The sequence below is a fragment of the Actinosynnema sp. NPDC049800 genome (assembly GCF_040656635.1).
In the GTDB taxonomy this organism is placed as follows: Bacteria; Actinomycetota; Actinomycetes; order Mycobacteriales; family Pseudonocardiaceae; genus Actinosynnema.
Genome location: NZ_JBFAMT010000029.1, coordinates 1 through 57671, shown reverse-complemented (window position 1 = coordinate 57671; position 57671 = coordinate 1). Strand labels below are relative to the sequence as shown.

The window sequence follows — 57671 nt, the reverse complement described above, 5'->3', positions numbered from 1 at the left end:
GAGATGCGCAAGCCCGCTCACGACGTCGGTCAGGCGCTGGTCGACATCGCCGACGGCTTCGAGTTCAAGGCATCGGACATGTGGAACAACATCTGGAGCGCCATCGGGTTCGTGGTCGGCATCATCGGTGTCATCGCGGGCATCATCGTCGGTCTGACCGGGATCGGCGCCGTCGTAGGACTGATCCTGGGGATCCTCGGCGTCCTGGTGGGCTTGGCCGCGTGGTGGCACTCGCAGAAGTTCAAGGCCGACGAGCAGATCGCCAAGTGCGCCGAGGCGTCCGCGGACGCCGCCAAGGCGATGGAGTCACTGGGCAAGCTCCAGCCCTAGGAGGGGACGTGGACCCGCAGGAGATGGTCGCGCAGGCGCAGGAACGTTTCGCCAAGATCAGGCGCGACCCGGAGAAAGCGCTGTTCAGTCAGTACAAGGGTGTGTCACCCAGCGGTGCGGTCACGGTGTGGGTGGACATGATGGGCAAGCTCGTCCGCGTGCACATCGCCCCCAACACCCTTTATGAGGGTGGAGAGCCCTGGTTGACCGAGGAGCTCATGGCGGCGCACGAGGCGGCCAAGCGGGCTGCCGAGGTGCTCGACTTCAACCTGGCCGACCTCGCGCGTGAACTCGACGACGCGCTGGCGTTGAAGCAGCACGTCACCGCTGCTCCCGAGACACCACCGGTTGACCGGCGCCGCACCGCACCTCGCCCTGATGACGACGAGTGGTTCGAGAACCGGAGTCACCTGCGCTGACATGTCACGACCACTCATGAACGACCGCGGCCTCGCCGTGTCGTGCGCACTCGTCTTCGCGATCCTCCTGGGAGTCGCGGCGCTCGGTTTCGCCCAGATCGCGTCGACTTACCAGTGGTGCGACGGCGATGCGGCAGGGCAACTGGGGTCGAACGAGGCGGCGGCCGAACTGCATCTTGACGCAACACCAGCCGTCGTTTGTCGGAGCGGCGCGGTGACCGTGGAGCTGCCGATCGCGCCGGCTGTCGCCAGCGTGGTGTTCGCTGTGATCGGCATGGCGGTCAGCCTCGTCACGGTCGTCATCACCGCGCGGCGTGCCCGTGCTGTCCAACGGCGTTGACAGCTGGAACAGCTGCTTCGGCGGTCCACTGAGGAGTCCAGCTGGTGGAGGCGCGCTGATTGACGCCCGTGACAGGGCCCCTTGCCACGGGCGTCGCAGCTGACCAGTCCCTACTGATGTAGGGAGGCGATCTCGGGAGCTGGCACGATCGCAATCCAGCAGACCAGGTAGATGTCTCTTCCAGATTCGCGGGCGGCAGAGGAACCGGTGGTTCGGGAATGCTGAGCCCGTAGTCGTCTGCCACTGCGGCGATGCGTTCGACGGTTTCCCGCGGTGTGCCGTGATCGGCATGGCTGAGCGCACCGCGGACGGCTCGCTGAACCCGATTCGTGTACGGGGCCTTGAGCCTTGACGCCAGGTCGTCCTGTCGCTCACCGAGGAACCCGCCGTGCTGCTCGACGTACTCGACGGCTGTCCGCATCACCTTCGGTAGTGGCGGTGCAAGCCGTCCGGGGTCCGTCTGGAGCGACCAGTCGCGGTGGATGTCGGCTCGTGCGACGGTCCACGCGTCGAACGCTGCTCGGTACATGTGTTCGGTGACTGTGGCCGCAGGAGTGACCGGATCACCGGGGTCCGCTTGGTCCAAGCAGGCCAGGGTGTCTCGGACGATCTCGGGGGTCGTGCCGTCCTCAGCCGTTTGGACGGTGCGCATCGTCAGGTCCTCGTCGAGAGGCACGTACCGGTAGAACGGCTTGTCGTGATCGCCAACCCGGGCGCAGAACACGAAAGCGGGGTCTGCGTTCCGGCGAGCCACTGCACTGCCGGCTCCCCACGGCAACGCGGTCACCCGGGTCTTCGTGGAGGTGCTCTTGAAGGCGTTGGCGAGCCTGCGCCGGTACTCCTCACCGGACAACGCAGCGGAGCCGCCCTCCTCGAACAGCGTGGCCTCCTGTCGTTTGATCTTCTCGATCATGTCGCGGGTCTCGGTGATCGATCGTTCGACAGGGTCCATGCCAGGGAGAACCATGCCGACGCCCACGGCGGCTGCGGCTTGCTTCAGCTTCCGCTGGAGCCGTTCCTCGAGGCCCAGGAGTCGGTCGAGGTCTTCGTCCGGGAAAAAGCAGCGCATGAACACGCGCTTGTGCAGGGAGCCGATGCGATCGATGCGCCCGTGGCGCTGCACCAGTTTCATCGGGTTCCAGGGCAGGTCGTAGTTGATGATGTGCCGGGCTTGTTGCAGGTTCACACCCTCGGCGAGCACGTCGGTGGTGATGATCAGGTCGTACAGGTCTTCTTCGCTTCCGGCGCCTGCGGTACGAGGAGCGAATCCGGTGATCACCTCGGCGCGGTCGCTCCTGTCCGCGCCGGAGACGCTGGCGTAACGATCCCGGTAGGCCCGCAGCCGAGGATCGGTGATGATCGCATCCTTGATCGCGGTCTGGATGTAGTCCGCGGTGTCGGCGAAGTACGTGAAGACCAGCACCTTCCGCTTGTTCCGGGTGTCTTCCTCACCGATGCCCTCGGCCTCCGCCTCCGCGGCGATGGCCGCGAGTTCGTCGACGAGGCGTTCGATCTTCGGGTCACTGGTGTGGTCGACGTGACGGACTCGTTCCCGCAACGAGTCCAGGATGCTCCGGTCCGCCTCGACGGCTCTGCGGAGAGCATCGACGTCGTAGTTGGAGGCGTCCATCGTGCCGTCGTCGTCTTCGAGTCCGGCGAGGAAGTCGTCGGTGTCGTCCATGCCGATGGCGACGAAGTCACGAAGATTTTCTCCCGTGAGCACGAAACCGGCCCTCAGAGCGTGGAGGAACCGCTCGTGTGAGTCGATCATCTTCTCGACTGTGCGGCGGAAGGCGTGCGTGGAGGATTCGAACCTCTTCAGCAGCGCTGATCGGAGCAGGCCGGCGTTCTGCGCTTCGTACTGCTCGATGTCACCGTCGAGCCGGAACCGGGACGGCACGTAGCGGGCCATCGTGAGGACCTGGCCGACGTCCGCGAGGATGACTCCGGCGGCAACGCTGGCCGCCATGACGTCGTCCGCCACGTGAGCGCCCAGTGATGTCGCCACGGCGTCGAACATGCCCGGCAGGACGCCGGCGAGGTCGTAGTCGATGCGACGCACCTCGCAAGTGGGGAAGGAGATCTCCTGCTCGACCCCGTTCACGCGGATCTTGTCGCCGCGGTAGTGGTTCTTCACGAATCGCCGTGTGCGTCGTACCGCGGTGGCATCGAGCACGTCGAACAGGTGCTGGGCGGTCAGGCTGTCGGGATCGGTCGCGATCGCCCGGTTGAAGTACTGCCGGAGTGACGGGATGCCGACGTCGGCGAACGCGTAGTCGTTCCGGGCGAAGTACATGATCAGGGTGTAGAGGTCTTCGAGGCTGTTGTTCACCGGGGTCGCCGTGAGGAGCACCAGGTCCTTGGGCACCTTGGAGTCGACGATGCGGTGCAGAGCGTCCGCCCGCCTGGTGACGTTGTTGCGGAACGCGTGTGCCTCGTCGATGACGACCATCGCGTACTCGTCGAGGTTCTGGAGCGCTGACGTGCGGTTGCCGGCGGTGTCGATGTTCGACACGAGCTCCTCGTACGACAGCACGTCGGCGCGAAGGTTGTGGTGGCGCAGGAAACCGGTCCAGGTGGAGTCGCGCAGCGTGGCGGGACAGATGATGAGCACCTTCTGCCGGCGAACCACGGTCGCCTCGTAGATCAGCTCCCCGGCCAGGTAGGTCTTCCCGAGGCCGACCTCGTCGGCGATCAGCACACCGTTGCGGCGGTCCAGTATTCGTTTGGCCCGCCATACGCCGTCAGCCTGGAACGCGGTGAGCCCCAACTTCGATCCGACCGTCGCGTCCTCCAGGTCGGCCCCGTAGTTCTCGTGCAGCATCCGCAGGAAGACGTCCCAGGGTTGGTGAGGCTCCCACCGCGCCTTGTACAGACCAGCGAGGTCGTAGGGGGTTGCCTTGACCCACTGATCTTCGAACCAGTCGATCACCTGCCTCACCGTGGTCGGTTGGTAGTGCCCGAGGTTCAACTCGTTGTTCCGTGCGAGACCGGCGTAGGTGAAGTTGCTCGATCCGGCGATCACACCGGTGGCGTCCGTCTCCACGATGAACGCCTTGCCGTGAAGGAAGCCCTGCTCGTACCGGCGCACCTCCACACCAGGGTGTTCTTCCAGCCACCTCACAAGGCGTCGTGCGGCCATGTCCGCCTCAAGGGTGAACCCGAGCAGGTCACGGTCTTCAGCCAGCGATCGTGCGTGTCCTTCCAGTGCGCGCAGCACCTCCGGAGACGGCCCCCGGCGGCGCTGCCGTCGACCCAACGGTCGTACCCGTGACCGCTGGTCGACATCCGTCGGTTCGGCGCCCAGCAGGAGACGAACCGACCCGGCCTTCTCCAGTTCGTCGGCGAGCAGGCCGAATCCCGCGGGGTTGAAGTACGCGGTCGCAATAGCCAGTGCGGGAGGTTCTACCCACTTGGTGCGTAGGTAGGAGAGCAGCGAGTTGATCGCGGAAGCGACCCGGTGTCCTCTGCTCTCGTCGTTCGTGGCGAACTCGGGGCGGACGTTGTCCGGTGGTGTCGTCATGAGTCATGCCGCCTTCGCGCGCCACGTCTTGTAGTGCGCCAGCACCAGTTCCAGGTGACGTGGGGGAAGCCCTTTGTCGGAGAAGTCTTTCTTGATGGTGACGAAGTCATCGGCGCTCAAGCCGTAGCCATTGAGCGCGAGCACCTCGATTACGGCCAGCAGATCTTCTTCCGGAGCGTTAACCAGGTCGTTCGGTATGTGGCCGAGGCGGTCACCGAGGTCAATGCCGCCTGCCAGTCGGCTGTAGCCGTGCCGAGACAGCATCACCGAAACCCTGTCGGCCACGGCGGTGATCTGGTCGTCCGACCAGTCGGGAAGTGGAAGTTGGTTGATAACTGGAGCGGTCACGTGGCGATCGACGAATCTTCGCGCCCACCAGTCAAGCGTATTGGTATTTAACAATCCCAATAATGCCAGCCGGTTGTCCTGGGGAGTGTCAGGTTGATGTGCGATGGCATGGACGTACCCCTTGTTGTGCAGGGTCCCCTGCTCAGGTAGAGCCGTGGCAATAATAGTGCGAGTGTCATCGCTACGACTTGGGTGACGCACGACGACCACGGGGTGAGCGCTGTCCAGGGTGAAACCGCTGTCTCGCCCGGTGACGCCACGTCCCTTGGCGGCGAGTTCGACCAGGTCCGGAACGGATTGTTTGAACTTGGCGGACGCGTCGAAAGTGTAGGCATCCACGTGCGCGGTCATCAGGATCTTCCAAGCGCCGGGTGGCTGTGCGTGGACGGCGAGACCACTGTCCGGCCCGGTGCCCCTGAAGTCCCACCTCGCGTCATGCCGACCAGTGATCCAACCTCTGTCGTCGGACAGTCGCGGCCGAGTGCGGATCTTGTCGAAAATCTCTCTGTCAGTAGAATTGACGAACCACGGGACCACATTGGTCTCGGAGTAGGACTCGATGTCTGCCTTGCTCAATTTGATAGCATTTTCGTCAGTGGCGCGGCGGATATCATCGGGGGAGGCGGCAACCCACACCCGGATAGTTCCACTTGTGGACGGTGCCGTTGTCATGAATACAACAGCGTAGGAGGCATGGACATCTTCAAATATCCACTCCGAGTGGTTTCGTGCTTGAACGACGCGAAGGTCGTACCCGTCGACCAGGGATTTCCGCAGGTTCTTCCAGCCGGCCAGCACCATGCTCTGTCGTGGCAGCACCAGGCCAAGGCGTCCGGTCGGTCGTAAGACCTTCAAGGCCCGTTCCAGCATCAACTGAGCCAGTTCAAGGTGAGTCCCACCTCTGAGCGTGAACCCGCGCTTGAAGTATTCCTGTAGTTCGGCCCGATGTTCCTGCTCGGCCTCCTCGTGAGCTGCTTCCAGGGGGTGTGATGCGCGAAGCTCGCGGATCTTCGCCTCACGAGCCTTGTCCGGAAGTGCCATCAGACCAGGGCTGACACCGACCCAGTAAGGCGCCGGCTCCCAGCGGACCTTCTCCCACGGCGGATTGCCGAGTACGACATCGAAGCCCGGTGCCTCCCGCATGAAGACCTCGGGGAACAGGAAGGGCAGGTGCACCGCTCCCAATCGTTGGACGGCCTGGGTGGTCACGTCGGCAGCCCCCAGCGTCAGTGCTTTCTCGACGTCGGTAGGAACGGGGATCTTCCCGAGCCGGACACCCACGGCGGCGTCGAGCAACGCCTTGGCGTCGGCAGCCTCCTCCATCGCTTGGGCGTGGGCCCGAGATGCCTCCAGTGCTTCTGCCTTCGTCGCCTCGGCTGTACGCGCGACGCGGACCAGGCGGTCCCTTGCCGTGCCGAGCGCTTCCACGATCTGCTCACCGAAGAGGCTGTACTGGCCTGCTGCCGCCCTGGGTTCGAAGACGGCCAACGCCTCGTCCACGGTGCCCATCCCGGTAAGGCTGTTGCCCACTCGGAGACCGTGGTCCAGCGAGGACATCGGGAGACCCGGGACGAAGGTGTGGATCCAGATGGCGAGCCTGGCCAGCTCGACCGCCATGGGGTTGAGGTCGAGACCGTAGACGCAGCGGCGGGCGATCTGGCGGCGCAGGAGCATGGAGGTGTCGATTTCCACCTGTCCGGCCGCGTCGCCGAGCGCCTTCTCCGCGGCCTGCGACAGGCGGAGCAGTTCGTCGTTCACGGCCGGCACGGGGTGACTGCTGAGGAACTTGGCGAAGCGGTTCTCGACTCGGTCGATGGCGGCCACGAGGAAGTGGCCCGAACCCATGGCGAGGTCGACGATGCGGAAGTCGAAGAACTTGTCAGCGGCTCCCGCCTCGTCGCCGGTGGCCAGATGCCCTTCGACGGCGGTCAGGTGATCGGTCAGAGCAGGTTCAAGCGCGGTGTCCAGGAGGTGCTCGACCGCGAACGCCTTGGTGAAGTAGGAGCCCGTCGCCTTGCGAGCGCCGGAGGCGTTGTGGAAGTAGACCGTCCTCGCTGGAACGACGACGTCGTCACCTGGCTTGGCGGGGAGGTAGGCCTTGGTCTTGGGATCGATCGTAAGATCGCTGGGCGCCACGGAGAGCGAGGATTCGAGCAAGCCTTCATAGATGGTGCCGAATTCCCGGACGGACAGCGAGCGGAAGTCCACAGGGCCGGGGTCACCGTCGCTGCTGACGTCGATGACGAGGGCTTTGAGGACAGGGCCGATCTCCGCGTCGGTGAGCCGCATGCGGCTAATCGCGTGCCCAGAGGGGTGCAGTTCTTGATCATCGGCGAAGAGGCCACCGTTGTAGGCGGGCACAGCCCAGTCCGGGTTGCCGTCATCGACCGCGTGCCACACCGCGAGGAGGTCGCTCCAGCGGTCGTGGGAGTCGGCGTCGAACACGACGTCGGGGTTCTCGGTGAACTCGCGCGCGAGGCTCTTGAGTGCCTTCTTCGTGTACCCGGGGTTGCGCTGATACGGCAGCAACCCGCGATCCTCGGCGTAGGCGACGAAGAGGAGCCGGAACAGGATGATGAGCGTCCGGTGGTACGCCTCGTGCAGCTCTGCCTCGCCGAGTTCCGAACCGGTGTCGGCTTTCATGGCCCCGGCGACGGCTACAGCGAGCGCCGGAACCACGTCCACGTAGACACGTTCACGGAGGCGGGTGCCGAGCGCGCTGGCGTGGTCAACCGACGCTGCGAGTATCTCGACAACAGTGCCGTTGTCGGCGAGCGCGGACGGTGCGAACAGCAGAGGCAAGTAGCCGGCGTCCTCCTCGGTCAGGAGTGCCAGGTCCAGTTCGACGAAGGTCTCCGAGCGCCCTTTCCGCCCAACGCCCACGTCCGGTTTGGCGGGGTAGAGGCGCAGTTGCGTCCCCCTGACGACGACGAGCCACGGCAGACCTTGGTCTTGGGCGATGGCCAGGCCCTGCATGACCGGGGAGACGGTCCCGAACCGTTGTCCAGGCCGGTCGAACAGCTCCTCGTCGTGGAGAAGGACGGCCACCGCTTGCCTGGTGCCACCGGTCGACAGCACTTGCGCTACGGAGCCGTGTGCGGTGATCTGGTACCCGAGGCCGGAGATGAGATCCAGTCCTGTCTTGCCGAGAAGCGCCTGGCCGGCGGTGCGAGCCTCCGGCCAGTCGGAGCGAGCCGGGACACCGTGGCGAAGTTCGTGCGATGCGAAGAGCCCTTGGTTCGTCAGGCCGACGATCAGCTGGTCTTTCAGGCTGCCTAACAGCCGTTGCAGGGTCCGCTTCGCGGCTGAGGGGTTGGGCTCGGCCAGCGCGGCGGCACAGATCCGGTCGACCTGTCGCAGATCGAGCCCTGTGATGGCGGCGGAGTGATCGGTGGGCCCGCATACGGTGGCTTCCCAGCCGTCGGTTCCCTCGTGGCCGACGACGAGGAGGACCGGAGCAGCTCGGCGGTTCCAGCGCATTGACCAAAGCCGCCGGACATCCTCCAGACGAGGTGCCTTCTCCGAGGTCGCGAGTACGACTTCAAGCGCATCAGAGCCTCCACCGATGTTGATCCGGACAGGACGGAGGGACGCAGGGGTGCCGCCGGGGCGAATCCAGTTGATCTCCGTCGCGTCGCTGTCGACCAAAAAGTCGTCAACCGTGAATCCGGTCATTCTTGTCCCTGTCATCGAGTATTCCGGGCATGCCGATGGGCCGCCCCTGACCGGACAAGCGGCAGGTCGGCCTGATTTGTGGCAGGCGATCGGTGTCACCTGCACGGCAAGTAGAGGGTGAATTCTAGGGCAATACCGCAGTTGTCAGTCGAGAGTGGAAGGCGTCAGCCGTTCGCTTGGTACCGCCGTTGGACGTGACGCGCTCGACCTGTATGTGGCCTAGGGGTGAAGTGGGGGCAAGGCTCGTCAAACCTTGCGTGTTCGATTGAGAAGGTATTGATCGACCAGGCAGGGGGAGCAAAGTGCACGGCTCACGTCGGTATGGCTGCACGCTTCAGGCATCGATACCTCACCACGTCTTTCCGGTCGAACTCGCGTGACGTCGCAGATCGACGTTGATGACTAATCGCATCGCCGGTCGTGATTCGTTACAGCCATCAGGGATGGGCCGCAAAAGCGCGGATAATGCACTCTAGGTATCACTGTGCGAGTCAAGGTTCACCCTGTTGGCAGATGCGGATCTCCTCGGTGACCTTTCTTATTTTCGCCGGGATGAGTCCTACTCGCTAGTGGAGCGCCGCCGTTCACCCCGGCGCATCCGCGCCGCCACGCCGGCCAGGTGCTCGGTATGTGGGAGTGGTCTCGGCATCATGGGTGACCTCAACCCACCCAGGGAGCCTCGCTGTGATCGTGTCCTCGGTGATGACCGACCATCCCTCTTGGCTGTCGGCAGGTGACACCACCTACCGCGCCGTCCGGTCTGGACGCTCCACCTGGGTGCTGACCTGCACGCCCAGCAGAACCGGCGAGTGCCTGGCAGAGGCTCATCTTGTGTCCGGAGAGGAGGACGCCCCGGTGCTCGACGTCGTCGACCCCGCCAGGCTGACTGGGGCCGGTGACGTGGTGGGTGTGCTGCGCGCCGCGGGCACGGTGGGGCGTTGGCGCAATCCGGACCTGTGGGACGCCCTGGCGACGTCGATCGTCCGGCAGGTGATCCGGGCGGGTCAGGCGCGCAAGCTCTACCGAGCCTTCTGCCGGGCCCACGGCGAGGCGGTCACTACGCCGCACGGACCGGCGTGGTTGTTTCCGACACCGGAAGCCGTCCTCGCACTCCCGGACGACGAGTTCACCACCCTGGGGACGGCCTTCAAACGCCGTCCCCTGAAAGCCGCCGCCGAGGCAGTGCTCGAGTTCGGCGCGAAGTGGGCCGAACTCGACCCGGCCGTGCTGCGGGATGAAGTGCAAAGCGTGCCCCGCATCGGTCCGTGGACCGCGGGCGCGACCGTCGCCGACCTCACCAACGACTACTCGCTGTACCCGTACGCCGACCTGGCGGTGCGCACCTGGGCGGACCGCCTCCCGACCGGGCGGGCCTGGCCCGAGTCCGAACCGGAGTTCGCCCGCCTATGGGTGCGGTTGGCGGGCAAGGATCTGTCCGCTTGGACGCTGCTCACCCTCGCATGGGGAGTGCGTCATGCCAGCACTTCAGGAGCTGTCGCTATCTGAGATATCCCTAGCATTGATCACCGACGCAGACCGACTTTGCTTAGTGACACAAAGCTGATGGCGCGGTCTGCCTGAAGGGGACTGGACTTCGCCGGACTGGTGTTGCGGTCGTTCCCGTTCGAGCGTCGAGGCTCGGACTGCACGCTGCGCGTCGACCTGCCGGTCGCCTCGGATGCGCCCCGGCTACGGCCGCGTACAGGCGCTTGGGATTCCTGGCGGCCGACGACGTCCGGCTGTAAGGCGCGCGGTGCTCCTTGGCCACCGTGTCGGTCGAATCCGCGCAACGGCCTGGGGCGAGGCTGGCCGTGTCGTGACCGGCGAGTCGCTGCGCTTGACGCTGACGTACGCCGAGCAGTTCCGCTTCGGCAAGGTCAGCGTCCACAACTCGCCTCCAGACGTGGTGGACGACGGGCCGCACCAGTTCGCGAACAGGCTGGACCAGCGGCTGTACACGGCGGACCCCAGACCGGAGGTCGACACCACCTCAGGGGCGCCGCGGTCGACGACGTGGAGGTGCGCAGTCGGAGCCACCGGTTGTGCACCAGGGTGTATTAGGTACCGGTGAGGAATCGGGTGTCGGTCACGGTGTCGCGGGAGGGCACCGAGGTCCGGATCGATCCCGTAGGTTAGTCGGGCACTGGCCGGTTCAGTCATTGGATTGTTCGTCCGTCGCTTCACAATCGTGAGCTTGGCGAAGAACTAAGCCGGCCATTGCCCGCTGTCACCAAGACGGTCGTCGCGATGTCATTCATTGTCCTGAGACCGACCGACTCTTAGTGGCGACGACGATTGCCATCCGGGTGTCCGGCGAGAAGTGCCCGAACGCTCCGCCCGCTTTCGATCGGGTACTCTTGGTCAACGGGCTTAGGTGTCGGGATATGAGAATCGTCTTGCATGGATCGCACAACAGGGGAATTGTTGCCCGACCGCGTTTTTCGCTCGACCTGCAGTCGAGAGCGCAGTATGCGAACCGCTTCGCGATTGTTGTCGACATCGGCTGCGGCCCGTACGGCGGTGGCTGCTGCACTGTACAGTTCTAATAAGCGCTCAATGTCGGTGGGCATTGACGTGTACACTCGCGTAGATGACGCCAATGGTTCGAAGGAAACGACTGGATGATTATCTTCGCCCGTGCGAACCCAGACGGGCACAGGGGTGCCACGTCCACGTGGAGTCATGTTGTCCCGCGAATCTTCCATTTTGACTCCAATACTGCTTCCGGCGCTTACGCAGTTATTGTAGCGAGCGTTAAGTTATGCGCTTCTTGTAGTGCATGGCGATGTCCCTTCGTAGGTACTTCGCGGGAACCATGCTGAACGTTACAGGGCCTATTAGTCTGATGGTGTGCGCTGCGGTTTTGATTAGGGTGTGGTGAAACTTCTGCGACGGAGGACTTATCGGCAAGAGTAAGAGGGTTGGCGGACGGAAGATTTTCCTTTCAGGATGCTTGCATGCTCTTCTTTCTGTATCGCGAGAGTGAGCATAAGAAGGGCTTGTTAACTGCCCGCGGCAGGCGCGGGCTGGAATTTGTGTAGGTGCTCTGCATCCTGGTACGCGCGAAGACGATGGCGGTGTCTCCGCCGCCCGACCACAACAGCACTGTGTACTTTCACGCGAGCATCCCGTCTCTCCTTCTCGGGTACCGGCGTGTCGTGTAAGTGAAGATCGGTTACGCCATCCTGCGCCAAGTGCTGTCACCGACGTCGACGGCGGCCTTGTCCCAGCGGTCCTGGAGGAATTGGAGCAGACGCGCGGTGACTTCGGGTGCGACGTGGGAGTAGGTGCGTTGGACCGGGTCTTTGAGGATGTGGCCGAGTCGGAGTGATTGGGCGATCTCGGGGATGGTGTCGGCGATCATCCAGGTCTTGTGGCTGTGTCGCAGCCCGTGGAAGGTCAGGCCGGGCTTGATCGGCTGGAGGCGTAGTACGGCGCGAGGTTGGTTGAGGTTGCCGTCGGCTGCGGGGCGTAGGGCGCGTTTGCTGAAGTTGCTGCGGCGTTGGAGTGCCCCTTCGGGGGTGGTGAAGACGTGCGGGTGGATGTGGTGGTCGAGGTGTGCCCGCAGGAGTCGGACGAGTGACGGGTTGAGGCTGATGGTGCGGGCGGAGGCGTCGGTCTTGGGTGGGCCGAGCCAGAGCCTGCCGCCGGCCGACTCGTGCAGGGCGCCGTTCTGGGGGTCGATGATGAGGAAGCCGGTGTCGTCGTCGAACAGGTGAAGGTTGTGGCGTTGCAGGCCGGTGAGTTCGCCCCAGCGGGCGCCGGTCCAGCCCGCGGTGACCACGAGCACGGCTCCGACCGGTCCGTAGAAGGCGGCGATCTGGTCGGCGATGCGCAGCACTTCGGCGGGTTGGGCCCAGACCTTCTCGGGGATGCGTGCGACGTGGTTGCGGCGTCCGCGTCGGCGGGGCCGGATGGGGTTGGCGATGATGAGCTTGTCCTCGGCGGCGTCGGTGAGGATCTGGGAGAGCAGCTTGACGAACCCGGCGACGGTGACCGGTGACAGGCGTCCGGCGCGCAGCTGCTTGGCCCATGCCTGGACCTTGAGGTTGGTGATGTCGGCCAGGGCGGTGTTGCCCCAGTGGGGCACGATGTGGTTGCGCACGATGCTGCGGTAGTTGTCCTCGGTGCGGGTGTCGACGTCGAGGGCGTCCCACCAGTCGGTGAGCCACTCCTCCACGGTCGTGCGTCCACCGGTGGGGTCGAGCCAGGTGCCGCGGCGTTGGTCGGATTCGAGGTCGTTGGCGTGGTCCTGGGCGGCTTTCTCGCTCCCGAAGCCGGGGACGGAGCCGATGGTGCCGTCGTCGCGGCGGAACCGGACGCGCCAGTGGTTGCTTCCCGACTGCTCCACCCAAGCCATGTGTGCTGCCCTTTCGTCGTCGTCGGTGTGATGGTCACGGCGTGACAGGAGGATGAACGCTCCAGTAGCCGAGCGATGCAAGCGTTGCGGCACAAGAACTTTGGTCAGTCGCGAGAGGACCTGTGGCGCCTGGCTGGCGGTCGCATGGAGCGTGCCGGGCGGGCACCGGCGTGGGCGATCGAGGCCAGGTCGTCGAGGGAGAAGCGCAGGTGCTTGCCAAGGAAGGTGCACGGGATCTCCCGGCGTCCGGCTTTGCGGCGAAGCCACGACTCGCGGACGGCCAGCAGCACCGCCGCTTCAGCGGGAGTGTGCAGCAGGCGGGAGTTATCGAGATCAGGGCGGGACACGGAGCCCTCCGGAGGCGGACGAGTGCGGTGGACACTCCAGAACTCCGAAATAAGGGCCGCCAGGGGACACGTGCCGACCGAATCGCTTGAAGGCTTCCACTGGACGGGTGACATGCCCAGGCCGGGCGACGGAGGTACCAACCTCTTACCCCAGCCAGTACCGCACCCTATAACCGCTGCTCAGGAGGTTCGAAGAAGCAGGAGTTGTTCGGTAACGGCGCTACGCGCCAACGCGGGCCAGTTTCGATGCACCGGTCAGACCGGGCACCACCCGAGCCTCCGTCTACGCATGTGTCGCCTGTAGCACGTCCGGTTGGCAGCGATACCCAGCAACGGCCGGAACACACCGCAGCGGCACCGTCAGCGGCCAACACAACACCTGGTGGACCAGTACACAGGCCATCGAGTCCTCCAAGGGCACACCGATGAGGCCCGCTGCACTCCCTCTGAACTCCGAGATCACCCCCGGGGGGAGACCTTCTCTGACTTCCCGCGCCGCAGCCCGCCCCGACGTTGCTCATGTGCTTGCCGCCAAGCGAGTCTGGGATACCAACGGAACCCCTTACAGGCCCCCTGACCTGCTCTTACATTCGCCGTAGGGGGTGGCGTTCTAACAGGAGCCCCAAGCTGATCCCCAATGTGATCCCCCGTATGAACCCCCGACGGATGTACGCAGGATCGCATCTGATGCGATCCGAAGTCGGTGTGGGATCGGTCGTGGCGATCGTCGCTGCAGAAGGTGCTCTACCTGGGCGGTAAGAGGTGTCGTGCGAGCTGCCGTCAGGACTGACGGCTCCTGGTCGACACGCACGCCGGCAGTCGACGCGACTGCCATCTAGCTGCTTGTTTGTGCCGATTATCGCATCTGATGCGAAGATGTCGCATCTGGTGCGAGCGGCGGAAGGCGGCTGGTGGGCGAGGGAGAGCGACCGACGGCGGGCGCAACGGCGCTGCAGCTGGTCGACGGGCTGGTGTTCCTGCGGCCCGAGGAACAGGTTTTCGAGGCGATGCTGACCGGGTGGGAGCGTCAGCAGTCCGCGCGGAACCTGGCCGCGTCGACGATCGCGAACCGGGGCAAGCGGGTGCGTGGTTTCGTCGAGCACGTCAACGCCTTCCCTTGGCAGTGGAGCGCGGCGATGGTCGACGAATGGTGCGCCGACCTGCGCGGGCTCAAAGGCGTGAGCCGGTCGAGCTTGCGGACCTATCAGCAGGCTCTGCGGTTGTTCTGCCACTACCTGACCGATCCCGCCTACGGGTGGGCCGGTGAATGCGAGCGGCGGTTCGGCACGCATCCGGTGCAGGTGTGCCATGAGTGGAACACCGCGGTGCACGTGCAGGACAACGAGTCCGAGCTGGCCAAACGGGCGTTCACCCTGGACGAGATCCAGGCGTTCTTCGACTACGCCGACGACGCGGTGCCGCGGGTGCGGGACTCCGGCCGCAAGGGCTGGCTGGCGGCGTTCCGCGACGCCACCCTGTTCAAGGTCGCCTACGCCTTCGGCCTGCGGCGCACCGAGACGCGGATGCTGGACACCGCCGACCTCGCGACCAATCCGCATGCCCGGGAGTTCGGCGAGTACGGGGTGTTGCACGTGCGGTTCGGCAAGGCCAAGCCCGGCAGTCCGCCCAAGCGGCGCAGCGTGCTGACCGTGTGGGACTGGTCGGCCGAGGTGCTGGACGAGTGGATCACCGAGATCCGGCCGCGCATGGCACACGCGAACAGTCCTGCGTTGTGGCCCTCGGAGCAGTCGGTGCGCATCAGCGGCGCTGCGCTCAACGCCCGCTTCGCCACCTACCGCGACGCGCTCGGTCTGGAGCCCGGCCTGGATTTCCACTCGCTGCGCCGCTCGTATGTCACGCACCTGATCGAGGCCGGCTGGGACCCGTTCTTCGTTCAACAGCAGGTCGGTCACGAACATTCGTCCACCACCTCCATCTACACCTGCGTCTCGTCGGACTTCCGCACCCGCACCCTGCGCCGCAGCCTCGACGACACCCTTGCCTCGGCACTGAAACCGACCACCGACGGCGGGAGCACCCGATGAACGCGATGAAGAGGCGAGTCGGCTACGACTGGCGGCTGCGGGACCTGATGGCCGATCACGGCATGTTCTCCACCACCGAACTCGTCCCGCTGCTGCGCGATCGTGGTGTCGAGTTGTCGGTCTCGCAGGTCCACCGGCTGGTCACCGGCACCCCGGAGCGGCTGTCACTGACGGTCCTGGCTGCGTTGTGCGACATCTTCGAGTGCAGCCCCGCCGAGCTGATCCGCACCGAGGCCGCCAACGTCACCCGTCGCACCGCCACGGGATCGGCGGGCACGGCCACACCGCCGGCCGCTGGAGCCGGGGCGGTGCGGCCCACTCGCGCTCGCATCCGTCCGCAGTGACCCCTCGAACGCGAACGCAGTGGGGCGACACACGGCTTGCCGACAGCAAGTGCGTGCGCTGCGACCGCTATTCCCAGCCCGCTGTCCGTTGGGAGGGACCGGTGTGCCGACCCTGCATCACACGCGCGACCCGGAATCGGGGCTGCTGCCCAAAGTGCGGCGACCACCGGTTGCTGCCCGGACGCGACGGCACCGGCCTTGCCATCTGCCGCGACTGCGCGGGCATCACCCGCTCGTTCCTCTGCCGCCGCTGCGGTCACGAAGGACTGCTGGTCGGCGACAAACTCTGCGAACGCTGCACCCTCACCGACCGCCTCACCACGGTGCTCGACGACGGCACCGGCCGTCCTCGCGCGGAACTGCTGCCGCTGCTGCAGAAGCTGCGCCTGACCAACACACCGCACAACGGCCTGACCTGGCTGGCCAAACCCGGCACCACCGAGCTGCTCACCGCACTGGCCACCGGCACCATCGCGATCAGCCACGACGCCCTGGCCGCCCACCCCGCCTGGCGCAAAGCCACCTACCTGCGTGAGCTGCTGATCACCTGCGGCATCCTCGCGCCGATCGACAAACAGCTCATGCTCTTCCAACGCTGGCTCACCACCCAGCTCGCCGACATCGCCGACGCCGAACACCGAGCTCTGGTGCAGCGCTTCGCCACCTGGAACGAGCTGCGGCGCCTGCGCCACAAGGCCGAGCAGGCACCGTTGACCCCGGCCACCGTCCGCGTCTCCCGCGAACGCGTCCGCCAAGCCGCCGCGCTGCTGACCTGGCTCGACAGCAGCGGCCACACCCTCACCACCTGCCCGCAAGCCGACCTGGACAGCTGGCTCGCGGCCAACCCCCAGACCCGAAAGCCCGCTACGGCGTTCCTGCGCTGGGCGGGTCAGGCAGCGGTCACGCCCCGGCGACACCTCACCAGAGCATTATTGCCCGCAGCCACCATCCAGCCACGCCGACAGCAGCACGCACTGATCAACACACTCGTCACGGCCGACGACTGGCCACTGCGCGAACGACTCATCGCGCTGCTGGCACTGCTCTACGCCCAGCCCCTCAGCCGGATCACCCGCCTGCGGCGCACCGACATCACGATCATCGGCCCCGACATCTTCATCAGGCTCGGCGACCCACCCGCCCCGCTGCCACCACCACTGGACGACATGACCCGCCAACTCCTCGAACACCGCAACACCTACCGAGGCCCGAACGCCAACACCGACTGGCTCTTCCCAGGCAAACGCCCCGACCAGCCCATCCACCCAAGAACGCTCAACAACCGCTTCTCCACACTCGGAATACCGATCCAACTCGGCCGAACCACCGCCTTGCGGGAACTCCTGCACACCACACCGAGCCCCGTGGTCGCCTCCATGCTCGGAATCCACCCCGACACCACCGCGCGCATAGCAACCGAAGAAGGCATCGCATGGAGCCGCTACGCCAGCTCCCACCACGCCCGAAACAGCTCTCGCAACGCGGAAATCCATGACAGTTGAAAACATGAGCTCACCAGTAAAGTGACCGTACGCAGACCTGATCAAGGCTCGGAGGGTGGCGGGGTGTCCCAGATGTGGACTCTCGTGCCGGCCTTGAGTGGCTTGTCGGCCGGGCCCTTGATGTGGCCGGGCACGATCCGCTCCTCGTGCTCGCAGCCACCGTTGGCGTGAAGCCTGGAGTTGAGGCAGGTGTTGCGCCGGTACGCGCGGACCGGCCACCGGCTACTCCACCGTGGCGCCTCGCGTTCGCCCGAAGCAACGTCCCGGTGACGGGCGTGGACACGAACCAACCGGACAGTACCTGCATCCTCGACGCCGGCGCGTTGATCCCGTTTGCGCCCGTGCCGAGAACGAGGAAGTTCCTCAAGTTCGCTGAGCTGAGCGCTACCGCTCTGCGTCATGAGCTGCCAGGCGGTGTAGACGACGTGCGCCCACCTCTTACCAGCCACTGACCGCGGAGGTACCAACGGCTGTCCGAACGGCAACACCGACTCCGCGAGCGGGATGAGCTGCGGTGTCCAGTAGGTCAGCCAGACACCATCGAACTCCGGGTGCAGCGGCACCGCACCGCCGGGCGTGTTCAGACTCCAGGCGATCAAGCCAGACCCGTCGTCAAGATCAAGGTGCTGTGGTGTCCAGTGCGACCAGGACACAGCCACGACTTGCTCACCGTCATCACCATCGATCGATTCGTTGAACACCATCAGACCTGCCTCGGCAGGCAACCGACGCGCGATAACCGGCTCTCGAGGCGGATGGTCCGCGGCAGCGAGCGTCAGCGCAGTCATTTCGCGATCGACCCAGTAGAGCTGCGCTTCACTCAGACGGCGCGCCTCACAACGAGCCATGAGCAGTGCGCCGGTGACAGCGCTCGCTCGCTGGATCTCCGGCGGACCGGCCAGCCGAGGCGTGACCGCGCTCTTGCCCGCGTTGAGACGGCGGATGACCTCGTGACCGCACTCCGAGGTCATCACCCGCTCACGCATCCGCAGCCGTAGGTCGGGCAACTCGGCAGGGCCGGTGATCACGATTGACCCTTGCTCGGTCGAACGACGTGGACGATCTCGAAGAGTTCGTCGAACTGTCCACGCAGCGCGGTCAGGGCACCACCGATGAACGCCGGGCCTGGCTGGAGTTCGCCTTTGATCACGCGGGTCACGGTGGAGCGGTTAACGCCCATTGCCTGCGCCAGGGCGTAGTCGGAGTGCAAGCGCGCCGAACGCGCAGCTTGCACGAACTCGAACGTACGAAGCTTGATGGTGTGCGGCATCGACGATCTACACCTGACCCTGGAGCGTCACTGAACGGGCACGTCGGGGACCGGAGGCAGCGCCTCCCTGACGAGGGAACGGCAAGATGCCCTCAGCCGCTCGCCACGCCGCATCGCAGTCCGGACAGGTGGGCCAACACCACTCACTCTTCGTCGGCGGGACAGCCGGAATGACCAGCTCCTCACCGCACAGCGTGGCAGCCTGGTCGCGAGCCACCAGGGCCGCGTCGACGGCGTGGCGTCGACCGTCATGGGGAAGCCAACGGAACGGACGCAGCGCCATCAGCGTGTGTTCCGGTCGTAGACGTCAGCCCACCGCGCGAAGACCGCTCGTGATTGCTCAACGCTCAACGCCAACCGCTTCAACTGCCGCATCTTGGCCTCATAGGCGCCGACGACGTGCGGATCGTCATGAAAGACGGTGGCCGCGTCGGTCTCGGCGTAAGCCACCGGCTTGACCGGCTCCGCGAAGGTCAACAGCCCAGCCGCCCCTCGCAGGGCAGCACCCGTCACAGCCGAGAACGGCACGAGGCGAACACTCATATGCTCCCAGCCACACATCATCGTCAGGCGCAGCATCTGGTCGCGCATGACCTCCGGACCGCCAACTACCAGCCGGATCGCGGCTTCGTGGATGTAGAGGACCGCGTCCGGTCCTCCCGGTCGTCGCAGCACGTCCTGACGCGAGAGGCGCGCCTCCACCACCTCCTTGCCGCTCAGCGAACAGGCGTACTCCTCCGTCTGTGCCAAGCTCGGGATGGTCAACGGCTCATAGACAGCGACGCTCAACGCCATCTGCTCGTGCAAGGACAGCGCCAACAATGAGTCCGGAGCACCGCCGTGCAGCCGCAAGAAGCTCCCGGTGTCAGGCTCGTTGACGACGGCCATGACCCGCTCCCGCGTCGTCTTGTCCGCACCACAGCGCCCCAACAGCGTGCCGATCTCCCACGCACTCGTGCCGCGGCTACCGGTCTCCAGCTTGCTCAACTTGCCCAACGACCAGCCCAACGCCTCGGACAACAACGCCGACGACATCCGCGCCCGATGCCGCACCCGGCGCAGTTCCTCCCCCAGCTCCCGACTACGAGCCGAGCTCAACCTGATCGGCTGCTTCTCCTCGACAACGGTCTCCATGGCTTCCCTCCGGCATAGGAACGGCTTGCCGAGCCATGAGATCGTGTGAACCGCATACACGGCAGATGACATCCGATGACATCCCGGAAAGGGTCATTCGAGTGATCCGCAACATCACCATCACAGGAACACGAGCCGTCGACATCAACGACGCCGACCGCCTGAACGCACTCTTCAACGACTACATGGCACCATTCGCCACTGCGCACTTCTACATCGGAGGCGCCGTCGGCATTGACACCGCCACACTCGACTGGCTCGCCGAGCACACCTCGGCACCTCTGACCGTCGTCGTCCCGTGCACCGTCGCTGACCAGCCAGAAGTCGCCTCGTCATCGATCGCAGCCTGGCGCACACGCAACAGACTGGTTGAAGTAGTCGAGCTGACCGCACCCACGCTCGGCACCTCGGCCTACCACGCCCGTAACCGCTACATGGTCGACCGAAGCGACTTCATCATCGGCTTTCCCCGAGGCACCGATCAGACCTCCGGTACCTGGTACACGCTCAACTATGCATCCGATCAGGGAAAGCCGCGCTTGGTGGTACCCATCTAGCGCGGAATGAATGCTGTAATGCTCCCATGACCACTGCGGAAGGTGAACTCGGGGCCGCCACCCTGCGCAGACTGCGCGAATCACGCGGCTGGTCCTGGACAGATCTGGCCCGAGTCCTACGCGACACCGCTCGCGACTTGGGCATGGCATCCCCGGGCAACCTCCCCGTCGCCAGCATCCAACGCACCGTCGCCCGCTGGGAGAGCCCGACCGACCGCACCAAGCCCGGCGACCGCTACCAGTACCTCCTCGCACGGATCTACGCGAAGACCTCAACGGGGTCCTGGGGACTCGGCACCGGTTCCGACTTCGCCGTCCTCTTGGACGCGCTCCGCCACTTCGGTACCTCGCCTCAACGCATCGACCGACTCGTCGACTCCATCACCCACGCCCGAAACGCACCCACACCCACCCCAGCACGCCCCACCGAAGACCTGGTCGACCACTTGGCCGTCACCGTCACCACTCTCAACCAACAGGTCGGCTCCATCCCATTCGTCCGGCTACAACTCCAACTCGCACCAGTCCTCAACACCTGCCGCAAACTGTTGGCGCAGTCTGGCCCCAGCACCGACCTGCTCACCACAGCCACCAACGCCTACGGCTTGGCCGCCCGCCTAGCCTTCGAAACCCGCGACGACGAAACCGCCATGGCGCTCTACCGAGACGCCGAAACCACCGCCGCACGCCTACCCGACCACAGCTACCTGGCAGCCGTGCGCACCAGCCACACCATGGTCACCCTGCACGCCACCAACAACCTCACCGCCGCCCTCACCCTGGCCCGCGCCGCCACCCACGACGCCCACCGCGGCCCCAGCCACGCCATCCGAGCCCGTGCCCACGCCGTTCACGCCGAAGTTCAAGCCCGCGTATGCAACCCCACCGCCGCAGCCACCGCCCTCGACCGAGCCTGGAAAACAGTGGAGCAGCTCTCGCCAGACGACCCCTTCGCCGCCTTCAACGCCGACCGCGTCAGCGGCTTCGAAGGCCTGTGCGCCCTCTACAGCGGCCAAGCCCAGCGCGCCGACGACCTGCTCACCCGCTCCCTGTCGAGCCTCACTGGTTCACGCGACGCAGTCCAACGAGGCATCGGCGCCACTGACCTGGCCTTGGCCCGTCTCGATCTTGGTGAAGCAACGGCCTGCGTTGCCTTCCTCCACGAGGCAGTGGACATCACCGCCAACACCGGAGGCCGAGTCCCAGCTCAACGCATCCGCCACGCACACAACCGCCTGCGCCCATGGCGCGCTGAAGCCTTCGTTGCCGAACTGGACGACCACATCCACGACACCTTGATAGGTCGGTGAGCATGGCCGCAGACGTCGACCGCTTCGCAACCCTGCGGATGGCTGCCGGAGCCCTGTTCGTCGACAACCAGGACCGGATCCTGCTGGTGCACAAGACCTACAGCAACAGTTGGGACATCCCTGGGCTACGTAGACGTCGGAGAGTCCCGGCAGCGGCCTGCCGCCGCGAACTGCGCGAGGAACTGGGCCTCGACCGCGAGCCACAGCGCCTGCTGGTGGTGGACTGGGCACCGAACGACGGCGAGGGCGACAAGGTGCTCTGGCTGTTGGAGTGCGGACCGCTCGACGACGAGCAGCGGATCAAACTAGTTGTTGCGGGTCATGACGTTGGTGACGGTGGGTCGGTCCTGAACGGGCGGACGGGTCTTCCGACGGCAGGATGAGAAGTGCGACCAACTCGTCCGCCGAGCAGAAAGACCCGTCCGTGCTCCACCGTAACGCCCCGCTGTCCGTCGAAGGCCGCCACCGCCTGCTCCAACGCTGCCGCACCCGCCCGATTGCCCACGTCGCCGCCGAGATGGGCATCTCCCGACAGTGCGCGTCGCGCTGGGTCAACCGTCACCGCCGCTATGGCGAGGCCGGACTGCTGGACCGCCCGAGCGTCCCGCACCACCAACCCACGGCCACCTCCGCCGAGATCGTGGCCCGCATCGAGCGGCTGCGCCGGAACCACAAGCACTCGGCCCGCTGCATCGCCCTGGAACTAGAAGCCGACGGCATTCCACATCTCGGTGCGCACCGTCGGGCGGCACCTGGGCCACCTCGGCCTGAACCGGCGTCGATTCCTTGATCCAACCGGCGCGAACAACCGGCGTTCCCGCCGGATCACCGCCCGGTGGCCGGGCCACATGGTGCGCCTGGACGTCAAGAAGGTCGGCGTGATCCCCGACGGGGGCGGCTGGCAGGCCCACGGCCGCGGCAGCGAGCAGGCCCGACAGGTCGAACGCGCCAAGAACAAGGGTGCCCGCGCCGGCTTGTATGAGGCCAGGACGTTGGTGACGCCGGTGCGGAGCGGTGCGGCCGGTGGTCGGTTTCCGGCGGCAGTGTGGGGCCAATGGTGGTTGTAGTGCACGTTCCACACCGTCAGGGCGTCGGTGCGTTGTTGTTCGCTAGTCCAGACCGCGCGTAGAGGAATTCCTCGCCGAGGATGCGCTGGTAGCGCTTGACCTTGCCGTTGTGGCGCGGGATATAGGGGGTGATGCGTTGGTGGAGGGAACCGCGCAGCACGGTAGCGAAGTCGTGGGCGCGGTAGCAGGAGCCGTTGTCGGTGACGACACGGTGGACGTGGGTGATGCCGTGGGCGGCGAAAAACGCCCCCGCCCGGTGGGTGAAGCCGATCGCGGTGACCGTCTTCTCCTCGGGCAGCGCCTCGGTGTAGGCCAGGCGAGAGAACCCGTCGATCGCGGAGTGCATGTAGCTGCGTTGCTTGCGGGGGCCGGCGTTCTTGGCGCGTTCGACCTGTTTGGACTGCTTATTGACCCTGCTGCGGGCCCGCCAGCCGCCGCCGAGGATGACCCCTGACCTTCTTCACGGCCGGGTGCACCATGTGGCCCGGCCAGCGGGCGACGATCCGCCGCGGCGCACGGGTGGTGGCCCCGGTCGGATCGAGGAACCGGCGGCGGTTGAGGCCCAGGTGGGCCAGGTGCCGGCCGACCGTGCACACCGACACGGTCACGCCGTCGGCGGCGAGTTGCAGGGCGATGCGGCGGGCCGACCATTTGCGGTCGTGGCGCAGCCGCTCGATCCGGACCACCACCTCGGCCGGGGTGGCGGTGGGCTGCCGACGCGGAGCGCTCGGGCGATCCAGCAGGCGGGTCTCGCCGAAGCGGCGGTGGCAGTTGATCTACATCGAGGCGCACTGCTGGGAGATGCCATCTCGGCGGCGACGTGGGCGATCGGGCGGGTGCAGCAGTGCTGGACGAGGCGGTGGCGGCCTGTCGATGGACAGCGGGGGTTACGTTGGAGCACGGACGGGCCTTCCTCCTCGGCGGATGTGTTGGTCGCAGTTCTCATCCTGCCGCCGAAAGACCCGTCCCTCGTCTCAGGCCCTGCCAGCCGTCACCAACGTCATGACCCGCAACACCTAGACGTGAGATGGAACCGTGACGGTGGTCGTGGTGGGTGCAGGCGTCTCCGGACTAACGATGGGCGTGGCACTGTTGGAAGCGGGTTCTCCATGCGGCTCTTGGTCGAGGAGCTCTCCGGACGCACGTCCCAGGACGTGCAACTGCAGCCTCAAGGCTCAGATCGCTCAGTTGGCGACCGGCAAGGTGAAGATCGACCGGCCGCCCTGGTGTCGGCGAAGCCGGCAACCGCATAGCTTGATACAAGGCGCGGGCAGGCGATGTCAGTAGCCTGGACTACGCTTTGCATCAGCCTACTCGTTAGTCAGGCTAATGTCCGGAGGGGGATTGCGTTGAAGGTTGTAAGCAACCGGGGAGGCGACCGGTTGATCGATGCTGTGCGGCCGAGTCTGCAGCCGGGAGGTCGAATGGACCTCACCTCGTCGACCTTCTCTGTGTACGCCTTCGAAGAGCTCCGTAACGAGCTGGCCAAGCTGGAAGAGGCCCGCCTCCTGCTCCCAAGCGTAGGCTCCGATTTGCATCTACTGGGCGGCGAGTATGATCGCGCAGCGCGCAACCGCCTGTCGTCCCGCTATCTGGCAGCATCATGCGCCGAGTGGCTGACACAGCGGGCTGAGGTACGTCATACGTCATCTTATTCAATTCCTCAAGGCGTCCTGGTTGCCCGAGCGTCTTCCGGTAAAGTGACTTCGCTGGCCCAGGGCTCCTTCGGCTTTGATCGCGTTGGTCTCGGTCTGACCCCCGGCAACCCATACACGTCGATTCTGCGATCCGAGAACGGGGGCGAGGCGGCTGCTCTCTCCCCGGCCCTCTTCGAGGCGATGTGGGAGAGCACCCCTGGCTCTCCTGAAACAGGCTCGCTACTGGAGCAGATGCGCGCCCTCGGGCGTTACCGGGACCCGGAGCGCATCTACCACCTCATGCTCCATCACTTGTTCAGTGTTGCTGGCGGAGAGCTGGATGAGGACACGGTCATCGACGCGAAAACCGGCATCCGTGACACCGTGGTTTGGGGAAAGCTTTACAAGTTCCAGCGTGACGGCGTTATCGGTGCCATCGATAAACTGAACCGCTACGGCGGCTGTATCGTCGCGGACAGCGTCGGTCTAGGAAAAACCTTCGAGGCGCTAGCCGTGATAAAGTACCACGAGCTTCGTAACGATCGTGTCCTGGTGCTTTGTCCGAAGCGGCTACGGGACAACTGGACGACGTACACGGCGAATGACCGCCGAAACCTCTTCGCCTCGGACCGCTTCAACTACGATGTGCTTAACCACACTGATCTATCCCGTGAGTCCGGAAGGTCGGGTGACATCGACCTAGCGCACATTAACTGGGGTAACTATGACTTGGTTGTCATCGACGAGTCACACAACTTCCGTAACGCTAACTCTCCGAAGCAGAGCGGCGAGACGCGCTATGACCGCTTGATGCGCCAGATCGTTCAGGAGGGGGTGAAGACCCGTGTCCTGATGCTCTCCGCGACCCCAGTCAACAACCGGCTCGCGGACCTGCGCAACCAGATCGCCTTCGCTACTGAAGGTGACGACACGGCTTTGGCGTCGTATGGCATCGCCAGCATCGCCGAGACTGTCCGCTCCGCGCAGCGCCAGTTCAATCGGTGGCAGGAACTTGGCCCAGAGCAACGCACGGCGGCGCAGCTCGTGGACATGCTGGGCTTCGACTACTTTGCTCTACTCGATATGCTCACCATTGCTCGCTCGCGCAAGCACATCGAGAAGTACTACGGCACCGCCGAGACGGGCTCATTCCCCGAGCGCCTTGCACCGCTCAACGTAAAATCGGAGATCGACACGCGAGGCGACTTCGGCGCCATCGGCGAACTCAATGACCAAATTCGCAAGCTCAATTTGGCCGCTTACTCGCCTATGCACTACCTGCGACCCGACAAGCGGGCCGAGTACGCGGACAAGTACGCCACCCGTCTGAAGAGCGGCAAGGGTAGCTTCCAGCAGGCCGATCGAGAGCAGAGCCTGGTTAACCTGATGAGGGTGAACATCCTCAAGCGGTTGGAGAGCTCCGTCCACTCCTTCCGGCTGACGGTGAGCCGGCAGATGGAGCGCGTTGACGCGCACCTGAGTGCGATCGACCGCCACGAGACCTATTACCGCCCAGACTCCCTCGACGAGGAGGAATACGACGACGTCCGCTCGGATGAGCTGGCGATCGGTGGCGGCAAGATCAATGTTCTTATCGCCGACATGGACTTGATCCGCTGGCGCCAAGACCTTTTGGAGGACCGCGAACGCCTCACCGCGATGCTGTACCGGGCCGAGCAGGTGACCCCGGAGCGTGACGCGAAATTGGACCGCCTTAAGCAGCTGATCGCGGACAAGGTTCGCAATCCCGTAAACCCGGGAAATCGCAAGGCCATGGTTTTCACCGCCTTCGCGGACACCGCCGCCTATCTGTATGAAGAAATCGCCGAATGGGCTAGAGTCGAACTCGGCGTCGCGACTGGCTTGGTGACGGGCACCGGGAGTAACCGCACCACACTCAAGCTGCGCCGCGATCTTTCCGGAATCCTCTCTGCGTTCTCCCCGCGTTCGAAGCAGCGCCCGGCCGACCTTGCAGGAGAAGGCGAGCTCGATCTGCTCATTGCCACAGACTGCATCTCCGAGGGGCAGAATCTGCAGGACTGCGACTGGCTTGCGAACTACGACATCCATTGGAACCCGGTGCGCATCATTCAGCGCTTTGGCCGCATCGACCGTCTCGGTTCGCGCAACGCTTGCATTCAGCTCGTCAACTTCTGGCCGCAGATGGACCTGGAGGAATACATCGGCCTCGAGCAACGAGTGACAGGACGCATGGTGCTCCTCGATATCTCCGCCACCGGGGAAGAGAACCTCATCGAAACCAGCGCTGGCGACCCGATGAACGATCTCGAGTACCGGCGCGCACAACTTCTCAAGCTCCAGGACTCAGTCCTCGACCTCGAGGACCTGTCGACCGGTGTGTCCATCGCCGACCTCACTCTCACCGATCTGCGCATCGACCTCGCCGACTACGCCAAGCGGTATCCCGGCGAGCTGGATGTGGAACCACTCGGGGTGCACGCGGTCGTGGACAGCGATGGCGATACCCCGCGCGGACTGATCTTCTGCCTACGTGCCGAAGGCCAGGCGGCTGATCGGGCGGTGCAGGCTGGCGACCCCCTTGCCCCTCACTACCTCATCCATGTCGGAGAGGAGGGCGTGGTGCAACTCAGCCACACCCAGGCTAAGCGCATCCTTGACCGGGTGCGCAAGGTCAGTGCCAAGCAGAGTCAAGTCGACCCGGAGCTCACCGCGATATTCGATGCCCGGACCCGGCGCGGTGCCGACATGGGAGCGGCCCGTAAGGCCCTTGCTGCTGCTGTACGTTCTATCACTGGTAAGGAGGAGGAACGCGCTATCGCCGGTCTATTCAGCCTGGACGGCACTCAGGCTGCTGCGACAGGAGGATTCGCCGGGATCAATGACTTCGAAGTGCTCGCCTTTCTTGTCGTTTTGCCTCGTGTCGGTGCCGAGCCTGTCGGATCCGCTGCACACCACGGCCAGGAAGTCCAGCAATGACCCCGGACGACGTGGTCGAGGCGCTTCGGCTGCCTGCGGATTGTGCCGTGGATGTGCGAGTACCTAAGACGCAGCTGCAAGCGCACTCCGGCTTCAGTGCCGGTGATCGGCGGTTGCTTCAGGAAGGCATCGATACCCTGAGCTGGGCCGCCGCGATACGCCCTGATGCCGTCGGAATCCCTGCCTACACGGCTTCGGACGGCAGCCGGCGCGTTCCGGAACTCCACGTCATGTCTCTCCGAGCCCGGACCGGAACCAAGCTCACCCGCTTGGAACAGCTTCTCCATCGAGCCGTGCCATATCCGATCCTCCTCGTCAGCGAGCAGGAGTCCGGCCCGCGCGTATCGGTTGCCCTGAAGCGCATGTCACACGCGCGCAAGGGCGCTGTCGCACTGGACAGCCCGCCTGTAACCGCTTCCCTTGGAGAGGTCCCCGCGGCTGTGGCCGATGCTTTCCTGAGCGCTCTGCAGCTCGACCGGCAACCGCGCAGCGACCTCAACACTGTGTACGAGGGATGGCTGATCTGTACGGTTGCCTTGCGTGTCGCTGCGGTGATAGGAGAGTTTGCGCTCGCGGGAACCTTGGATGCGGCACAGACCCAGCTCACGGCCCTGACGGAGAGCAGTCGACTCAGGACAGAGATCAACAAGTTAGCCGCCCAGATCAAAAAGGAGAAGCAAATACCACGAAAGATCGAGCTACAGGACCAGATCAAGGCGAAGAGGGTCGCCTTGTCGGTGGCGCACGACACGTTGCACTTGACATAGCAACGCAGCAAGTACGAAGAACACGGCCAAAGAAGAGGCACTGGGCGAGTAGGACGGTGCCGCACTGAAGCAGGGGAAGATCAGAGTGACGATGCACACGGTTGAGCCAGAGGACCCGGAGACCCACTCCAAGGACCTCGTGGCAGAGAATCTCAAACAGCTCCGGAAGGTCTTCCCGTCTGCTTTCACGGAGGGCAAGGTTGACTTTGACGCGCTGCGCGAGCTGCTTGGCGACGCCGTCGATGATGGCGACGAGAAGTTCGGGCTGACCTGGTTCGGGAAGCGCAACGCCCGGCGTATCGCCCTCAACCCAAGCACAGCGACCCTCTTGCCACGCCCGGATGAATCTTTGAGTTGGGACAGCACCCAGAATGTCATGATCGAGGGTGATAATCTTGAGGTCCTGAAGCTCCTGCAAAAGAGTTACGCAAACCAGGTCAAGCTCATCATCATTGATCCGCCATACAACACCGGCAAAGATTTTATCTACCCGGATAGCTTTCAGGACAGCATTCAGAATTACCTTGATCTCACTGGCCAGATTGGCGCGGATGGAACACGGCTGAGCAGTAACTCCGAGACCTCTGGGCGCTATCACAGCGCCTGGCTGGACATGATGTATCCCCGACTCTTTCTCGCTCGACAGCTGCTAAGTGAAGACGGAGCAATATTCATCTTTATTGATTCCACCGAGGTGGCTAATCTTCGCCTTATATGCGATGAAATCTTCGGCGGTGATTGCTTTATCATCGACCTCATCTGGCGGAAGCGTGATGGCGCCCCCAACGATCGAACTGTTGGCTCCGTGCACGATCACATCTTGGTGTACGGGAAAGCGCTGGTTCCCAATTCGACACGAACGCTAGCCGAAGAGCGTTTCAACCTCATGCCGCGCACAGCCAAGGCAGACGCGCAGTACCAGGTTTTTCGTGAGCCAGGTGGCCCGGATCCGCGAGGCGCCTTCCGTAAGATTGATACGACGGCTAACGCCAAAGGTGGGCGTGATGTTGCCTCGCTTCACTATGGCCTAACTAACCCGCATACTGGGGAGGTGGTCTACCCTCGCGAAGGCACTTGTTGGCGCCATTCGCAGGAAGAAATGAAACGACTGCAGGCCGATGGGCGACTTTATTGGGGTGTTAATGGCACGGCAACGACCCCCATGCGGAAACTGTACCGCTCCGAGGCTAAAGATGGTATGACAACCCCTTCAATTCTACCGGATATGCCCTTCAATCAGCATGCTGCCCGCGAGTTGGAGGTGCTGTTTGGGAGAAAATCCATCTTTGATACGCCCAAGCCTGTGGATCTACTGCGTCTATTGATCCGCATCGGCAGCAATCCGGGAGATATCGTAATGGATTTCTTTGCCGGGTCTGGATCAACGGGTGAAGCGGTACTGAAGTCCAACTGCGAAGGTTCTGGGAATCGCCGTTTTATTCTTACTCAGCTTCCGGAGCCGACGGGTTTTAGTGACTTCCCCACGATTGCGGATATCACTCGTGCTCGTTTGCGGTCATCCTCTCAAACGGCCGTCAGCACTTCGAGTGCGGCGGATACCGGTTTTCGGTCGTTCTCGCTGAGTGTAGGAAATATTGTTCGTTGGGATACTTCCCGGAAAGATTTTGAACAGCAAGCGTTCGAGCAGATCGACAACATCCGCGAAGATCGTGCGGAACAGGACGTTCTTTTCGAATTGTTGCTGAGTCAAGGGCTTGATCTCGCTTCGTCCGTGGACTCCCGCATCTTTGCCGGTAGTCAAGTATTCGCGACTGGCGGGGGTCTACTCTTCGCCTGTCTTCCTCCCACTGGTTCAATTAATGCAGGTAATTCCGAAGAAATTGCCAAGGGTATCGTTGCTTGGCGTGATGAGCTCCAACCTGAGGCAGATGTGACTGTCTTCCTTAAGGATGCCGCCTTCGCCGACGACATTGCCAAGGCGAACCTTGTGGCAATCCTCGAGCAGCAAGAGACCTCTTTCGTCGTGAAGAGTCTGTGAGCCGAGAGGGCAGGATGAAAAGGCCTAAGCTTCATTTCGATTCTGAGCTGCCACATCAGAAGGCGGCCGTGGATGCCGTGTGCGATCTATTTCACGGGCAGGAGAGTGGACACAGTCTTTTCACTGTCAGTGGAGACAACGACGACCTGTTCACGCCCGCAGCTGGCGTCGGCAACCGGCTGCGAATTCTTCCTGATCAGTTGCATGCGAACCTGAACGAGATTCAGGAGCGCAATGGTCTGCCGCTCTCCTCGCTGTCCAACCTGGTGGACGAGCGCGACCTGAACTTCACGATCGAGATGGAGACCGGCACCGGCAAGACGTATGTCTACCTGCGCACAGTGTACGAGCTGAACAAGCGTTATGGCTTCACCAAGTTCATTGTTGTCGTGCCGTCGGTGGCGATCAGAGAGGGTGTCTACAAGTCGCTGCAGATCATGGAGGACCACTTCAAGGCCCTTTACAACGGCACCCCACTGCACTACTTCCCCTATGACTCGGCGCAGCTGATTCAGGTGAGAAACTTCGCCTATAGCTCCAGCATCGAGCTGATGATCGTGACAGCCGCTGCAATCAACAAGCAGACGACCGCGAAGATCTATCAGCCAAGTGAGCGGACCGGCGGCGAGGCACCAATCGAGCTGATCAAGCAGGTGCGGCCGATCCTCATCGTGGATGAGCCTCAGAGCGTAGACGGCGGTCCTCAGGGCCGGGGTCGGCAGGCGCTGCGCGCGATGGACCCGCTGTTCAGCCTGCGCTACTCGGCGACGCATGTCGACGTGTTCAACATGGTCTACAAGTTGGACGCCATTGATGCCTACCAGGCAGGACTGGTGAAGCAGATTGAGGTGGCCAGCGGTACTGTAGAGGACGCGCATGGCCGCCCCTACGTCCGCCTAGAGAACGTCAGCACGCGCAAAGACGACTACTCGGCGACCGTGGAAGTCGACGTGATGAGGTCTGGGCGCGTCGTGCGCCGGACCGAGCGAGTCAACCCTGGAAGCGACCTTGAAGCGATCACCGGCAACCGTGTTTATGAGGGTTTGTTGGTCGGCGATGTTACAAAGAGCCGTGGCAAGAGTGAGCCGGGATTCATCCAAATCCATGGTGGCGGAATCGACGAGTACCTCAGGGAAGGCGAGGCTTACGGCGACATTCCGGTGCTCGAGCGCGCACGGCATCTGATCAGCAAGACCATCCGGGTACACCTTGATCGGGAACTGGAGCTTCGCTCCAGGGACATCAAGGTGCTGAGCTTGTTCTTCATCGATCGGGTGGACCGCTACCGCGCCGAGGACCCAGATGGCACCCCAGTCCCGGGTGAGTACGCGAAGATTTTCGAAGAGGAGTACGCGCGGCTTCAGCGTAACCCCCGCTACTCGACCCTTTTCAGTGGGGTGGATCTCGACTCCGAGCCGAGCGCCGTCCACGAGGGCTATTTCGCTCGCGACGCCAAGGGAAAGCCAAAGGATATCAAGGAGGGAGCGGCCCAGGACGGTGCGGATGCCGAGCGTGCGTATGACCTGATCATGAGAGACAAGGAGCGCCTGCTCAGCCTTGATGAGCCGGTCAAGTTCATCTTTTCCCACTCGGCACTCCGAGAGGGCTGGGACAACCCGAACGTTTTCCAGATTTGCAGCCTGCGCGAGATGGGCACCGAGCGGCAGCGTCGACAGACCATCGGTCGCGGTCTACGTCTCGCTGTGAATCAGGAGGGTCAGAGGCTCCACGGCTTCGACGTAAACACCCTTACGGTCGTGGCGACTGAGAGCCTGGAGCAGTTCGCCACCTCTCTGCAGACTGAGTACGAGCAGGACGCCAAAGTCAGCTTCGGTCGAATCGAGCCGCATCAGTTCTCCAACCTCCTCCTTCCCGATGGTGACGGGAAGCGCCTGGGCAGCGAGGGCTCGCTGAGACTCTTCGCTGCTTTGCAGGAAGCCGGCTACATCCAGAGCAACGGCAAGATCGACGCGCAACTGCTCCAGCAAGCTCTCGCAGAGGAAACGTTTACGCTGCCTGAAGAGTTCGTCGGCCTAGAGACTGCAGTAGTGGAACGGCTCCAGCAGCGCGCCAAGGGCGTCACCATCAATGATCGGGACGAACGACGCACGGTTAAGGTCCGCAAGCAGGTCTTCGAGAACCCGCAGTTCCGCGAACTGTGGAACCGCATCAAGCAAAGGACCACCTACCGGGTGGACTTCGATACGGAGAAGCTGATCGCGGACGCAGCGAGGGCTCTAAAGGAGGCCCGTCAAATTCTGCCTGCTCGCATGATGTGGACATCAACGAGGTTGGCCATAAGCGAGCGTGGCATCGAAACCGGCGCTGCGGCAACCTCGGCCCCGCAGCTGGTCGATCAGGGAAGGATCCCGCTGCCAGATATCCTAGGCGAACTGGCTGGGCAGACCAAGCTGACCCGACGCACCATTCATCGGATCCTCTCTGAGAGTGGCCGCTTCCGGGATTTTCAGCGTAACCCGCAGGAGTTTATGTCTCTCGCAGCCGAGAAGATTACTGAGGCTCGGCGTGCGGCGCTTGTCGACGGCATTAAGTACGTCAAGCTCGGGGAGAGCGACGTCTACGCCCAGGAGCTTTTCCTCACCGAGGAGTTGCACGGCTATCTCGGCAAGAACTTGACGCCTGCGGCGAAGAGCGTCTACGAGGAAGTCCGTTACGACTCCGAGACCGAGCGGAAGTTCGTCGAGGATCTGGAGGCGGCAAGCGACGTTGAGGTGTACGCGAAGCTCCCGTCCTGGTTCAAAGTCCCGACGCCGCTCGGCACATACAATCCGGACTGGGCTATCGTGCGTTGCCTACCTGGCGGCGAGCAGCGCCTTTACCTGGTGATCGAGACCAAGGGTACCCAGCAGGACAGCCTTCTCCGTCCTGAGGAGCTGGGAAAGATTAAGTGTGGGGGCAAACACTTCAAGGCCCTCGGCGCGAATGTCATCTTCGAGCAGGCGGATGCCTGGAGCCACGTAACATTCATCCCAGCATGAGAGATGCCCTGTGTGGAGACGTCAGTCTGTCCCCACGCAGGGCATATCAGTTTCTGGCTCAATGACGTGATCTCGCTGAGGTTGATCCGGTGCTGAGGTGTGGCAGCTTTCGCGGGATTCGTTCGGACAGGAACCCGGACCAGCGCTGGAACCCGGAGAAAGAGGGCCCGGGTCTTATAGAGCTGAATTTACAAGATCAAGTCTGAATCAGAAGGCTCTCCGCTACCACCTATCTTGCCGCACTCGACGTGCCCCGCGAACTCGCCCAGTACCTGGGCCGCGTGTACACAGGTTGAACTCGCGTTGACGGGTGGAACTGGCCCCGTGACGTTCCTTGATTGTCGCGCTGTGCCGGGTGGATGAGGTATGCCCAGGGTGGTGGGCTGACACCTCGCGAGGAGCGAGCGCGGGAGCGCATCCGACTCGAGGCCGGTGAGGGTTCGTCCAGGGTGAGAAGACTGCCGCGGTTGCCTCGGAGTTGCGGGTGGGTGTGCGGCAGGTGAAGAACTGGCGCCACAGTTGGCGCGAGGGCGGGATGGACGCGTTGCGCTCGGCGGGGCCGATGTCGGTGGAGCGGCTGTCCGCGGCGCAGTGAGAGCGGTTGGTGCGCGAGCTGGCCAAGGGGCCGCTGGCGTACGGCTGGAACCGGGCTCAGGGCTGGCCCCTGGGGTGGGTCAAGACCATGATCGGCCGGTTGTTCCGCGTTTGCTACACCGTGCAGGGCGGCTGTTGCGTCGGCACGGCTGGTCTTTGCAGGTCCCGCCCACCGTGCGTTGGAGCGTGACGACGGGGCGGTCGGAGTCTGGCACGAGGAGGTCTGGCCCTGGGAAAAGACTCGCTGCGGACCTGGGTGCCTTCCATCTGCTTCGAAGATGAGGCGGGCCAGGGCCGGAGGCCGCTGAGGGGACGTAGCTGGGCGCCGCGCGGGCAGACCCGGCGATCCTCCGGCGGGACGCCCGCCGATCCGGCCGCGCGCCCGTCCCGGCGGACGTTCACCGCCGAGTACAAGCTCACCCTGGTCGCCGAGTACGAGAACGCCCAGAACGGGGAGAAGGGCACGATCCTGCGCCGAGAGGGTCTGTACTCCTCGCACGTGATCGAGTGGACCCGAGCCCGTGACGCGGGCTGGCTGGGCGGTGGGCCTGCGGAATCGGCGGCCTCGGCGACACCGGCGCGCAGGACCGCCGAGCAGATCGAACTGGAGAAGCCGCGCCGCCAGAACGAGAAGCTGACCTCCGATCTGACCAAGACCCGGATGGCGCTGGACACCATGGGAAAATGCACGCGCTCTTGCGGGAACTCTCCGAGAGCGCGGACGAAGACGGGCCACCTGTGAGGTAACGGCGGCCGCGTTCGCCGAGCTACGCGCCGCCGACGTCCCGGTGACCACGTCGTACGCGTTGACGGGCAGGTCCCGGGCCACGCACTACCGGCACGCCGGGATGGCGGGCCCGGTGTACGGTCCCCGGCCGCGCCGCCGTCCGCCGTCGCACGCCCTGGACTCCGCCGAACGCGCCGGGGTGCCGGAGGTGTTGACCAGTTCGTCCTACCGGAACCTGGCGATCCCGCAGGTGTGGGCGCGCGAGCTGGACGAGGGTCGCTTCCGGTGCTCGGTGTCTGGGACGGGAGATTCTCTACCACCGGAGCGACCCAGCGAGCTCGGGCGTTCCCGACGAGGTGACGACGGCGGCGTGGCACGAGTGAGGTGCACGATTGGCCGGGCGGCTGGCGTCGGCGCTGTGGTGTGGATCGAGTTCCACGACGCACGTGGGGAACGCACGTTCGACGTTTGAGTCCGGCCCTGTCGTCGTTCATGCTGCGGTTTGTGGAGCAAATCTGGAGCAGATGGTGGAGATGAACGACGCGAGACGACATCGAACGGCAGTGAACAGCACCGGCTGACGTGCTGGTTCTCTGTTTGCGCTGGTCAGGGCAATGGCTGGACCATGCTGGCAGAGTGAGGTTCAGCTTGTTGGCTCCACTTGGCCTCGGTTGGCATGGATCGACGTTATTGGGTGCAGTTCGTACGGTTCGAGCGGCTGTGACGGATCGTCTGGCGGGACCTGGGCTGATGGGTGTGCTGAACCGCGCATCCCGAGTGTGGGTTGCTGGTCAGGTCGTGGCCTCGGGTGCAGTCGGTTCGGTGGAGCTCGTGCCGGTGCTGTTGCTCTCTTCGGCCGCCTCGATGGAGGCGTAGCGCCGCCCTTGAAGCTCCTCGCGTTCAGCGTCCGGGATCGTCATCGACTCGGCAAGCACGGCGGCGAGTGCGTTCACTTGAGTGTTGTCGATGTCGGAGTGGAAGAGCCATCGGATGTTCTCGTCGCGTGTGATTAGGTCGATCGCCGAACGTGAGCTTCTGTCCTGCGCAGTTGTCGCTCGGACGTATCGCACCTGGTCGATCGGGATGTCTTGACGGATCTCGGCTTGCTCGAGGAACGCATTCGTCTTCGCGATGACGATGCGGCGATCCGTGACGGCGACCAGTGTCTTCGCCGTGGTCTTGTCCATTGCTCCCGCCAGCTTGTCCATCGCTCCGCCGACGATCGCGGAAATGGGGTCGAGGGTTTCGAGCTGGTCGGGGAAACCGAGAACACGTAGGGCCTCGCCGTCCTCGAAGAGCCATCGCAGAATGCGGAGGTACGGCTCTGGATCCAGCGATTCGGGTGCGCAGACGACGCCGGGAGCCTCGAGCGGAGGGGCGGGTGGATGGAGCGTGTCGGCAAGAGGCTCGATCGCCTCCAGAAGCCGGGCGGCGTCTTCGCGGGCTGCCTTCACGTCCTTCCGCTTCCCCAAGAGCGGCCAGGTGTCGGGGTCGCGGAGCTCGGTGGTGATCCGCAGCTCCCGCGTCAGCGCGTCGACGAGGCTCGTCGCCTCGGCGAGAGCGGAGTCGAACTCCTTGCGGGTGTCGCGCGCGATGACCTCGGCGTACTGCGCCTCGGCGGCGTCTTCGCGCCCAGCTGCTCTCGCCCTTGCGGCACGAAGCGCGTGATACCCGGTCCATGCGTTGAGGGAGGACAGGAGGGCGTGGACGTCGAAGGCGATCGCCTCGGCGTTCGTCTGCAGATACTCGCGGTGGTTGCGTGCGTCGGCCCGACCGATCCGGCTGACGTGGTCGCGGACGTTCCCCTGGTAGAGCTCGAGCTGCTTCTGCAGCAGCGCTCCGTTGCCCGCGACGTCATCCCACAAGGACGTCGGGACCGACTCGATCTCCCGCGCCTGGCCGACCGCGCGGTCGATGGCGGCGACGAGCCCTGTCAGCTCGGCCCACTGATCCTTGCGGATGGCGGTGAGGACCTGAGTTGTCACCTCGAGGTTGGTCCTGACGAGGCCCGAGAGTTCACTCAGCATCAGCTGAAGACCGACCATGGCCAGCGCCGGCCCGAGCGAGGCCGCGATCCGCGCCTTGCTCACCGCATTCACGGAGTAGAAGCGGGCCTGACCCACGATGCGGCCGCGGACCATCACCGCTCCGAGGTTCCCGCCGTCCTTGACGGCGAGCGTCGCGCCGCTGTTGAGCAGGGTCTGCGTCGCGGCGCCGATCTTGTAGAGCCCTTGCACGCCGGCGAACGCGTTCCCGAGACTGCCGACCACGGTCGCCGCGTTCCCGATCGAGGCGAGGATCGCTGAGATCTGCTTGCGGTCGGCAGCCGGCACGATGCCGAAGTCGATCAGATCGGGCTTCAGCTCCGGCGGGACCTCACCGGCGACGATGGCCACCCCTGGGAGCACCTCCACCAGGACCGTCGACGTCGTCGTCGAGTCGATGTCCGAGTCGGACGTCGGATCGTCCACCACAGGTAAGTCGGTGGTACCGCTCCGGTCGCTCTCCTCAGGCTCCGCGATCTCCGTCGACTCCGAAGGGTCCTGCATGCGATCTCCTCCCGCAGGTGCGCGCAACGGCCGGACCTCGTCGGCGTTGACTGGCGAAGTCTAGGGCTCAAATCCTGAGGGTTGGTGGTGTCGGGGCGTTGGCGGATCTTGCCGGGCGTGGCGCCGGATACCGCTGAGGTGGGCAACGGCGTGATTCGTCGCAGGACCGGAACGACCGTGCGGTCAGACCGTCAGGCCTCGAAGATCGTTGTACGGTGCCACGCGAAGTAGGGTGCCGATGAGGGTCTGTAGGCAGTGCAGGGGCGGCCTCTCAGGTGGGTGAGACGGTCGTGCATGCTGCCTTGCGGAACTCCGTCCGGTGGTCGTGTCCGGACGAGTCCGTTGTCGTCGACGGTGATCCAGCCGGATTCGTAGAGCGCGTCGCAGCCGAACGTGCAGGCGAGCATCGCTACGTTGTCGAGGTCACGGCGTTCGTCATCGGTGCACGAGGCCCGCTTCTTGATGTGGGCGGCGACGAGGAAGTCCAGTGGGAACAGCTCGCCGCAGAGGGCGCACCGCGCGGAGGTCCGGTGATTGGCGAGCAGGCTGCGCAACCGCCTCTGTTCCAGCCTGATCTTCACCTGGGCAACCGAGTCGAGCGGGCCGTTGTGGTGATCGCCAGTGGTGTCGTCGACTGACAGCTCGTCGAGCACCACCACCACGGGTTCACCGGTGAACCGCGCACCGGGTAGAACCGCCAGCGCAGCACCCACGAACGAACTTCGGTGCCCCAACTCGTCGGGGGCAACCCGCACGGATCCCCGGGCGGCGAGCAGGTCCAACCCCTTCTGCACGGCGCTCATCGGTACGGGTCGTCCCTCGGGCGAGCGTTCCGTTTTCACGACGACGTCGTCACCCCGCACGTGCAGGATGGTGTTCGACTTGCCGGACGCGGTCCGGAGCTGGATCCCGATGAGGTCTCTGAGCAGGTCGGCGGCCTTCGGCAAGCCCAGCAGAGGACCGCTTCGAGAGGCCGGACCATCCAATGGACCAAGGGCGACATCGGGACGCCCCTCGTGTGTTCTGTTCGTCGATGCCGCAGGAAAACCGGCTCGCTCGCCGTCGTCAGGGCTTCGCGACGAGTTCTCGGCCACGACACCGTCGGCTCGTGTTTCCGCCGGGCCGGCACCGGTGTCGTCCAGGCCGGTCAGTCTCAGCGCTTCGGCCGTCGGGCTGTCGCGGAAGAACCGGTGGAGCAACGCCTGGACGACAGCGTCGCGGGCATCCACGTCGGTAGCGAGCAGGTCGTAGACCTCCTGGGGAAGCCCACCCCGCGGGTTGCGCTCGTTCAACCACTTCAGCGGAGCCGAACCGTGCGCACGCGGGATTTCCTCGAGTACCTCGGGCAGTTCCCACCACGGCGTCTTGGCCAACGCTACGAACGGGTACTGCGGCGTCGGGCGACTCCCCTCGCGTCCGAGAGCGGTGAGCAGTGGCCGCAACTCTTCGTGCGTCTCGACCCAACGCGTCAACCGCGGCAGCCCTCGAGCCGCTCTGCCGATCGCCCACAACAACAATATTCCTTGATGCCGCACCGGTCGCACGGACGCGCCGGCTGGAGCTAATCGCTCAACCATCGCCACCAGTTCGCCACCTGTCACCACTCGTGCACCTCCGACCTCCAGTGACGGCAGCATAGGAAAAGGAAGGTCGTTCTGGACAGGCGTCGTGATCGTGAACAGCGCTCGCGGTCCGTGTTGTTGCGTCGACCGGACCGAGCACGGCCTGCCCTGTGCCGCTGTTATGGCGGATTGGCGGTCGCCGGTTGGTGGGTGTGGGGTCAGGGTTGGGCCGGTGGGAGGGTGCGCAGGGTGGTTCCGGTTCGGTGGGAGAGGTTGATTTCCAGGGTGGCCAGGGTGATCACGGCGAGTGGTGAGCCGAAGGTGAAGAGCAGGGCCAGTGGGCCGGGGATGCGGGGTTCGAGGGTGCCGGCGGCGAGCAGGTAGGTGTGGTAGCCGAGGATGCCGAGGCTGTAGACGATCGAGCACACGGCGGGCAGGAGGGGGTGGCCGTCGGCGGCGTTGAACCAGTAGCGGTAGCTCCAGTAGGCGGTCCAGAGGATTGCCGGCATGACGTACAGCAGCAGCGCCAGGATGATGGCGAGGGTGACGATGGTGGTCATCGCGCTGCCCGGAGTGGATTTGTAGTTGCCCAGGATGAAGTCGAACGCGAGGCCGGCGGCCAAGCACGCCAGCAGGGTGAGCGCGGGGCGGCGCATGGCCCGCACGAGGCGCGGTCGGTCGGGTGCGGCGGTGGTGATGAGCAGGATGACGATGCCGATCACCAGGGCCGGCATGGCCATCGCGGCGTTGACCATCACGTTGCCCAGTGAGCCCATGACGGCGTCGTAGCCGGTCTGCTCGTAGGCGATCAGGACCGCGAAGGTGATCACGAGACCGCCCGCCGTCCGAGCCTGTTCCAGGCGCGTGATCCGAGGATCGCCCGTGCCGTACCGGAAGTGCGGGGTCAGCAACTCCTTGATGTGCCGTAACAGGAAGGCGACTGACGCCAGGTATGCGTGCACCGTGGCCTCTTTCTGTCGATGCCGGCCGTGTGCGGGACGGCTCTTCGTGAACGGGTGGCCGGGCCTGCCGCCGACCGTGGGCCGATCGTGCGGCAGGACCCGGCCTGTCTCCGGCGTGGATCACGCCTGAACGCGCTGGAACGGCAGGCACCCTAGTGCGTCACTGATGCACAGCGTCAACTACGGCGACGTGCCCCGGCGGTGGTCAGGTCGGACGTGGTGGGCTCGTCCCGGTCAGCGCCGAGGGCTTGCTTCCGGGCCGGACCAGGGCACGTAGCGGGCGGTCCTGGTCGACGAGGGGGTGATCATGGTTTGGCCGGGTTCGGCGAAGTGGCCCAGTCGGACGTGGGTCACCGACAGCCCGCCGCCCACGCCGCGGACTTGTTTGAAGCCTTGGGCGCTGACGTTCTGCGACGAGGCCATCGTGGTGGTGCCGCCGTGCCACTTGCCGTCGCTGCGGCGGGTCGAGAGGAACACCCGCACGGTGGTGCCCAGCGGCATCCGACTGGCGTCGAGGTACACGTAGTGGTGGGCGTGCACATATCCGCCGCACCGGTAGAGCTCGGATTTCACGTGCAGGTAATAGGTGTACTTGCCGACTATGTTGGCGTCACGTTCGGTTTCGGCCACGGCGATCGGGGTCCCGCCGCACCTGTCGGCGGACGCGTCGGCGGGACTCACCCCCAGGATCGTGAGCGCTGTGGCCGCTATCGCGGTCAGGGCCGCCGTTCGCAACCGGGTGACACGTCGGACTCGCATCCGTCCTCAACTCCTCCTGAGTCGCTTCCACGGGCCGTGCGCGACCAGTCGACACGGCATCGGGCCTGGTCGGAAACGACTCACACGCGACTCGCGCCCCTGAGGACCCCTCACGTGCCCGCGGGAGCACAATGGCGGAGTGACCGGCGGCGGCGACCACGCGGAGCAGGAATTCTGGGACGAGTTCGACCGCGCGTTCCGGCGTGCGGGCAGTCCGTCCTTCAAGCGCATCTCGAAAGACGCGCTTGAGAAGTACGACGTCGAGGTCTCCGAATCCAGTGTCAGGGAATGGGTCAGCAATCGGCGGCTGCCCAGGGCGCCTGACAAGCTCCTGGTGGTGATGCGTGTGCTCGGCGCGGAACGCCAATGCGACTGGGTGGGCCTGCTCGACCGCGCGAATACCGCCAGGCGGTTATCCGGTCGGTCTGCGAGTGCGATGCCGGACGTGGACGGGGACGCGCAGGCGGAGACCGGCGCGTTGCGGCAAGAGACGACGGGTACTGCGGCGACGACGAGTGCGGCCGCGGCAGGGTCGGTGCTGTCCCGTGGCAGGCGTATCGGTGGATGGCTCACGGGCGGTGCGGCGGTCGCCGCGGTGATCACGTTGGTGGTCGTTTTCGCCTTGTCCGGGGAACAGGGCGGGTCGACCACCGCCGGCACCGGGTCGGGTGCCGAGCGTGGTGCGAGCACCGGGCCGACGAAGAACGCGGAGGACGGTGTGCCGTGCCGTCCGCCCGCTTCGTCCAGCTTCCTCGCGCCGTCCGCCTCGGCATCCCCGCGACCCACGGCCTATGCCCCCGGCGGCGCGGGCCGTGCGGAACTGGTCGTGGACCAACGCCAAGTCGTGCTGACCGACGACCTCGGCGACGGCTGCTCGGTCATCCTCACCGTCCGCGCCGATGGGGCCGAGGCCGGGACCTGGCCCAACTCCGCGGGTCGGACCGGGAAGATCAAGAACGGAACGCCGATACCGCCCAAGACGATCGACCTGCCCTGGCTGGACACCGCGCGGCGGGTCGACTTCCGGGTCTGCGTAGGCGAGGTGGTCGATCGCAAGCCCGTCTTCCGGGAGGACGACTGCGGTCCCTGGGTCACTCAGAACCTGTAGCCGGACTCCTCGGCGCTCGGGCGGGATCGAACGACGTGGGGTGGCCGTGGGATGCGGCAATACGAGGACGCGCGAGAGGTGTGCGGGTTAACGTGCGGCTGTGATCTTTCTTCGGGTCGTTCGCGCCTTGCTCGTCTTTCTCGGCATCGGCACCGCGGCGTTGGGAATCATCCTGATCGCGGTCGACGCCCGGGTCACGGGTGGTCCGATCACGGCGTCGTGGAGCTGCAAGCCCGAGGGCAGCGGGACGTCCGGGCGCATGACCTGCAGGACCGATTCGGCCACGTACAGCGGGCCGGGCGGGCTGGTCGACACCCTCAGCTACCTCGGGCTCACGATCGGCGGTGTCGCGTTGATCGGGGCGGCCGTTGCGATCGGGCAGTTCGACCGGACCCGGATCACGGCCGCGCCCGCTTCGGGTCCGATGGGTCCGCCGTCCGGCCCGCCGCTGCCCCCGCCGCCCGGGCACGGTCCGCAGGCAGTGCCGGGACGTGGGCAGACCGGCGCCTGGTGACGGCTCGGGGGTAAGTGCTGAGCAGGTCCCTTGTCGCCGGACGCCGGCAGTGTGGTGAGCGACAAGGGCTTGTTGGGATGACGTCCGGTACGGGGTTCGTCCTCGACGCCGCGGTCCCGTGATTGTCCACTTTTTGGCCAGTACGGCCCTGACTGCCCACTTTTTTGTCTGTTTTTCGGGCTCGGCTGCTGCATATCATCTGCCGCGTGTCCGGCTACAAGTTCGATTTCTTCATCAGCTACGCCCGTCGTGGAACCGTCCAGCAGTGGCTGTTGAACCACTTCCTCCGAAAGCTGTCGGATTGTCTGGCCGACCAGTTCGCGCCGACGCCGAGGATCTACGTCGACCGGGAAATGCCGCGTGCGGTGCACTGGCCGTCCGATCTGCGGCACGCCCTGCGGCACAGCAAGATCATGATCCAGTTGCTGAACCCGCAGTACTTCGCCTCACCGTGGTGCCTGGCCGAGTGGCACAACATGTTGGAGAGGGAGCGGATGCTGGGCCTGGCCAGCCTGGAGAAACCTCAAGGGCTGATCTACCCCATTCTCTACTCGGACTCGGACAACTTCCCGCCCGAGGGTAAGCACCGAGGTTGGGTAAGTTTCAAGGAATTCGCGTATCCCGACCCGGCGTACCAGCAGACCATCGAATTCGTGCGGTTCCACCACGAGGTGAACAAGCTGGCTGAGGACCTCGTGGCGCTGGTCCAGCAGGTGCCCCCCTGGCAACCCGACTGGCCGGACGTGGACCCACCCGACCCCGTGCTCGCCCCGACACCTCCTCTGCCGAGGTTCTGATGGCCACAGGGACCGTCATCACCTTCTACTCCTACAAGGGCGGCGTCGGGCGGAGCTTCACGCTGGCCAACATCGCCGTGCTGCTGGCCCGGTGGGGCTACCGCGTGCTCGCCGTCGACTGGGACCTCGAAGCACCCGGCCTGCACCACTACTTCAAGCCGGTGATGGCCGAGCAACCCGTGGGCGGCGTCATTGACCTCGCCCACGACTTCCTCGCCGGAGCGGAGGGCCCGCGACCGCACGCCGTGCGGCTCGACGTCGAAGGCAGCACGCTCGCGCTGCTGGCCGCGGGCCGTGAAGACGACTCGTACACGGACCGGATGCAGCGCATCGACTGGGAAGAGCTCTACCGGCGGGGGTTCGCCGAGTTCCTGGAGCGCTGTCGGGCGGAGTGGACCGAGGACTACGACTTCGTGCTGATCGACAGCCGGACCGGCGTCTCGGACATCGCGGGCATCTGCACGGCGCACCTGCCCGACCGGCTGGCTGTTCTGTTCACCGCCAACGAGCAGAACCTCAAGGACATCGTGGACGTCGTGCGCCGCGCCGACAGCGCGCGCGACCGCATGCCCTACGACCGGCCCCGGCACCTCGTCCTCCCGATCCTGTCCCGGCTGGACGATTCGGTGGAGTACGAGCGGGCCGAGCTGTGGCGGCGCAAGTGCGCCGAAGTCGTCGGGCCCTTGTTCCGCAACTGGCTGGTCAAGAACGTGGCGGAAGACCAGATGTTGCGGCACCTCACGTTGCCGTACATCCCGTTCTGGAGCTTCGGCGAGCAGTTGTCGGTGCTGCAGGAGCGCCCGCCGGCGGCGGGGCAGGTCTCGTTCGCGCTGGAGACGGTGGCGGCGGTGATCGCGCAGCAGTTCGACCGCACCGATGTCCTCGCCGACAACCGGGACGCGTACGTGGCGTCGGCGCGCGACCGGCGCCAGGACTTCAACCTGGACTTGTTGGTGTCCAGCCCGCGGTCGGCGTTGCACGTCGCGGACCGGTTGGTGGAGGAGTTGCGCGGCTTCGGCGTGCGGGTCGAGCGGTCGTCGTCCGGTGATCTGGAGATCCTGGACAGGACCAGCGAGCTGGCCGAGCACCTGTGCCTGGTGGTGGACCAGGGGTTGAGCCGGTGGCAGGTCACCGAGGTGGAGCGGTTCCTGCGGCACACCATCGGCCCGGACGGTGGTCAGCGGCGGCTGTTCTGCGTGCTGACCGACGGCACCGACCCCCGCAACCTGCCCGGCTTCCTGCGCAACCTGCGTCACCTCCAGTTCGGGCCGGGCGTGGCGCGGGACCTCCACGACATGATCACCGGCACGTCCGCCGGTGACCTCGACCCGGACCGCGACGCCCTGCGGAACGCGGCGGCCGCGCTGCGCGCCGTGCCGGACCGGCTGCCGTCCGTCGGCCGGTTGTCGCTGGTCGAGGAGACCGTGCACGGCATGGCGACCGCGCTCGACAACGGCGACTTGGCGGCGTTGCGGGACTTCTCGGTCGACCTCGGCGTGCTGTCCAAGTCGCACGCGGACGACGGCCGGTTCATCGCCTCCCAAGGCCTGCTGACCGACATCAACACCCTCCTGGACCGGATCGACCGCCGGATCGACGCGTCCACCGACTGAAAGGCGAAACCATGCCCGAGAAGTTCGGGAACGACGAACGAGCAGCGCTCATCGTGCTCATGCTGGAGAGCCGGGACGTGCCCAACGTGGAGCTCGACCGGGAACTCAAGGTGAGGCTGGGCAAGGACGGCCGCGAGAGGTTGAACGACATCGGCCTCCTCCAGTCGTGGAAGGAGAAGAACCGGATCTGGCACCGGATCACCGACGAGGGGATCTCCTGGTGCATGGACGACTTGGCCTCGGGCGAGCCGCCGTCCAGGTCGGGTCCGCTGTCGCGGGCGCAATTCTCGGTGTTGCGGCGCTTCATCCGCTACCACCAGCGGCGGAACACCCTGGCGGAGGTGATCCGCTCCGGTGCGGACCTGGAGTCGGTGATCCGCGCCGCCTACCTGGCGCTGTCGGTCAAGCCGCAGGACTGGGTGCGGTTGGCGAAGTTGCGCCCCAAGCTCAACGGCGCGGACAAGGACGAGGTCGACGCGGTCCTGCTGGAGATGGTGAAGACCGGCACGGTGCACCTGGCCCCGGACTCCAACCGCAAGGTGCTGACCGACGCCGACCACGCGGCCGCGGTCCGGGTCGCCGGCGAGGACAACCACCTGGTGGCGATCGAGGAATCATGACCGAGCAACAGCGCAAGGCACTGGCCGCTCTCCGCTTCAACTCCGCCGAGACGCCCGACGACGTCTGGGAAACGTCGCCGTCGCACGTGGACGGCCTGCACGCCAGGGCGGAGACGCGGATCCTGGCCGGTATCGCAGATGCGAGGGCCAGCACCGGCCCCAGTCCCATCGGCCTCGTGCTCCAAGGGCGCAAGGGGGTCGGCAAGACCCACCTGCTCGGCTCGGTGCGCCGCATGGTGCAGCGCGAAGGAGGCTACTTCTTCCTGGTCGAGCTGACCACGGGTCAGGAGTTCTGGAACGACGTCGCCGAGGCGATGCGCAGCGAGCTGCGCCGGAGCACGGATGACGGTGAACTGCAGCTCACGGTGCTGCTGCGGCAGCTGTGCCAGGCAGCGAAGGTGCCGGCGGCGGTGGCGGCGGCGGTCAGGGGCGAGACGACGCTGACCCCGCAGGACCTGACTGCCTTCCTCGTCCACCTGCGCGGGGTGAACGCCCGGATCGCGGTCGAGTGCGCGGACACCATCCGGGCACTCGCGCTTTACGCGTCCGAGCACGCCGACATCGGCTTGGCCTACCTGCAAGGCGTGGTGGAGGCGGGCGGCGAGTGGGGTTTGCCACCCCGGTCGAAGCCGGCGCAGACCCTGGTGCGGGACATCTCGCGGGTCCTGGCGCTGACCGGCCCGTGCGTGATCGCCGTCGACCAACTGGACACCCTGGTCAACCTCGATCAGGGAGTGATCGGCGAGAAGGTGAAGAACCCGGAGCTGAAGGGGGAACTCGCTCTCATCGCCGACGGGTTGATGAAGCTCCGGGAGAAGACCAGGCGGACGCTGTCGATAGTGGCGTGCCTGCCCAACACCTGGAAGATGCTGCACGACATCGCGAGCGACACGGTCACCGACCGGTTCACCGAGATTCCGTTCCTCGGCTCGATCGTGGACCCGGTGATCGGTCGGGCGCTGGTGGAGAAGTGGCTCGGGGTGGTCTACCGGCGCATCGAGTTCACCCCGCCGCACCCGACCTGGCCGGTGTCCCCGGACGCGTTCGGGGTGCAATGGGCGGTCACCCTGACCCCTCGCGTGCTGCTCAAGCGCATCCACGCGCACGCCGAGGCGTGCCTGCACGGCGAAGTCCGGGAGCTGACGTCCTTCGACGAGAAGCCTGACGAGCCGCGTCCCCGGGAGGAGGTCGGGCTGGAGCCGGAGCACTTCGAGGAGTTCGACACCCGGTTCGAGCGGTTGCGGGAGAAGGCGGAGGTTTCGGTAGGTGAGTTGAAGCAGCACAACGAGGACGACGTGATGCCGGCGTTGTTGCTGGCCGGGCTCAAGTCGTGGATCAACGAGGTCGGCAACGACGACATGGTGTGGCAGGCCGAGCAACTCCACGGTGGCAGCGACCTGCACGCCCGGTTGCTCCGCACGCTGGACGAGGACCTGGACACGGACGAGCGCTGGGGGTTCCGCCTCATCGCCAGCGCGCACGGCCGGTCCGTGCTGAACCGGATGCGGAAGGTTCGGGATGCGGCGCGCGTCGGCGCCCAGAACCGGCACCTGGTGCTGCTCCGCAACGGGCCTGACGGGTGGAAGGGGGCGAAGACGCGGACCGAGCTCGCCGAGGTGGAGCAGGCCGGTGGTCGGTGGGTCGAGATCTCCGACGACGACCTGCGCACGTTCAGCGCGCTCAAGGAGATGCTGGCCGCGCAGACGCACCAGTTGCTGGCGTGGCTGGTGGCGCGCAAGCCCGCCAGCCGGACGACGTTCCTGCGGGAGGTCCTGCCCGGGTCGGACCGGTCCGCGGCAGGGCACCAGGAGACGCGGCCCCCGCCGGCGCGGGCGCAGCCGCCGTCGCCGACGGAGATCGTGCTCGGCGTGGACGGTGAGGTTCGGATCGAGCTGGAGTCGTTGCGCAAGCACGCCATCGTGTTCGCGGGGTCGGGTAGCGGCAAGACCGTGTTGTTGCGGCGGATCGTCGAGGAGTGCGCCCTGCGGGGGGTGTCGGCGATCGTGCTCGACCCCAACAACGACCTGGCACGGCTGGGTGACGCGTGGCCGGAGGCGCCCGGTGACTGGTTGCCGGGTGACGCGGACACCGCCGCCGAGTACCTCGCGAACACCGAGGTGGTGGTGTGGACGCCGGGACGCGCCGGTGGCCGGCCGCTGAGCTTCCACCCGCTGCCGGACTTCACCGAGGTGCGCGGGGACGTCGACGAGTTCGCGGCCTCGATCGAGGCGGCGCTGGCCCGCCTCGTGCCGCACGCCAAGGTCGGCGGCGACTCGAAGTCCGCCGCCCGCAGCCGGGCGGTGCTGAAGGAGGCGCTGACGCACTACGCCCGCACGGACGGGCGCGACCTGTCGGCGTTCATCGACGTGCTGGACGACCTGCCGGAAGGGGTGAGCAAGCTCAGCACCGGCCGCGCGACGGCGGCGGACCTGGCGGAGACGCTGCGGGCCGCGATGGTCAACGACCCGTTGCTCGGCGGTGCGGGCGAACCGACGGACCCGGCGGTGCTGCTCACCCCGACGCCGGGCAAGAGGGCGCGGATCTCGGTGATCAGCTTCATCGGGTTGCCGTCGGAGGAGCAGCGGCAGGGGTTCGTCAGCCAGCTCCAGCTGGAGGTGTTCGCCTGGATGAAGCGCAACCCGGCGGTGGACCGGCCGCTCGGCGGCCTGGTCGTGATGGACGAGGCGCAGACCATCGCGCCGTCCGTCGGGCAGGCGGCGAGCACGCGGACCACGATCCTGCTGGCCTCGCAGGCCCGCAAGTACGGGTTGGGCCTGCTGCTCGCCACCCAGGCGCCGAAGGGCGTGCACAACCAGGTGGTCGGCAACGCGACGACGCAGTTCTTCGGCAGGCTGCAGAGCCCGGCGCAGATCGCCGCGGCGAACGACATGGCCAGGGCCAAGGGCAGTTCGGTCGGCGACATCTCGCGCTTGGAACGCGGTCAGTTCTACGCCACGGGCGAGACGTTCGGGTTCCGCCGGATGCGGGCGCCGCTGTGCCTGAGCCACCACCCGTCGAGCCCGCTGCGGTTGGAAGAGGTGCTCGACCGGGCGCGGGACGACCAGGGCTGACCCCGGGTACGACGAGACGCGCTCCCCGCCCGTGACGGGTGGGGAGCGCGTCCGGTCGCACGGTCAGCCGACGGTGGCGGCGAGCACCGCGTCGATCCGCTGCCAGAGCGCGGTGAACAGCTCCTCCCGCCGGTAGGCGCGGGCCGTGCCGCTGCCGCCGAGCACCGAGAAGTCGTGCACCTCCAGCACGGCCGCGCCCACGCCGGTGTCGTAGACCGGACGCGCCCAGCCGTTGGTGAGGGCGGCGGCGCCGTCCTGCTTGCCGACCACGAAGTTCACCGTCTCGTCGCCGCCGATCCCGCCGCGCTGGATGTCGAGCGCGTACACGGTGTCGCCCGCCCGTTCGACGCGCACGGCGATCCGCGTCTCGCCGACGTGCGCGGTGCCGACGAACCCGCGCCGCTCCAGCCTCGGCAGCGCCGCGGCGAACTGCGCGCCCAGGTACCGCAGCGTCGCGTCCTGCTCGGTGTAGCGGCTGAAGGTGGCGGGCACGACCGGCTCCGCCGGCTCCTCCTGCACCGGGGCGACGGCCTTGACCCTGGTGACCACCTCGGTGACCGGCGCGCGTTCCCGACCGACCGCCTCCGCCGTCTCGATCCGGGCGACCAACGCCTCGGTGAGCTGGTCCGGGGCCGTGCCGCGCACGTAGGCGACGTGCGGGTGCAGCAGGTCCGGCGGCACGGGCACGCCGCCGAGCAGCACCGGCAGCACGTGCTCGTCACCGGCCTTGACCGCGCGCAGCGCGGCCGTGGTGAAGTCGTCGACCTCCGAGACGAACGGGACGAAGAACCGCACCCGCGCGTCCGGCAGGTCGCCGCCCTCCTTGTGCGCCCACCACTCGTGGGTCTGCTCGGGCCCGTGCAGCACGGTCAGCCCGCGCTGCTTGAACGCTTCGACCACCTCCTCGACCGCGGAGCGCTCCTCCTCGGCGAACGACACGGCGACGTCGTACTCGCTCACGACCGAACCTCCCTGTTCACGCCGGCGTGGTGGCCGGCCGTCCTGATCTGCCGGCACAGCATCGGCACCGCCTGTCGACCGGAAGTGGACGAGGAGTGGATGCGCCGCCGTTGCCCGTTGCCCGGCCGCCGGGAAACGGGCAACACCTGGTCACCCCCACTGCGTCGGTGAATCATTGTCGGTGAGGGCGGAAGACTTCGGATAAACGCCCGGATCGCATTCACCGAATTCTCGTGGAGGATTTGCCATGTCCAAGAACGTGTCCTTTTTCGTGACCAAGGCCGGTGTGGCGCTGGCCGGTCTGTGCGCCGTCGTCGCCGTGTTCGCGTCGGGCGGCGGCGCCTCGGCCTCGTCGTTCGACGAGTGCCCGCCGCCCACCACGGTCACCGTCGGCCCCGACGGCAACCCGTGGCACGGCTGACCGGACCGCAAATGTGCGCCCGGCTGTTCGCGGGTATTTCGCGGACGGCCGGGCGATTGCGCCGGACCAGGAGCAGTGGTGTACTCGGGATCAAGCCGGATCAGGAGGCTCGGGTGAGCGGATCATTTGGTGAATTACTGCGTGAATCCCGTGAGGCCGCGGGGCTGTCGATAGGGCAGTTGGCCAAGCGCGTGCACTACAGCAAGGGTTATCTCAGCAAGATCGAGAACGACCTGAAGCCGCCGCACGAGACGATCGCGCGGCTGTGCGACGGCGTGCTGGACGCGGGCGGCGCGCTCATCGAGGCGGCCCGCTCGGCGCGTGAGCGGCTCGCCGACGCCGGGCTCGCGCTCGACCGCCGCCACGTGCTGGTCGCGGGCACGGGCACGGTGCTCGGGATGGCGCTCAGGGGCGGGCCCCGACCGGTGCCGGACGAACGCGTGGTCGTCGGGATGCGGACCTCGTTCGAGCACCTGCGCTCCCTCGGCATGCAGACGAGCCCGGTGGTGATCCTCGAACCGCTGGTCGCCCTGGTGCGCACGGTGCACGCGCTCGCGCACGAGAACCCCCAGCCGATCAGGACGCGGCTGCTGCTGCTCGCCGCGCGGATCGCCGAGTACACGGGCTGGATGAACCAGGAAGCGGGCGACGAGCAGGGCGCGCTGTCGTGGACGCGGCACGCGTCGGAACTGGCGCGGGCGGGCGGCGACCGGGAGATCGTGAGCTACGCGCTCGTCCGGGAGGCCGGGCTCGCGCTCTACCGGCAGGACGCGACGAGCACCATCGACCTGGCCCGCCAGGCGCAACGCGTGGACCAGGCGAGCCTGCGGACCCTCGGCCTGGCCTCCCGGCGGGAAGCGCAGGGGCACGCCCTGGCGGGCGACAAGGGCTCCTTCGACCGGGCGCTGGACCGTGCCGCCCACCTGCTCGGCGCGTCCACCTCCGAGACCCGCGACTACCCCGTGCTCGGCTCGACCGCGCCCGACCCGGCGGAACTGGCCAGGGGGTGGTCGTTGTGCGACCTCGGGCGGACGGTCGAGTCGGCCGCCGTGCTGGACCGGGAGCTGGCCGGGTTGCCGCCCGCCGCCCGCCGCTCACGGGCCCGGTTCGGCGCCCGCCGCTCGCTCGCCCACGCGCTCGCGGGCGAGATCGACCAGAGCTGCGTGACGCTGACCGGCACGCTGGACGACGCGGCGCAGGTCGACTCGGCGACCGTGCGGACGGACCTGCGGGAACTGGCCAGGACCCTCGCCCGCTGGCGCAACCACGGCGCGGTCAAAGAGGTCTACCCCGAGCTGCGGCGCGTGTTGCAGCAGCGGTACTGACCGGTGCGCCCGGCGGGTCCCCGCGACCCGCCGGGCACGGTCACGAGATCAGCGGCACGCACAGGTCAGGGCCTCGTGCTCCGCCCTGACCTCGGCCGCTTCGGGTTGGTCGAGCGCGACGAACCCGGCCTCGGCCGCGTCCCAGTGCCCGGCGGCGGTGGTGTGCTGCCCCAGCGCGTGCAACGCCCGCGCGACGCCGCGGTGGGCGTGCGCCTCGTGGCCGCGGTGACCGGTGCCGGCCGCCAGGTCCAGCGCCGCCTTGTAGGAGCGCAACGCCTCCGACCGGTCACCGCCGTCCCAGGCGGTCGCGGCGCGGTCGAGGAAGAGGCGCGTGCGCAGGTCGGCGTCGGACACCCCGGCTGCCTTCTCCCTGGCCCGGTCCTGGTACCGCGCGGCCTCGGCCGGCCGGCCCTGCGACCGGTGGACGTTGCCGGTGTAGTTCAGCGCGTAGGCCGCCAGGCAGTCGTCGCCGAGCCGCTCGGCCAGGCCGTACGCCTCCAGATGGGACTGCAACGCCTCGTCCGCCAGGCCGAGCCGCTGCTGCACCGAGCCGAGGTTGTTCAACGCGTGCGCCAGTCCGTGCACGTGGTCGACCTCGCGCAGCATCGGCACCGCGGCCAGGTGCCGGCCCAACGCGCGGTCGAGGTCGCCGCGCTCCTCGTCGCACGTGCCGAGCATGCTCAACGCGTGCGCCTGCCCGCGCACGTCACCGCACCGCTCGTACTTCTGCAGCGCGGCCTCGAAGTGCTCGATCGCGTCGTCGTGCCTGCCGAGTTCCATCAGGGGGATGCCGATCGCGCACAACGTGACCGCCTCGCCGAGCACCTCGCCGAGCCACCGCCACTCCGCCAACGCACGAGTGGCCAGGTCGAGCGCTTCCTCGAGCCGCCCGAGCCGGTCGTAGGCGGTGGCCAGCCGGAGCTGCACGTGCGCCCGGCCGTAGTGCTCGTCGGGCTCGGCGGACACGACCCCGTGCGCCAGTTCCATCGTCGCGACCCAGTCCTCGAACCGGTTCGTGGTGTTGAAGTGGCGCCAGATCAGCACCGCCAGCCGCCACGCGTGGCCGGGCAGGTCGTGATCGGCGGCGTAGCGGATGGCGGCTACCAGGTTGTCCAGCTCGGCGGCGATCCACGCGGTCGCGTCGGCCTTGTCCCCGAACGCCGGCACGACCCGGCTGGTGCGGTGCACGCCGGGCAGTTGCGCCCGGTCGAACGGGTTGGCGGCGCCGACCGCGCCCGCCAGACCGACCAGGTAGAAGTCGAGCAGCCGCAGGAGGGCGTCCGCGTGCTCGGTCGGCGTGGTCGGCGGCGGCTCCGCCGCGGCGAACTCCTTGAGCGGGTCGAGCATCCGGTACCGCTCCGGCGCGACCTCTTCCACCAGGCAGACCTCGTGCAGGTCGTCGAGCACCGCGCGGACGCCGGCGACCTCGCGGCCCGCGAGCGCCGCCGCACCCGTCACGTCGAGGTCCGGTCCCGGCAGGTGGCCGAGCAGCCGGAACAGCTCCCGCTGCGGCGAGCCGAGCTGCAGGTACGACACGCGCACCGCGGCGCCGTCCGCGCCGTCGCCGTCCGCGGGCCACGGGCCGCTCTCCTCCAACTGCCGCAACAGGTGCTCCAACGGCCAACCGTCGTGCCGGCGGAACAGCGCCGCGGCCACCCGGATGTGCACCGGCATGTAACCGCACCGCTTGACCACACCAGCCACTTCGGCCGACCGCCCACGCAGGCGAAGCGGGCCGGTCAGCGTGCGGAACAGCGCGAACGCGTCCTCGGGCGGCAGCTCCAGCAGCCGCAGGTGCGCGCCGGTGTCCGGCTCGCCGACCCGCCTGCTGGTCACGATCGCGAAGCAGCCCGCCTCCTCGGGCAGCAGCGACCGCACCTGTTCCGGTGAGTGCGCGTTGTCCAGCACCACCAACGTCCGCGTGCCGTACAGCTCCGTCTGGTACAGCGTGAACTTCCGGTTCACCGACGCCGGGATCAGCTCGGGCGGCACGCCCAGCTCGCCCAGGAGCTGGTCCAGAGCGTCCGACACCGTCGTCGGGGACACGTTCGGCGTGTAGCCGTTGAGCCGCACCAGCAGCTGCCCGTCCGGGAACCGGTGCCGCAGCCGGTGCGCCGCCTCCACCGCCAAGCCGGTCTTGCCCACGCCCGGCGCGCCGCTCACCCAGACCGCGCGCCGCTCGCCCGGTGTCGCGGCCACCGCCTCGACCGACTCCAGTTCCGCGTCACGTCCGGTGAACCCGCCCTCCCGCGACGGCAGCGAGCTGGTCGGCTCGCCGCGTTCGGCGCGGGCGGCGAGCTTGCGCAGCTGCGGCCCCGGCTCCCAGCCCTGCTCGGCCAGCGCGGCCTCGGCGGCGTGGAAGACCCGGCCCGCCTCCGTCCGGTCGCCGTTCGCGATCAACGCCCGCATGAGCAGCCCGGCGTGCTTCTGCCGGGCCGGGTCGGTGCGCACCACCGGCCGCAGCCGGTCCCGCGCCGACCGGTGGTCGCCCGCGTCCAGCTCCAGCTCGGCCAGGTCGCCGACCGCGTCGTAGTAGCTGTCGTCCGGTGACATCAGCTCGGTGCCGCCGACCCGGTCGTGGTCGATGTCCTCCAGGAACCGGCCCCGCCACAGGTCGACGGCGGCGCGTAACAGCGCGATCGCCCGGCGCGGGTCGTCGGCGCGCGCTGCCTCCGCCTCCGTGCGCAACCGGTCGAACCGAAGGGTGTCGAGCTGGTCGTCGTCGACCCGCAGCAGGTAGCCGGTCGGCGTGGTCTCGATCAACGCGTCCTTGCCCTGGAACGCCTTGCGCAGCTTGTTGATGTAGCCGCGCACGAGGTTGCGGCGGTCGAGGTTGCCGCCCCACACGATCTCGGTCAACTTCTCGGTGGACACCGGCCTGTTCGCGTGCAGCAGGAGCACCACGAGCACGAACCGCTGCTGCTGGTCGCCCAACGGCAGCCGAGCACTCCCGTGCCACGCCTCCAACGGACCGAGCATCCGAAATTCCACGCTGCCTCCTGCGTTCGCGAGCCGATGTCTACGACGGATGTCGCACGAGTGGCCGAATGTGTGTCGGAATCCGCCTTGGGTCCACCGCCGGTAGACAAACACCCGCCACGCTCCGGCCTGTCCGCAAAAGGTGTGGGATGGAGGAGCCGCATGGGATCCGATGTGCTGCCGTGCTACGTGGTGTGCGACGTGTCGCTCTCGATGACCGACCACCTCGACGAGGTGAACGCCGGCCTGCGCGAGTTCCGCGGCGCCGTGCACGCCGACCCGGCGGCCGCCGCGCGGATCAGGGTCTGCGTGGTCGGGTTCGCGGCCGCGTCCACCGTGCTGCAACCGCTGCGACCGGCGGCGGAGCTCACCGGGCTGAGCGCGGCGAGACCTCGGACGGGATCCAACTTCGGCCCCGCGTTCGCCCTGCTGCGCGAGACGATCGCGCACGACGTCCGCACCTTGAAGGCGCGCCACGCCCGGGTGCACCGCCCGGTCGTCTTCTTCACCTCCGACGGACGGCCGACCGACCCGGCGACCTGGCCCGCGGCGTTCGCCGCGCTGGCGGACCCCGCCTGGCCGCCGCGCCCGACCGTGATCGCCTTCGGCCTGGGCGCGGTCGACCGCGGCACGCTCGACCGCATCGGCACGTTCCGCGTCTTCCTCGGCCAGGACGGCATCCGCCTCGGCACCGCGCTGTCGGTGTCGGTGACCGGGACGGCGCGGCGGCCCGACCGCGTCTAGGCCATCCACGATGTGTCCACGTCCGGTCCACTGGCCGGCCGCACGCTGCACGGCGGAACGCGGTGGAGATCGACGGGGGTGAGGCGATGAACGCGTACGCGGACCTGGTCCGGGAGCTGAAGTCGCTCCGCAAGGGTCGCGGCGTGCTGGCGGGCAGGATCGGGGACCGGGTGGGACCGACCCTGCGCGCGACCTGCGGGGTGACCGAGGGGGACGCGCCGGGCGCGATCCGCCAGAAGGTGTCCGACCGGCTCTCCGAGCTGGCCGGGCGGCTGCCGGCGGACCTGCGCCTGGCCACGCTGGCGGCGTTCGCCATCGACGCCGAGGCCCGGCTGCCCCTCTACCAGGACCGGGTGTACTGGGCGGCGGTCAGGATGGACCGCGACCCGCGCACGGTCCGCCGCCGGGTCGACGAGGCCATCAGCCACCTGGCCGAACTGGCCGCCGACGCGCCGCGTCCCCGGCGGGACGCGCCGACGGGCGGTTGGCGCACCGCCGAGCTGCACGCCGTGCTGACCCTGGACCGGCCGCGTCCCGAGGTGATCGAGAGGCACCGGGTCGTCGCCGACCGGGACGGCCTGCGCGAGCTGGCGCTGACGCCCCCGTTGCCCCTGGACCGGCCCGACCTCGACGTGCGGGTGCTGTACGGCGGCACGCTGGTGGAGCGCTCCACCCTGGCCCTGCCGGCGCGGGTGGACGGTGGCGACTCGCACGACTTCGCGATCCGCTTGCGCCCGCCGACCGCGCACGCGCTGCGGTCGTACTTCCTGTACGTCCCGCAGCACCCGGTGGACCTGCTCGACCTGAGGGTCCGCTTCGGCGGCGCACCGACCCCGCCGCGCGTGCGGGTGCTGGACGGCGCTCACCGGCACGACGGCGCGGACCCGGCCGACGAGGGCCACCGACACCCGGTGGACCGGGCCGGCGAGATCCACCTGAGGTTCCGCCACCTCACCCCGGGCTTGGCCTACGGAGTGCGTTGGGAGGCGTCGGGCGAGTAGAACGGCCGCGCGGGCACGGCCGACTCGGCGAGGTGGAGCCGTCCGGTCTGCCAGGGACTTCGGCTCGGACGCGGGCGAGTTCGCGCCCGCTCGGGGGTTAGGCTCCGCCGCGAGATCGGGTGATGAGGGGAAACGGGTATGGCGAGACGCGTCGTGGTGCCGTTGGCGGCGCTCCTGCTGTCGGTGGTGGTGGTTCCACCGGCCGTTGCCGAGGCTGATCCGGTGGCGTCCGCCTACACCCCGGTGACGCCCGTGCGCGTGTTGGACACCCGCACGGGTGGCGGGATCGTCGGCGCGGGGCAGAGCGTGGTGCTCGACCTGTCCTCGCGGACACCGGCCGACGCCACGGCCGTGGTGCTGAACGTGACCGCGACCGAGCCGACCTCGAACACGTACGTGACGGTGTGGCCCGCGGACGGCACGCGCCCCACCGCGTCCAACCTCAACCTCGTCCCCGGTGAGACCCGCCCCAACCTGGTCACGGTGAAGTTGGGCCCGACCCGTCGGGTGAACCTGTTCAACGCCGCCGGCACGGTGCACCTGCTGGCCGACCTGTCCGGCTACTACGCCACGAACGCCGTCTCGCGGTACCAGCCGTTGCCGGCCGCGCGGGTGCTGGACACCCGCGCCGGCACCGGCGTCGGCACGCCGAACGCGGACGGCTCGCTCCCGTTGGACCTCACCGGCGTCATCCCGGCCGAGGCGAGCGCCGTGACGTTCAACCTGACCGCCACCAACGTCACCGCCGACACCTACGTCACCGCGTGGCCGCACGGCGAGCCGCGGCCCACCGCGTCGAACCTCAACCTCGTGCCGGGCGACACGCGGGCCAACCTGGTGACCGTCGCGCTGGGGGACGACCGGACCGTGGACCTCTACACGCGGCAGGGCACGGTCGACCTGATCGCCGACCTCGCCGGGTTCTACGTGCCGGGAGAGGGCCTCGGGTTCTACCCGGTGGACCCGGTCCGGGTCGGTGACACGCGTTCCTCGGCGCCGGCCCGGCCGGACGACCCGAAGTCCCTGTGGCTCGGCTGGACCGGGTCCGTCCCCGACGACGCGACCGCGGTCCTGCTCAACGTGACGGCGACCGAGGCGTCCACGGCCACCTACGTCAGCGCGGGTCCGGGGGGTGCCGGCCCCGCCAGGTCGTCGACGCTCAACGTCACGCCCGCCGCCACGGTGCCGAACCTGGCGGCCGTGATGTTGGGCATGACCGGCGTGGTCGTGCTGCGGCCGGGCGCCGGCAGCGTGCACCTGGTCGTCGACATGGCCGGGTACTTCGCCCCCGTGCCGACCACCTGCGCGAGCGGTTGCGTGTACGCATGGGGCCAGAACAACGACGGGATGCTCGGCTCGGGCGGTGGCACGGGCTCCAACGCCTACTACGGCGACAACACCCCTCGGCTGGTGTCCGGCCTGGACGGTGTGCGCGCCGTCGCGGGCCGCTACGCGCTGCGGGCGGACGGCACGGTGTGGGCCTGGGGCGCGAACGACTTCGGCGCACTCGGCGCCGGCTGGCACGTGGACGGCGGGTTCGCGCCGGTGCCGGTCCGGGTCAGGGGGCTGACCGACGTCACCGCGATCGCGTCGGCGTGGAGCACCGGCTACGCCTTGCGCGCCGACGGCACCGTCTGGGGCTGGGGCATGAACTACTCCGACGAGCTCGGACCCGGCACGTCACCCGAGCGCCTCAGCGACGTGCCGGTCCGCATCGAGGGCGTCGACGACGTGGTCGCCATCGCCGCGTCCAGCGGCACCGCGTACGCGGTGCGGTCGGACCGCACGGTGTGGTCCTGGGGGTCCAACTCCTCCGGTGAACTCGGCGTCGGCACGACGGGCGCCGGCTCGTCGACGCCGGTCCGGGTGGTCGGTCTGACCGACGTCACCGAGTTCGTCGCGGGTGGCGACACCCGGTACGCGTTGCGCGCGGACGGGACCGTGTGGACCTGGGGAGGCAACGCGGAGGGGCAGCTCGGCAACGGCACGTCGTCCGGGCAGACCGGCACCCCGACCCCGGTGCCGGGACTGGGCGGCGTCGTGTCGGTGGCGGCGTCGAGCCGGACCGGCTACGCCGTGCAGACCGACCGGACGGTCGTCGCCTGGGGTGCGCACACCCACGGCGAGGCCGGTGTCGGTGGTGCGGGGCGGGACGTCAGGAAGCCGACGCCGGTCGTCGGCCTGACCCGGGTCGCGGAGGTCGTCGGCGCGGGCGGCAACGGGTACGCGGTGCTGGACGACGGCAGCGTGTGGGGCTGGGGCGTGAACGTCTGGTACCAGCTGGGTGACCGGGACGGCGGCACCGTCTTCACGCCGCAGCGCATCCCGGGCCTCCCGCCGGGGGGGGGGGGGGGGGCGGCCCCCCCCCCCCCCCCCCCCCCACCCCCCAAAGGAAAACAAAACAAAAAAAAAAAAAAAACAAAAACAAAAAAAA

Annotated in this window: 38 protein-coding genes and 3 pseudogenes (1 of these 41 running past the window's edge); 27 read left to right on the top strand and 14 right to left on the bottom strand. The window is 66.7% G+C overall.

Going from position 1 to position 57671, the window contains the following annotated elements:
- The 3 genes in view from AB0I91_RS27725 to AB0I91_RS27715 are tightly spaced (at most 16 nt apart) and all read left to right on the top strand, a layout consistent with a single transcriptional unit that may run on beyond the window.
- A protein-coding gene (locus AB0I91_RS27725; RefSeq protein ID WP_499639566.1) for a WXG100 family type VII secretion target crosses the window boundary here: on the top strand, positions 1–330 show its 3' portion. 306 nt of this gene lie to the left of the window's left edge; 330 of the gene's 636 nt are visible here — the last part of the coding sequence; the start codon falls outside the window, past its left edge; the stop codon is at positions 328–330.
- 8 nt (positions 331–338) lie between these two features.
- Positions 339–749: a YbaB/EbfC family nucleoid-associated protein gene (locus tag AB0I91_RS27720; RefSeq protein ID WP_499639564.1), complete on the top strand. Its 411-nt coding sequence runs from the start codon at positions 339–341 to the stop codon at positions 747–749.
- A 16-nt stretch (positions 750–765) separates the two neighbouring features.
- Complete coding sequence (locus tag AB0I91_RS27715) at positions 766–1089, top strand: hypothetical protein (protein ID WP_499639562.1); 324 nt, start codon at positions 766–768, stop codon at positions 1087–1089.
- Here AB0I91_RS27715 and AB0I91_RS27710 read toward each other — a convergent pair.
- Complete coding sequence (locus AB0I91_RS27710) at positions 1052–4612, bottom strand: SNF2-related protein (RefSeq protein WP_499639560.1); 3561 nt, start codon at positions 4610–4612, stop codon at positions 1052–1054. The two genes, AB0I91_RS27715 and AB0I91_RS27710, sit on opposite strands and share 38 nt — an antisense overlap.
- A gap of 3 nt (positions 4613–4615) precedes the next feature.
- On the bottom strand, positions 4616–8635 hold the full coding sequence (locus AB0I91_RS27705; RefSeq protein ID WP_499639558.1) for an Eco57I restriction-modification methylase domain-containing protein: 4020 nt from the start codon (positions 8633–8635) through the stop codon (positions 4616–4618).
- A gap of 684 nt (positions 8636–9319) precedes the next feature.
- Here AB0I91_RS27705 and AB0I91_RS27700 point away from each other — a divergent pair.
- Positions 9320–10141: a DNA glycosylase family protein gene (locus AB0I91_RS27700; RefSeq protein ID WP_499639556.1), complete on the top strand. Its 822-nt coding sequence runs from the start codon at positions 9320–9322 to the stop codon at positions 10139–10141.
- 1669 nt (positions 10142–11810) lie between these two features.
- Here AB0I91_RS27700 and AB0I91_RS27695 read toward each other — a convergent pair.
- The gene (locus AB0I91_RS27695) at positions 11811–12995 is read right to left on the bottom strand and encodes a tyrosine-type recombinase/integrase (protein ID WP_499639554.1); all 1185 of its coding nucleotides are present in this window, start codon (positions 12993–12995) and stop codon (positions 11811–11813) included.
- Positions 12996–14253: 1258 nt separating this feature from the next.
- Here AB0I91_RS27695 and AB0I91_RS27690 point away from each other — a divergent pair.
- From AB0I91_RS27690 to AB0I91_RS27680, 3 genes are all read left to right on the top strand, one after another.
- Positions 14254–15387 carry a tyrosine-type recombinase/integrase gene (locus AB0I91_RS27690; RefSeq protein WP_499639552.1) on the top strand — a complete coding sequence of 378 codons (1134 nt, stop codon included), beginning with the start codon at positions 14254–14256 and terminating at the stop codon, positions 15385–15387.
- Between the two features lie 5 nt (positions 15388–15392).
- Positions 15393–15731, top strand: a complete 339-nt coding sequence (locus tag AB0I91_RS27685; RefSeq protein ID WP_499639550.1) for a helix-turn-helix domain-containing protein — start codon at positions 15393–15395, stop codon at positions 15729–15731.
- A gap of 170 nt (positions 15732–15901) precedes the next feature.
- Positions 15902–17233, top strand: a complete 1332-nt coding sequence (locus AB0I91_RS27680; RefSeq protein WP_499639548.1) for a hypothetical protein — start codon at positions 15902–15904, stop codon at positions 17231–17233.
- 41 nt (positions 17234–17274) lie between these two features.
- Here the strand turns inward: AB0I91_RS27680 and AB0I91_RS27675 are convergent, their stop codons facing one another.
- From AB0I91_RS27675 to AB0I91_RS27660, 4 genes are read right to left on the bottom strand one after another with little or no spacing between them, the layout of a single operon-like run.
- On the bottom strand, positions 17275–18261 hold the full coding sequence (locus tag AB0I91_RS27675) for a hypothetical protein (RefSeq protein ID WP_499639546.1): 987 nt from the start codon (positions 18259–18261) through the stop codon (positions 17275–17277).
- Positions 18258–18503 (bottom strand): helix-turn-helix domain-containing protein, encoded by a 246-nt coding sequence (locus AB0I91_RS27670; protein WP_499639544.1) that lies wholly within the window; start codon positions 18501–18503, stop codon positions 18258–18260. The genes AB0I91_RS27675 and AB0I91_RS27670 overlap by 4 nt, the downstream gene beginning before the upstream one ends.
- A gap of 7 nt (positions 18504–18510) precedes the next feature.
- Positions 18511–18786, bottom strand: a complete 276-nt coding sequence (locus AB0I91_RS27665) for an HC3 family zinc finger protein (protein WP_499639542.1) — start codon at positions 18784–18786, stop codon at positions 18511–18513.
- Positions 18786–19637 carry a helix-turn-helix domain-containing protein gene (locus AB0I91_RS27660; protein ID WP_499639540.1) on the bottom strand — a complete coding sequence of 284 codons (852 nt, stop codon included), beginning with the start codon at positions 19635–19637 and terminating at the stop codon, positions 18786–18788. The genes AB0I91_RS27665 and AB0I91_RS27660 overlap by 1 nt, the downstream gene beginning before the upstream one ends.
- 101 nt (positions 19638–19738) lie before the next feature.
- Between AB0I91_RS27660 and AB0I91_RS27655 the strand changes: the two genes are divergently transcribed.
- The 4 genes and pseudogenes from AB0I91_RS27655 to AB0I91_RS27640 all read left to right on the top strand — a co-directional run.
- Entirely contained in the window at positions 19739–20194 is a 456-nt protein-coding gene (locus AB0I91_RS27655; RefSeq protein ID WP_499639538.1) for a hypothetical protein, read from the top strand.
- 26 nt (positions 20195–20220) lie between these two features.
- Positions 20221–21504, top strand: a complete 1284-nt coding sequence (locus AB0I91_RS27650; RefSeq protein ID WP_499639536.1) for an NsdA family TPR-like regulatory protein — start codon at positions 20221–20223, stop codon at positions 21502–21504.
- Positions 21505–21506: 2 nt separating this feature from the next.
- Positions 21507–21887, top strand: a complete 381-nt coding sequence (locus AB0I91_RS27645; protein WP_499639534.1) for an NUDIX domain-containing protein — start codon at positions 21507–21509, stop codon at positions 21885–21887.
- A 41-nt stretch (positions 21888–21928) separates the two neighbouring features.
- Positions 21929–22478: pseudogene (locus tag AB0I91_RS27640) on the top strand (helix-turn-helix domain-containing protein); the annotation flags it as partial.
- A 2-nt stretch (positions 22479–22480) separates the two neighbouring features.
- On the opposite strand, the pseudogene AB0I91_RS27635 reads toward AB0I91_RS27640, so the two are convergent.
- Positions 22481–23472: pseudogene (locus tag AB0I91_RS27635) on the bottom strand (integrase core domain-containing protein); the annotation flags it as partial.
- Positions 23473–23995: 523 nt separating this feature from the next.
- Here AB0I91_RS27635 and AB0I91_RS27630 point away from each other — a divergent pair.
- The 5 genes and pseudogenes from AB0I91_RS27630 to AB0I91_RS27610 all read left to right on the top strand — a co-directional run.
- Positions 23996–27166, top strand: coding sequence for a helicase-related protein (locus AB0I91_RS27630; protein ID WP_499639532.1), 3171 nt, complete (start codon positions 23996–23998; stop codon positions 27164–27166).
- A complete protein-coding gene (locus tag AB0I91_RS27625) occupies positions 27163–27933 on the top strand; it encodes a DUF4391 domain-containing protein (RefSeq protein ID WP_499639530.1) in 771 nt (256 codons plus the stop codon). Before AB0I91_RS27630 ends, AB0I91_RS27625 begins: the two co-directional genes overlap by 4 nt.
- Before the next feature lie 139 nt (positions 27934–28072).
- The gene (locus tag AB0I91_RS27620) at positions 28073–29932 is read left to right on the top strand and encodes a site-specific DNA-methyltransferase (RefSeq protein WP_499639528.1); all 1860 of its coding nucleotides are present in this window, start codon (positions 28073–28075) and stop codon (positions 29930–29932) included.
- A 68-nt stretch (positions 29933–30000) separates the two neighbouring features.
- On the top strand, positions 30001–32931 hold the full coding sequence (locus tag AB0I91_RS27615) for a restriction endonuclease (protein ID WP_499639526.1): 2931 nt from the start codon (positions 30001–30003) through the stop codon (positions 32929–32931).
- Positions 32932–33290: 359 nt separating this feature from the next.
- A pseudogene (locus AB0I91_RS27610) lies at positions 33291–33865 on the top strand (winged helix-turn-helix domain-containing protein); the annotation flags it as partial.
- A 1178-nt stretch (positions 33866–35043) separates the two neighbouring features.
- Here AB0I91_RS27610 and AB0I91_RS27605 read toward each other — a convergent pair.
- The 4 genes from AB0I91_RS27605 to AB0I91_RS27590 all read right to left on the bottom strand — a co-directional run bounded on the left by AB0I91_RS27605 (position 35044) and on the right by AB0I91_RS27590 (position 40006).
- Positions 35044–36801 (bottom strand): hypothetical protein, encoded by a 1758-nt coding sequence (locus AB0I91_RS27605; RefSeq protein ID WP_499639524.1) that lies wholly within the window; start codon positions 36799–36801, stop codon positions 35044–35046.
- 191 nt (positions 36802–36992) lie between these two features.
- Entirely contained in the window at positions 36993–38378 is a 1386-nt protein-coding gene (locus AB0I91_RS27600; protein ID WP_499639591.1) for a phosphorothioated DNA-binding restriction endonuclease family protein, read from the bottom strand.
- 203 nt (positions 38379–38581) lie between these two features.
- Complete coding sequence (locus AB0I91_RS27595; protein ID WP_499639522.1) at positions 38582–39325, bottom strand: hypothetical protein; 744 nt, start codon at positions 39323–39325, stop codon at positions 38582–38584.
- Between the two features lie 234 nt (positions 39326–39559).
- Positions 39560–40006 (bottom strand): hypothetical protein, encoded by a 447-nt coding sequence (locus AB0I91_RS27590; protein ID WP_499614032.1) that lies wholly within the window; start codon positions 40004–40006, stop codon positions 39560–39562.
- A 217-nt stretch (positions 40007–40223) separates the two neighbouring features.
- Here AB0I91_RS27590 and AB0I91_RS27585 point away from each other — a divergent pair, with 217 nt between their 5' ends.
- The 6 genes from AB0I91_RS27585 (at position 40224) to AB0I91_RS27560 (ending at position 47807) form a co-directional block, all read left to right on the top strand.
- Entirely contained in the window at positions 40224–41192 is a 969-nt protein-coding gene (locus AB0I91_RS27585; protein ID WP_499639520.1) for a hypothetical protein, read from the top strand.
- A 100-nt stretch (positions 41193–41292) separates the two neighbouring features.
- Positions 41293–41706, top strand: a complete 414-nt coding sequence (locus AB0I91_RS27580; RefSeq protein WP_499639518.1) for a hypothetical protein — start codon at positions 41293–41295, stop codon at positions 41704–41706.
- Between the two features lie 206 nt (positions 41707–41912).
- Positions 41913–42503, top strand: a complete 591-nt coding sequence (locus tag AB0I91_RS27575; RefSeq protein ID WP_499614039.1) for a TIR domain-containing protein — start codon at positions 41913–41915, stop codon at positions 42501–42503.
- Positions 42503–44116, top strand: coding sequence for a tyrosine-protein kinase family protein (locus AB0I91_RS27570; RefSeq protein ID WP_499639516.1), 1614 nt, complete (start codon positions 42503–42505; stop codon positions 44114–44116). The genes AB0I91_RS27575 and AB0I91_RS27570 overlap by 1 nt, the downstream gene beginning before the upstream one ends.
- An 11-nt stretch (positions 44117–44127) precedes the next feature.
- A complete protein-coding gene (locus AB0I91_RS27565; RefSeq protein WP_499639514.1) occupies positions 44128–44736 on the top strand; it encodes a hypothetical protein in 609 nt (202 codons plus the stop codon).
- Complete coding sequence (locus AB0I91_RS27560; RefSeq protein ID WP_499639512.1) at positions 44733–47807, top strand: ATP-binding protein; 3075 nt, start codon at positions 44733–44735, stop codon at positions 47805–47807. The genes AB0I91_RS27565 and AB0I91_RS27560 overlap by 4 nt, the downstream gene beginning before the upstream one ends.
- Positions 47808–47870: 63 nt before the next feature.
- Here AB0I91_RS27560 and AB0I91_RS27555 read toward each other — a convergent pair whose 3' ends face one another.
- Positions 47871–48767, bottom strand: a complete 897-nt coding sequence (locus AB0I91_RS27555) for a hypothetical protein (protein WP_499614051.1) — start codon at positions 48765–48767, stop codon at positions 47871–47873.
- Positions 48768–49014: 247 nt separating this feature from the next.
- On the opposite strand from AB0I91_RS27555, the gene AB0I91_RS27550 reads away from it, so the two are divergent.
- A complete protein-coding gene (locus tag AB0I91_RS27550) occupies positions 49015–49188 on the top strand; it encodes a hypothetical protein (protein WP_498785497.1) in 174 nt (57 codons plus the stop codon).
- Between the two features lie 113 nt (positions 49189–49301).
- Positions 49302–50513: a helix-turn-helix domain-containing protein gene (locus AB0I91_RS27545; protein ID WP_498785495.1), complete on the top strand. Its 1212-nt coding sequence runs from the start codon at positions 49302–49304 to the stop codon at positions 50511–50513.
- Positions 50514–50561: 48 nt separating this feature from the next.
- On the opposite strand, the gene AB0I91_RS27540 is transcribed toward AB0I91_RS27545, so the two are convergent.
- Complete coding sequence (locus tag AB0I91_RS27540) at positions 50562–53504, bottom strand: AfsR/SARP family transcriptional regulator (RefSeq protein ID WP_499614056.1); 2943 nt, start codon at positions 53502–53504, stop codon at positions 50562–50564.
- Between the two features lie 150 nt (positions 53505–53654).
- Here AB0I91_RS27540 and AB0I91_RS27535 point away from each other — a divergent pair, with 150 nt between their 5' ends.
- The 3 genes from AB0I91_RS27535 to AB0I91_RS27525 all read left to right on the top strand — a co-directional run.
- A complete protein-coding gene (locus AB0I91_RS27535; protein WP_498785491.1) occupies positions 53655–54236 on the top strand; it encodes a vWA domain-containing protein in 582 nt (193 codons plus the stop codon).
- An 86-nt stretch (positions 54237–54322) separates the two neighbouring features.
- Positions 54323–55237: a hypothetical protein gene (locus AB0I91_RS27530; protein WP_499639510.1), complete on the top strand. Its 915-nt coding sequence runs from the start codon at positions 54323–54325 to the stop codon at positions 55235–55237.
- 138 nt (positions 55238–55375) lie between these two features.
- The coding region (locus AB0I91_RS27525) for an RCC1 domain-containing protein (protein WP_499639508.1) at positions 55376–57671 on the top strand (2296 nt) is incomplete at its 3' end.

What these genes read in the sequence shown, in the direction of transcription:
- AB0I91_RS27715 (WP_499639562.1), top strand. Translation starts at nt 766, where the DNA reads ATGAACGACCGCGGCCTCGCCGTGTCGTGCGCACTCGTCTTCGCGATC.
- AB0I91_RS27710 (WP_499639560.1), bottom strand. Translation starts at nt 4,612, where the DNA reads ATGACGACACCACCGGACAACGTCCGCCCCGAGTTCGCCACGAACGAC.
- AB0I91_RS27705 (WP_499639558.1), bottom strand. Translation starts at nt 8,635, where the DNA reads ATGACCGGATTCACGGTTGACGACTTTTTGGTCGACAGCGACGCGACG.
- AB0I91_RS27695 (WP_499639554.1), bottom strand. Translation starts at nt 12,995, where the DNA reads ATGGCTTGGGTGGAGCAGTCGGGAAGCAACCACTGGCGCGTCCGGTTC.
- AB0I91_RS27685 (WP_499639550.1), top strand. Translation starts at nt 15,393, where the DNA reads ATGAAGAGGCGAGTCGGCTACGACTGGCGGCTGCGGGACCTGATGGCC.
- AB0I91_RS27670 (WP_499639544.1), bottom strand. Translation starts at nt 18,503, where the DNA reads ATGCCGCACACCATCAAGCTTCGTACGTTCGAGTTCGTGCAAGCTGCG.
- AB0I91_RS27665 (WP_499639542.1), bottom strand. Translation starts at nt 18,786, where the DNA reads ATGGCGCTGCGTCCGTTCCGTTGGCTTCCCCATGACGGTCGACGCCAC.
- AB0I91_RS27660 (WP_499639540.1), bottom strand. Translation starts at nt 19,637, where the DNA reads ATGGAGACCGTTGTCGAGGAGAAGCAGCCGATCAGGTTGAGCTCGGCT.
- AB0I91_RS27650 (WP_499639536.1), top strand. Translation starts at nt 20,221, where the DNA reads ATGACCACTGCGGAAGGTGAACTCGGGGCCGCCACCCTGCGCAGACTG.
- AB0I91_RS27645 (WP_499639534.1), top strand. Translation starts at nt 21,507, where the DNA reads ATGGCCGCAGACGTCGACCGCTTCGCAACCCTGCGGATGGCTGCCGGA.
- AB0I91_RS27630 (WP_499639532.1), top strand. Translation starts at nt 23,996, where the DNA reads ATGGACCTCACCTCGTCGACCTTCTCTGTGTACGCCTTCGAAGAGCTC.
- AB0I91_RS27625 (WP_499639530.1), top strand. Translation starts at nt 27,163, where the DNA reads ATGACCCCGGACGACGTGGTCGAGGCGCTTCGGCTGCCTGCGGATTGT.
- AB0I91_RS27605 (WP_499639524.1), bottom strand. Translation starts at nt 36,801, where the DNA reads ATGCAGGACCCTTCGGAGTCGACGGAGATCGCGGAGCCTGAGGAGAGC.
- AB0I91_RS27600 (WP_499639591.1), bottom strand. Translation starts at nt 38,378, where the DNA reads ATGGTTGAGCGATTAGCTCCAGCCGGCGCGTCCGTGCGACCGGTGCGG.
- AB0I91_RS27570 (WP_499639516.1), top strand. Translation starts at nt 42,503, where the DNA reads ATGGCCACAGGGACCGTCATCACCTTCTACTCCTACAAGGGCGGCGTC.
- AB0I91_RS27565 (WP_499639514.1), top strand. Translation starts at nt 44,128, where the DNA reads ATGCCCGAGAAGTTCGGGAACGACGAACGAGCAGCGCTCATCGTGCTC.
- AB0I91_RS27560 (WP_499639512.1), top strand. Translation starts at nt 44,733, where the DNA reads ATGACCGAGCAACAGCGCAAGGCACTGGCCGCTCTCCGCTTCAACTCC.
- AB0I91_RS27550 (WP_498785497.1), top strand. Translation starts at nt 49,015, where the DNA reads ATGTCCAAGAACGTGTCCTTTTTCGTGACCAAGGCCGGTGTGGCGCTG.
- AB0I91_RS27535 (WP_498785491.1), top strand. Translation starts at nt 53,655, where the DNA reads ATGGGATCCGATGTGCTGCCGTGCTACGTGGTGTGCGACGTGTCGCTC.
- AB0I91_RS27530 (WP_499639510.1), top strand. Translation starts at nt 54,323, where the DNA reads ATGAACGCGTACGCGGACCTGGTCCGGGAGCTGAAGTCGCTCCGCAAG.